The organism is Agathobaculum sp. Marseille-P7918 (assembly GCF_964248325.1).
In the GTDB taxonomy this organism is placed as follows: domain Bacteria; phylum Bacillota; class Clostridia; order Oscillospirales; family Butyricicoccaceae; genus Agathobaculum.
In genome coordinates, this window is record NZ_CAXTXI010000001.1 from 57,672 (window position 1) to 115,342 (window position 57,671).

Here is a 57,671-nt window from a genome sequence, read left to right on the forward strand (position 1 = left end):
GCATCATCAGGATGGACAGCGCCGAAAGCAGCTCTACACAGTAGTCACGGTCAGAAACACCATCGAGTGAGTTATCAGTCAGGCGGGCAAAACCAAGCTGCTGGCGGACGAACTCACGGTCGATCGGATAAGTCGTGGATGCCAGCGCGCCTGAACCAAGCGGCATCTCATCCATGCGTTCAAAACAGTCCTGCAAGCGGCCGATGTCTCGTTTGAGCATGTTGGCATATGCCATCATGTAATGCGCAAATGTGGTCGGCTGCGCGCGCTGCAAATGTGTATAGCCAGGCATAACTGCATCCAGGTTTTCACGGCTTTTTTTGCACAATGCTTTCATGAACGTGCAGATCATGGAAATGATTTCTTGTATCTCGTTTTTGACGTATATGCGCATGTCAAGCGCAACCTGATCGTTTCTCGAACGGCCGGTATGCAACCGCTTACCAGTATCGCCGATGCGTTCGGTCAGGAGCTGCTCGATATTCATATGAATATCCTCATAGTCAAGCGAGAACTCCACCTTACCGTCCTCGATGTCTTTGAGGATACCCTTCAATCCTTCTACGATCTTTTCAGCCTCGTGTTCCTCAATAATGCCCTGCTTGCCCAGCATAGTGGCATGTGCGATCGATCCGGTAATGTCCTCTTTATATAACCGGCAGTCAAACAGGATGGACGAGTTAAAATCGTTTACCACCAGATCGGTTTCCTTCTGAAACCGTCCTGCCCATAATTTTGCCATATTGCGTTACCTCACAAAACACCCGTAGGGCGGCACATTCGGACATGCCGCCCTACATCATTGAATTACTTTTCTACCGACGGGAAGTGCATTCCGGTCTTTTTATACAGGATCTGGTCGTTCAGCGCACGCACCTTGAGCGGCAGGCCAAACAGATTGATGAAGCCGGCAGAATCCGCCTGATCGTAGCAATCGTCCTCGTTAAAGGTCGCCATATCCTCGGAGTACAGGCTGTACGGCGAGGTGACGGATGCCGGAATAATATTCCCCTTATACAGCTTGAGCTTTACATCACCAGTAACAGTCTCCTGCGTAGAATCTACAAATGCGGAGAGTGCCTTACGCAGCGGCGTGTACCACTGGCCATTATAAACCAACTCGCCGAACTTCATTGCAACCTGTGCCTTATAGTGGGCCGTCTCCTTATCAAGCGTAATCTCCTCGAGCTTCTGATGCGCCGCGTACAGCACCGCGCCGCCCGGAGTTTCATACACGCCACGGCTCTTCATGCCAACCAAACGATTCTCAACAATATCCAGAATACCGACACCGTTTTCACCGCCGAGCTTGTTGAGCTTTTCGATGATGGCAACCGAATCCATCTCTTCGCCGTCTACCGCAGTCGGCACGCCTTTTTCAAAGTGGATAGTCACATAAGTCGGCTTGTCGGGTGCCTGCTCAGGCGATACACCCAACTCGAGGAAGCCCGGCCGATTGATCGGCGCCTCGTTGGAAGGCAATTCAAGGTCAAGGCCCTCATGGCTCAGGTGCCACAGGTTCTTATCCTTAGAATAGTTGGTTTCCTTATTGATCTTCAGCGGAATATTATGTGCTTCCGCGTAAGCAATCTCCTTTTCGCGGCTGTTCAGCTCCCAGAAACGCCACGGAGCGATAATATCCATCTGCGGCGCAAACGCATGAATAGCCAGCTCGAAACGAACCTGATCATTGCCCTTACCCGTGCACCCGTGGCAGATGGCATCCGCGCCTTCCTTGAGCGCGATCTCGACAATACGCTTGGCAATAATCGGACGCGCAAACGAAGTGCCAAGCAGGTACTGCTCATAAGTAGCGCCCGCCTTCATGGTCGGAATGATGTAATCATCAACGAATTCCTTGGTCAGGTCTTCAATGTACAGCTTGGACGCGCCTGTCTTGAGCGCTTTCTCTTCCAGACCCTCCAGCTCACCAGCCTGACCGACGTTACCGGACACGGCAATAACCTCGCAGCCATAATGCTCTTTGAGCCACGGAATAAGTACCGAAGTATCCAAACCGCCAGAGTATGCCAGAACAACTTTGTTATATTTCTTTTCCATTTCTCTTGACCTCCATACCTGTCATTTTTTCGACTGTTTCATTATACTCCCTATGCTATCGTTTGGCAAGAATAATTTATAAATATTTTATATTATGTATATTTATTCATTTTGTGTATTTTTTCTAGCAAAGAAATGCTTGCACTTTTAGCTAAATCGTACTATGATATCTATAAATGTACTGTGTCAAGACAGATACATGGAATGAATAAAAGCGTACGGGTTACGTGCGCAAAGGGGCGTTTTCGCAATGACAGACAAGAATCTGACCATGTTGACCGACTTTTATGAATTTACCATGGCACATGGCTACTTTGAAAAAGGAATCGCGGATCGCCGCGCATATTTTGACATGTTTTTCCGTCGTGTGCCAGATGGCGGCGGTTATGCCATCATGGCAGGCGTCGAACAGCTAATCGACTATTTTAAGAATCTGCACTTTACCGAAGAAGATATCAAATACCTGCGCGGCCGCGGCTGCTTTTCCGAAGCATTCCTCCATTATCTCAGACATTTTAAATTCCAGTGCGATGTCTGGGCAGTGCCGGAAGGCACACCTGTTTTTCCGGGCGAGCCACTGGTCACGGTTGCAGGACCAATGATACAAGCACAGTTTGTAGAAACAATGGTGCTGCTTACCATCAATCATCAGACTCTGATTGCCACCAAGGCCAACCGCATTACACGCGCGGCACAGGGCCGTACCGTACTTGAATTTGGCTCTCGTCGCGCGCAAGGTTATGACGGTGCCATCTACGGTGCACGCGCAGCCTATATCGGCGGCTGTCAGGGTACCGCCTGCGTACTGGCTGACCGTGATTTCAAAATTCCCGCCGGCGGCACCATGGCACATTCGTGGGTGCAGATGTTTGACAGCGAATATGAGGCATTTAAAGCCTATGCCGATATCTATCCGGATAACTGTATTTTTCTGGTGGATACTTACAACGTTCTTAAATCCGGTGTACCCAACGCATTGCGTGTTGCGCGTGAAATGGTTGAAGAGAAAGGCATTCGGCCGCGTGGCATCCGTCTAGACTCAGGCGATATTGCTTATCTTTCTATTGAAGCACGTAAAATGCTGGATGAAGCCGGTTTCCCGGATATGCAGATCATGGCATCCAACTCGCTCGACGAATATCTGGTGCGCGATCTGCTGGTACAAGGTGCATGCGTGGATTCTTTCGGCATCGGTGAGCGCCTGATCACCTCAAAATCCGAACCAGTCTTTGGCGGTGTCTATAAACTTGCCGCAGTTGAGAACGCCGAGGGCGAGATCATCCCCAAGATCAAGGTTTCGGAAAATGTAGAGAAAATCACTACGCCGCACTTCAAACAAGTCTATCGCCTGTTTGACAATAAGACCGGCAAGGCGCTTGGCGATGTGCTGACGATTCACGACGAGGTGATTGACAGCGACCAGCCCTATACCCTGTTCCATCCGATCCATACCTGGAAGAAAAGAGTTGTTACCGATTACACCGTGCGTCCACTGCGTGTGCAGCTTTTCAAAGAAGGACGCTGTGTATACACCAACCCGAGTATTAACGATATCCGCGAATATTGCCTATCCGAAGTCGATACACTTTGGGAGCAAATCAAGCGATTTGAAAACCCACAGACCTACTTTGTAGATCTATCTCAAAAACTGTGGGACTGCAAGCATGCATTGCTGGAGGCCTGCCGCATTTAACGCACAGCAAAAACGACCGACAAATCGGCAGAATGATTTGTCGGTCGTTTTTATTTCTATTCCCCCTGATACTGCAAAAGAAAAATGCGTCCGGTCTTCATTCCGGACGCATTTTTTAAAACAAATTCACCACACCTATCACGCTGTGTGATGCAATCAGCATAATGATACCCGCCGTAACGACACCCGCCAAAATGGATAGCAGCGCCTTGGTTTTCGGCATTTTCAGAATAGTAGCAATCAGCGCACCCGACCACGCTCCAGTACCCGGCAACGGGATCGCAACAAACAGAAACAGGCCAATACGCGCGTATTTCGTAACCTGATCGGTTTTGGAAAGCAATTTCTGCTTGTAGGCTGTCGCAAATTTGGTCAACGGCGGCAGTGTGCACACCCAATCCAGGATCTTTTCGCCAAAAAACAGCAAAAAAGGAATAGGAATCATATTTCCCAAAATGGCCAACGGAATCAATGTGGCCTCCGGCATACCCGCCATAACACCCAACGGCACTGCACCACGCAGCTCCACCAACGGCACCATAGAAATAATGACAACTGCAAGCTCACGTCCTGCACCGAGCAGCCAGTTGAACAAATCAGCAAACATCTTTTTTCATCCTCCAAAATGAACAGATACTTGATTATAATACATGAATTTTTCCCATAAAGCAAGGTTTTTTCTCCATAATTTGTTTGACACATTCCTCCCGTCGGGATATACTATGGATACATCGGTAATCGAGGTATTGGAGGTGCTTCTATGTCGTCGCGCAAAAAAAGCAATCCCGCTTTTCCAGGCAGCAATACACTGCTTGTCCTCGCCTTGTTGGAAGATGAGGATAAGTACGGCTACCAAATCATTCGAGAACTGGAATGCCGCTCCGATCAAACCTTTTCTATGAAAGAAGGCACACTCTACCCGATTCTTCACGGATTGGAAGCGCGCGGTGAAGTGCGCTCTTACGAGCGCGCCTCTGATGCGGGACGCTGCCGACGGTATTATCAACTCACCCGTCAAGGTGTCAAAACGCTTGCTCGATGCCGCCGCGAATGGGAATCCTTCTGCAAACAATACGGCAAGGTAGTCGGAGGTGAGGCGTGTGTCCTCGGATGAACGCATTACCCACTATCTCAATCAGGTGTGCCGTCATCTGTTCTGGCCACCCTACCGCGCGCGGGTACGGCGTGAATTAACCGATCACATCCTATCCCGCATAGAATATCTGGAAAATGAACGCGGCGATCCGCACAACGAAGCCGTCACTACCGCACTGCTCAGCCTTGGCGATCCGGATGCTTTGGGAGAAATGCTGCGACGCGCGCGTTTTCCTGTCAGTTATCTGTTTTGTCTTCTGCTGACCTTTCTAATTTGGGCCGCGATTGCCGGCTGTCTGGTTTATCTGCTATTATATTTCTTTTTTTAAAAAAGCGTTCTGCATGCATTCCATTATGCAGAACGCTTTTCATATTCTCTGCTCTCGAAACAGTACCCACAGGCGAAAAGCCGTCTGAACAGCGCACGCTACCAGAATAATGCCAAAAGAAATCGCGCCTGCTTCACGAATAAACATGCCGCCATACTGTGCAAACGCTCCCATATCTCCCTGAACCAATGCAAGTGTAGTATAGTATAGGTCACCGCCCGGAATCAATGGAACCAGCATAGGAACCAGCAGGGTGATAACCGGTGTTTTCATCAAACGAGCCAAAATTTCCGCCAGTACTGCCGTTGCCAATGCGGCTACAAAAAACGCGATCACCCGGTCATGGTAAACCTCCATACCGAGCAGGTAAAAAATCCAATTTGCCGCACCACCCAGCGTAATTGCCAGAAGCCGGCCACCGGACATATGAAATAGCAATCCGAATCCCAATGCACCAACCGTCGCCATCAACACCTGCTGTATCATTTGAGCGTTCATACCGCGCCTCCTAACTGCATCAGTACCAGCGCACAGCCGGCAGCAATGGCAATCGCACGAAGTAGCGCTTCACATGCTCCCAATAGACCGCTGATGGTATCGCCGACAATCATATCACGCAGTGAAGTCACCAATGCAATACCCGGAATCAACAACATAATATTGCCGATGATAATATAATCCAGTCCTTGGCCCAGGCCTACTTTAACTGTAATCAAGGCAGCGAGGCACATGACTGCAGCACTAATTACCGTCAGTACTATTGGCTGAAGGCTGATACGCGCCCCAACACGACCTACTGCATACAACACTATGCTACATAGCATTGCCGCAATGCCATCCCGCCATGATCCACCAAAGAACACCGCAAACGAACCTGCAATGAGCAGATATGCCGCAGGCAGCCTCCATTTTGAACCGTCCGGCATACTGCGAATTGCCTCAATCCGCACATGCAGTTCCTCCGGCGGCAGCGGACTCCGGCAAACCTCACGCGAAAGCGCGTTGACCGCTTCAATTCTCCGCATATCGGTTTCACGCCGCAGAATACGCCGGGTCTGCGTGAACACCTCTCCTTCCGCTGTCTGCGCGGTTACTACCATACTGGCTGTAATCGTCAACACATCAGCTCGGGCGAATCCATATGCATGCGCCATACGGCGAATGGTGTCCTCAACACGGGCGACCTCCGCCCCCGCAGTCAACAGCAGTTCTCCTGCATTCAGTATCGCAAACAAAACCCGCTCCTGCTGCTGCATATCATCCATCCCTCCCGATGTCTTCTCGGGTTGTTACCGCCGTTTTACTTATAGCAAGGGTGCAAACAGACGCAATACGCTCGCCGCTATAGAACGCAGCCAGCGGATCTTGTGCAGCCACTCATCGGTAATCGGGCGACTGACATTAATCGTTTCCAAAATATCCTGCTTCACGGCCCCCACTACAGAACTATTGTAAAAACAAGTGGCACATTCAAAATGCAGAAAAAACGACCGAAAATCCATGTTGATGGTACCGACCACCGCTGTTGCATCATCTGACACAATGCTCTTTGCATGCAGAAATCCGGGGCGGTATTCGTAAATCTTTACCCCGGCGCGATGCAGCTGCTGATAATACGAGCGGGTAATCATATAAACCAGCTTTTTATCCGGAATACCCGGTGTCAGGATACGCACATCCACGCCGGATTGCGCCGCAATGGTCAGTGCTGTGATCATTTCGTTATCCAGTACCAGATAAGGTGTCGTGATATAAACATAGTCACGCGCATTATGGATGATTTGCAGATAAATAGATTCACCAATATTTAAGTCATCCAGCGGAGAATCTGCAAAAGGCTGCACATAGCCATCCGGCGGCAATTTTGCAGTCGGCAGATAAGCGTCCAGCGGCGGCACGGTCTCCCCTGTCACATACTCCCACATTTGCAGGAAGAGCGAGGTCATATTTGCCGTTCCCTCACCACGCAGCATGATGCCGGTATCCTTCCAATGTCCAAACCGCACCTTTTTGTTGATATATTCATCCGCCAGATTGATTCCGCCCATATAGCCGACGTTTCCGTCAATAATCATCATTTTGCGATGATTGCGGTAATTCAAATAGGTGTTAAGCGTTGGGATAAACCGGTTGAATCGAACTGCGCGAATGCCAAGCGAAATCAGATATCTGTCATAATGCTGCGGCAGCGTGGCGATCGAACCTACGTCATCATAGATCACCCGAACATCTACACCCTCGCGCACCTTTTGCTTGAGGATATCGAGAATGGTATTCCACATGACGCCTTCCTCGATGATAAAGTACTCAAAAAAGATAAATTTATGCGCCTGCTTTAGTTCTTCACACATGGAAGCAAACATTTCCTCCCCTAAACGGAAATAATGCGCCTCTGTGTTTGTCCAGGCGGGCATACCGTCCAACGACTCAATATACCGTGCGCGTGATGCATGACGCGGATACCGCTCGGCCAGCTCTTCCGTAGCCGGCGTGCGCATATAATCCTTAAAATCCGGCGGATTCGGCTCATATTTGTGCTGTGTGCGCGCACGATTGAGTGGCGTATTGCCCCAAAGCAGATAGAACAGTCCGCCAAAAAGCGGCAAAAGCAAAATAACAATAATCCATGTAATTTTATAAGTCGGATTATCGTATTTGCGGACCAACCAAATCACGATAATGACGCTGAGCACCGTCAATGCATGCGGCATCCAGCTTGAGGTTTCACTCAGCCATCCCAGTCCATACATCACAATCAGCAGCTGCAATGCCAACAGAAAGCCGCCCACGATCCGGCGGTCGCCCAGCAGGCGACCCACTAGTTTGCGCATAACCCGACTCCTTTCATCAAAAACTTTCACATATATCATGATAGCGCACCAAATTGTAAAAGTCAATCTACATGCATTGCTCTGTGTACAAATCTGTGATAAGATAAAGTATACAAATTTAAAATTCTTTACCGGAGGACGATAGCAATGCCCCATACCCCTGTTCCTGCCGATGAACTGTCGGCCCGTCTTGACCGTTTACGCCATGCTATGGCGCAGCGTGATCCCGCATGGTCCATGATGATTTTGGAGAACAAGATTGATCTTTATTATTTCACCGGCACAATGCAGGAAGGCGCGCTCGTCATCACCCCGGAGAAAGCGACCTTGTTTGTGCGGCGCTCTTACGACTGTGCACAGCAGGAATCTCTCTTCGGTGATATTCGCCCGCTCAGCAGTTTCCGCGGCATTGCAGAAGCCTTTCCCGATATACCGGAAACCGTTTACGTTGCATCGCGTACCATGACGCTGCAAAAGCTGACCATGCTTAACAAATATCTGCCCTTTATCCCCAAACCCGCAGATGATATACTAATCCAGCTGCGTGCAGTGAAAAGCCCCTATGAGCTGGACTGCATGCGTCAGTCCGGTCGCCTGCACCAGCAGGTGATTGAGCAGATTGCGCCTGCTTTGCTTCGCTCCGGCGTCAGTGAGGCGCGCCTTTGCAGCGAAATTTGTACGGCTATGCTGGACCGCGGTGCCATGGGCATTTCCCGCTTCAATCAGCCCGCGGCAGAAGATGTGCTGGGTGTTGCCAGCTTCAGCGAAAACAGTCTGCGTGCAGCAGCTCTCGACAGTCCATCCGGTACGGTTGGCACCTGCATTGCCATGAAGTCCATCGGCTCTTCAGAACGTCGTCTGCATGAAGGTGATGTGGTATTGCTGGACATCCCCTGCGGCATGCACGGCTACCATACCGACAAAAGCATTACTTTCTATTACGGAGAACTGGGCCGCCATCCGCAAGGCAGCCTGATTCGTACCGCACGAGAGCAATGTGTGTTTCTGGAAAATGAAGCTGCAGCCATGATGAAGCCGGGTGCTGTCCCATCGGAAATTTATGAAAAACTGCTTGCTTGTGTCGATCCTTCCTTCCGCAGCGGCTTTATGAATGCCTGCAAATTTTTCGGCCATTCCATTGGATTGACGATGGATGAAACTCCGGTCTTGGCCAAAGGCTTCAACGAACCGCTTACCGCTGGCATGACGCTCGCCGTCGAGCCTAAAATTGCATTGGATGGTATCGGTCTGGTCGGCTGTGAAAACACTTATGAAATTGTGTCTCAAGGCCCCGCACGTTCCCTGACTGGTGCGTGCGATACCACTTTAGAAATCATCGGCTAAATCCATCCCGTCTGAAAGGAGTATGCCCATGTATCCGTTTACGCTTGTCACCGATTCTACCATTGACGAAACTGCATCTTACTTTTCCCAGAATGAAATCAAATGTGTGCCGCTCGCTTTTACCATTGATAATCGCACCATTGAAGAAGACTGCGGTCAAACCGTATCTTTTCATCAGTTTTACGATTTGCTGCGGCAGGGTAAGCAGTCGAGCACCTCACAGGCAAAGCTCGATACTTTCCTAACCATCTTCCGTGAAGCACTGGATGCCGGTCAGGATGTACTGTATATCGGTTTTTCGTCCGGCCTGTCCGGAACATTCCATGCAGGCTGTATGGCACGCGACGAGCTTGCCCCGCTCTATCCAGAGCGAAAAATTTTCTGTGTCGATTCGCTATCCGCTACCGGCGGCGAGTACCTGCTCGTAGACAAAGCACGTGAAATGCGCGACAGTGGCTGCACCGCCGAAATAACGGCTGCCGCCATCGAGCAAATGCGTCTGCATGTCATTCATCTGGTCACTGTAGACGATCTGGGCCATCTGCACCGCGGCGGACGACTCAGCAAAACCTCTGCTGTTGTCGGCAGTCTGCTAGGAATCAAACCGCTCATCTGGGTCGATAACGAAGGGAAGCTCAGCGTATGCGGCAAGGTGCGCGGCCGGCAGAAAGCCATCCAGTATTTGGCTGATCGAACCGTACGCGAAATGTCCGATAAAAAGCAAATCGTCCGTATTTGTCACGGCGACTGCCCGGAAGATGCACAAAAACTGGCAGATCTTCTGAAAAAAAGCGGCGTGCAATCGGATATTCGTTATATCGGTACAGTTATTGGTTCGCATACCGGTCCCGGTGTGCTGACAACCTTTTTCTTTGGCGGTGACCGAAAACCGGAATAAAGGTTTTGTGTCACTCGGCAGATACTTTTACTTTCTTTCGGCCGGCAGCCTTTCGCTGTCGGCCATTTATTGTGCGCTTATTTGTTCAGCACAAAAATACTCCCTCTATGTGAAACAGCAAAGGCCATTTCCATACAGGGAGCATATTCTTAAATTTGTTTGTTTTGTCCTTCTCTCATCCAAATCGGATAAAAAAGCAATTAAAAATCAATGGTTGCCATAACTTCGGAAACATCCGGCTTGGTCGAAATCAATCCCTCGTCATACATCCAGTCAATATTCTCCTGCCAGCAGGTTTCACTTTGACTGAGAAACGGCGCGTCTGCAGTCTCCATCAGCGGCAGAAGCGTCTGGCAGGACTGCTTTTCCACATCCGGGTCAAGCGGGAAGTTAGATTCGTCCTGATTGTCCAGCAACACCTGCAGCACTGTGTCCGTATCATTCTTGAAATCCTCAAAGCCCTTCTGGCAGGCGCGCAGGAAACCTGCAAGCACGTCCGGCTCATTTTCAATCATCTCATCGTTTGCCAGAAAGATACCTTCGTAGTACTGCGGCACACCGTAATCATCCGGGAAGAAATAATTGACTTCGAAGCCTTCCTTCTCCATCTGCGGCACTTCGTGGTTGACTAGACAGCCAATAGTTGCATCGACGTTGCCCGTCACCATCGAGCTCATCAGGTCAAAACCAACATCAACCATCTTCACACTTGACGGGTCTTGTCCGCTTTTCTGCATGATGCTGCGAATAAGCGCCTCGGAAAGCTCAGTACCCGCATAGCCGACCGTCTTGCCCACCAGATCGGCAGGCTCGGTGATGTTCTTTTCTTTGAGCGACAGGACGATGTTAAGCGGCGCCTGCACCACTGCACCGATCGACTTAACCGGCACATTCTGTTCGACACGCGCCTGAATGACATCCTGCTGATAATACAGGCCAATGTCCGCCTTGCCGGCAGCAACCATGCTCATCGCATCATTGACGCCTGCAGGCGGCTGAATGTTAACCGTCAGGCCCTCCTCAGCAAAATAACCGGCCTGCTCCGCCTGATACAAAAACGCATGCAGCGCATTCGGATACCAGTCGAGCACAACGGTCAATTCGCGCAAATCGCCGTTACTATTCTCTGCATTTTCCGTTTTATTTCCGGCCGTCTGACCGCCTGCGCAGCCGCTCAGCAACAGCGCACATGCCGCCAGCGCGGCAAAAAATTTCTTTTTCATCTATGTTCCGTTCCTTTCTGTTGTATCTCTGTTATAAACTTCCGCGCCAAGTGACAACTTTTTTCTCAATCCACGACACAATCGCCACTGCCACCATTGCCACCACGCTGAGCAGCACGATAGGCGCGAACACGCCTGCGCCGTCCAGTTGCGTCATCATGCGACGGCTAAAATAGCCCAATCCTGCCTGTGCGCCCAGCCACTCGCCGATCGCTGCGCCAATGATAGACAGCGGAATCGCCATTTTAATGGCCGAAAAGAAATACGGCAGCGCAGCGGGCAGTTTGAGCTTGAGAAAAATCTCTCGTTTGCCCGCGCCAAAGGTTTTGAGCATGTCGATCATATCCGTGCTGGCCGATCGGAAGCCGTCAAACACCGTAATGGCAATCGGAAAAAATGTAATCAGCACAGTAACCAGCACCTTGCTCCAGATTGTGTAGCCAAACCAAAGGACAAAGAGCGGCGCGAGTGCCGTCGTCGGGATAGTCTGCGAAGCAACAATCAGTGGATAAAGCATTTTCTCTGCGACCGGGCTGGCGTCCATCCATACGGCCAGCAGCAGACCCAACACAATCGAAATTGCAAGACCAATGCCCGTGCAAAGCAAAGTGGCAGGCAGATGAGCGGTCAGCAGCGGACCGCGCAGCTCCCACATGCGCACCAGAATCTGCGTCGGCGATGGCAAAATATAGGCCGCATTCATGCCCATTGCACCCGCTTGCCAAACGACAAGCAACGCAAACAGGAACAGCAGCGCGGGCAGATTGGCATTCTTTTTCATACCGCCACCTCCCGCCGCAGCAGAGCGATCAGCTGCTCGCGCAGCGCAAGCATTTTAGGCTCTGTCAAGCATGCACGGGTGCGCGGATACGGCGCAGGCACATCAAACGACACCAGACGGTGGATTGGTGTTTCCTCTACTACCAGCACGCGGCTGGACAGAAAAATTGCCTCCTCCACGTCATGCGTAATGAACAACACGGTTTTGTGATCGCTCTCCCATTGGTCAAGCAACCACTCCTGCATAGCAATACGTGTCAGGAAATCCAGTGCAGAAAACGGCTCGTCCAGCAGCAAAAGCTCGGAACCAGTCAGCAGAGTACGTGCAAAAGCCGCACGCTGCCGCATACCACCCGATAACTCATCCGGCCGCTTATCGCCCCAGCCGGACAGACCGACATGCGCCAATGTCTCATCTGCACGCTGCACCATTTCTGCGCGGCTGATACCGCCGCGAATCTCCATGGGCAGGCATAGGTTATCGCGTACCGAACGCCATGGGAACAGCAGATCACGCTGCGGCATGTAGCCGCAGTAGCCGCGCCGCCCATCAATCTTCTCCCCGCCTACCAGAATCTCGCCCGATTTTTTGTATAAAAGCTGATTGGTCAGCCGAAAGATTGTGGACTTGCCACAGCCCGACGGGCCGATAACCGACACAAACTCGCCCGGTATAATATGAAACGACAAGCCGTCGATGATGTTGAAATCCTCGCTGTCATATTGGAATACAACGTTTTGAAACTCGAGCATTTACATCGCCTCGTTCCATGCCATATCCCAGAACATTGCCTCATAACGTGAGCAAGCGACAAAAATGTCGGTCAACCGCTGAAGCTGTTCTTCGGTATAATCCCCACTCAGACGCTCCATCAGCGCAATCAGACGGTGATTTTCCGCAGCGTAGCTTTCACTGGCGTAGCCGCGCACCCACTCTCCATAGAAATCATGGTTTTCTGCATCCGGATAATTTTTGACAATCCACTTTGCGATGTACTCATAGCTAATCGCGCATGACAGCACCGCCGCCATAATTTCCGCCGGGCCCTCCTCAGCCGCGACTGCACGCATATAAGCGGTGTAGGACTGGTTGCTCAGCGAGGGCTTAACGGACTCTGCCTGCGCCTCAGTGATGCCCAGCCGCGCCATATAACCGCGATGGATTTCCATTTCGCCGTTTAAAATACTGGCCACATAAGATGCGTAAGTGCGCATAATTTCAGGCTCGCGGGACTTAACCACACCCTGCGCGAATACTTTAGCGTAATCGAACAGATACAGGTAGTCCTGCAACAGATAGAAACGGAATTTGTTTACAGCAAGGCTGCCGTCTGCAATGCCCCGGACAAAGGGATGGTTCAGATAACCCGCCCATATTTCCCGGGACGCGTCAAGCAGTCTCTCGGTTGTTTGGTTTTTTTTCAAGGTGGTACCCCCAATGAATGACTTGGACTGACGGCAGATTGCCGGCAGCGCTTGTTGTTTTTCTTAAATCAGTTGAATTTGATATGCGTTTGCCAAATCATCCGCCGTCAGCAGACTGACTGCGTCGATCAGGCGTGTGCGAAAGGAAGCGGTGCCCTCCATCTCTTTACGCACGCGCATCTGCGCTTGTTCTCCGCAATGATTCATCACCTCCGCCGCCGCAACAGCGGCCTCAAAAGGTATATTTGGATTCGCTCCGCAATACAGTGCGGTCAGCGACGTGAGCATGCAGCCGGCACCGGTAATCCGGCCCATCAGCTCACTGCCGCCCCGCAGCACCGCGGTACGTTGTCCATCGGTTATCAGGTCAATCACGCCGGTCAGCATGACGACTGCGCCGGTCTGCTGGCTGAACTGACGCAGCCATGCAGCAGATTCGGCAAGATTTTGCTCGGTTACGCGGTCGAGTGCATCGACTTCCACGCCTGCGGCGTTCTCCTGTCCCGCTGCAAGCGAGCGAATCTCGGATGCATTGCCGCGAATGACCGACACCAGCCCTTCAGCCAGCAAACGGCCACACATTTCACTGCGCAGACGGCTTGCTCCTGCCGCGACCGGATCCAGCACAACCGGATGTCCCAGCCGTTTGGATGTACGTGCAGCTAGCAGCATGGCTTCCTGCGCGCGCAGCGCGCCCATGTTCAGCACTAGTGCGTCGGCGTGTGCGGTAATTTCCTCAACCTCACGCTCATCCTGCGCCATGATGGCCGTGCCGCCCGCCGCAAGGATGATATTTGCACAATCGTTAATCGTCACATTATTGGTAATCGAATGCACCATCGGACGGAGCGACTGTGTATGCAATACGATCTGTTTCAGGCTTTCCGTCACCGCAGCGCACCCTCCAGTTCGCCAAATACCTGCGTGCGCTTGAGTGCCGCCAAAACCAAAACAGAAATCGCAGCCCCCACTGCGGTCGATACCAGAAAAGACGGTACAAAGGTAAAGAGCGCCGCAGCCTTGTTATTCATCAGCACCGCCGCAATCGGATAAGACGCGATGCCGCCCAGAACACCCGTACCGAACACTTCACCGACATACGCAACTGGCAGCTTGGGCAGTAGTTTATATGCAACGCCGCACAGCAATGCGCCAATCATCGAGCCAGGAAACGCCAGCAGGCTGCCAAGTCCCAGCAGATTGCGGATGAGCGAGGCGGCAAACGCCATGCCAACAGCATACCACGGTCCGAGCAGGACCGCTCCCAGCACATTAACCATGTGCTGTACAGGCGAGCACTTCGCGCCCAGAACAGGAATGGAAAATAGGCTGCCAACTACGACCACCGCCACCAGAAAGCCCGCAATCGTCAGTTTACGAACAGATTTTGTTTGCATAGCAACTCACTCCTCCGAGAAAATGCGGCAAAAATGATTCAGCGGCCCGCAGCCGGTTCCAAAGCCGGGCGCATGGCGAATGGCATCGGTCACGTATGCCTTTGCTCTTTCCACTGCCTCCGGTATGGAATACCCGAGTGCAAGATTGGATGCAATCGCCGAGGACAGTGTGCAGCCCGTGCCGTGCGTGCTGGTGGTATCCAGCTGCACGATTTCATAGCGGTGAAAGTCTGTGCCGTCATACAGCACGTCTACCGCACCCGCCATGTTCTTTCCGCCCTTGACCAGTACGTTGCGGCAGCCCTTCGCATGGATGCGGCGCGCCGCCTCCTCCATATCCGCAGGCGTTGTGATATGCATATCCGCAATATACTGCGCCTCGGGAATATTGGGCGTCAGAATATCTGCAAACGGCAGCACTGTCTCAATCAGTGTGCCGACTGAAGCAGGGTCCATGAGCGCGTCACCGTTTTTGGCAAACATCACCGGGTCAATGACCACATGCTGCGGCTTGTACTGCGCGAGCTTGCCCGCAACCGCTTTCATGCACGCGGGCGAGGACAGCATTCCAATTTTAACTGCGTCCGGCACAATATCTTCAAACACCGCATCAATCTGTTCCTCGATCATCTTAGGGCTGATGTCCTGAATGTCAATCACACGAGCGGTGTTTTCCGCCACAACTGACACAATGACACTCATACCAAATATACCGTGCGCTGCCATCGTTTTTAAATCCGCCTGCACGCCCGCACCGCCCGAGCAGTCCGAGCCTGCAATGGTAAGTACTTTCTTCATTCCCGTTTCCTCCTGTCATTTCTGCATGAAAAAAGGACATCCCGATCAGGATGTCCTTTCGCGTCCGAAAATGCCCGCACCTGCGTGCGGTTCCAGCTTGTACCAGCATCCCTACGTTGGCATTATCCAAATCAGGTAAGGTCGAGGTCAAAACCTCCTCTCAGCCTCCTACGGAAGCTCCCTTGCTTTATATTAAGTTAGCACTTGTTGGAACATTTGTCAAGCGTTCTGTCTGCATGCGGCTGCATATGCCGTGTCATCCACCGCTTCCAGCCATTCGTTACTGCCGTTTTCACCCGGTACCTCCACTGCCAGATGGGAGAACCAGCTATCCGGTGCAGCTCCGTGCCAGTGCTTCACCCCCACCGGAATATTGACCGTATCTCCCGGATGCAGTTCTACTGCAAGCTTGCCCCATTCCTGATAATAGCCCTTACCGGCTACACAAACAAGAATCTGTCCGCCGCCCTTATCCGCGTGATGGATATGCCAGTTATTGCGGCAGCCCGGTTCAAAGGTCACATTGAAGATTCCAACCTGCTCGGTCGATACCGGTGCCAGATAGCTCTGCCCGATAAAATACTGTGCATACGCATCATTCGGCTGACCGATGGGAAACACCATTTCATTCTGATGCGCGGCTTTGCCGTCCGCTGCCTGCTCTTCTTCCATCCAAACCTCTTTTGCCATCCGGAACGCTGCCCACGCCTTAGGCCATCCTGCATAAAACGCTGCGTGCGTCAAAATTTCTGAAATTTCCGCACGGGTGATACCGTTCTGCTTTGCCGTGGTCAAATGATACTGGAACGAAGAATCCACCAATCCCTGTGCCATCAAACACACTACCGTCACCAAAGAGCGGTCGCGCAGCGAGAGCTTATCCTCCCTACTCCACACCTGCCCAAATAACACATCATCATTGAGTTCGGCAAATTTCGGGGCAAATTCACCCAACGAATCCCGTCCCGCCGTCTGCTTGACTGCCATAATAATACGCATCCTTTCCTGTTATACTCTGCTTCCCATCTCAAACGCAGTTTTTAGCGCCGGATGGCCTTCGATTTCCCCTTCGTTCGTTACACCGCCGGCAAACACACTGCCTGCCAGATGTGCTTTTTCAACGCAGCTAATCCAACCCTGTAAGCCATGCACTGCACCTTCCGGCGTTTCCGGATCGTCCTCTGCCGCCGCAGTCAATAAATAAATATCACGGAAGGCATAGTCAGATGGAAACAGCGGATTTGCCCGATCCAACATAGTTTTCATCTGGCCGCTCATGCCGTAGTAATAGATCGGTGTTGCAAACACCAATACGTCCGCTGCCCCCATTTGATGTACGATTGTATCTGCATCATCGCGGATAACACAGCGCATGGTTTTCTGACAAAACAAACATCCCCGGCAGAACCCGATGTTTTTTTCGCATAAATAGACTGTTTCTACCTGATGCCCTGCCTGCGCTGCGCCTTTCGCAAATGCCTCGGCAAGGTGATTGGAATTTCCGTTCCTCCGCGGGCTGGTCGCCACAACCAAAACTTTTTTACCCATTTTTTTGTTCCTCCGTCATGCGCCTATCGTTTATTCTTCCTATTTTCAGGCACACTCTTTCTTTCCGGTCATCATGCATTCCTTTCCCTTTTATTATAAAAAGAAAATCATCCAATAGCAAATACTTATCTTTTTCCCCATTTCATGCTTGACAAGCATGCATATTATCGGTACACTGTTTGCATCCATATCTGTATTTCTTGTCGGAAAGCGAGGCGAAACATGGAACTTCGGGTTTTGGAATATTTTTTAGCTGTCACGCAGGAACAGAGTATTTCGGCGGCCGCTGAATATTTGAATCTGACACAGCCTACCATTTCACGGCAGCTGAAGGATTTGGAGGAAGAGCTTGGCAAGCAGCTTCTGGTGCGCGGCAAGCGGAATCATAAAATCGGACTAACCGAAGAAGGCCGTCTGTTTCGCAAGCGTGCGCAGGAAATTATCGACCTGGTACAGAAAACCGAAAACGAGATTCGGCAGTCCGGTCACGGGATGGCTGGTGATATCTTCATCGGCGCCGGCGAAACAGACTCGCTTCGTGCCATTGCGCGAGTGGCTCATCAAATTCAGCAAAAATACCCGGATGTGCATTTTCATGTTGTCAGCGGCGATGGGCAGGATCTGATTGACCGACTGGACAAAGGGCTTTTCGACTTTGGTTTGCTGCTCGGCACAACTGACTCCTCCAAATATGAACAACTAGCGCTGCCCATGCTGGACCATTGGGGGGTTTTGATGCGCAAAGACGCCCCTCTTGCGCAAAAGGACTGCATCGCGCCGGAGGATCTGTGGGACAAACCGCTGATTTTATCCCGTCAGATGATTCACTTTCCGAATTTCCTGCAATGGATACAAAAACCCTTGTCCGAACTGCAAATCAGCGCAACCTACAATCTGGCGTACAATGCCTCTCTGATGGCCGACGAAAACATGGGCTATGTGTTGACACTGGATAAACTCATCAACACCGGCGGCGACAGCAGTCTCTGCTTTCGTCCCCTCACGCCAGACATCACCTTGGGCATGTCGCTGGTCTGGAAACGCTATGCAGCTCTATCTAAGGCTGCCGAATATTTTTTAGCACAACTTCGGGCTGCTATCTCTTGAATCCGCTTACACCAATACGCAAAAACCGTCTCCCATGGGAGACGGTTTTTCTGCATTCTATTAATCGGTGATAGTAATGCTTTCGATCACCGGCTGATTATCCGGCAGCACTGTACCGTTACCATCTTCCACCGGCGTATTCTCGCAAATCTTGTCGACGATGTCCATGCCGTCGGTCACGTAGCCGAAGCAAGCATACTGTCCATCCAGATAGGTGCTGTCTTGATGGACAATAAAAAACTGTGAAGAAGCACTGTCCATATCCTGCGCGCGCGCCATCGAGATTGCGCCACGCGTATGCGACAAATCATTTTTTACGCCGTTTTCAGCAAACTCCCCCTTGATGGTCTGATCAGATCCACCCGTTCCGTCTCCGTTCGGATCCCCGCCCTGCATCATAAAGCCGTTAATGATCCGATGAAAGGTCAGGCCGTTATAAAAACCGCTTTCCGCTAAATCCATAAAATTCTGCACCGTGATCGGCGCGGCGTCACCGTCCAACTCGACTGTGATCGTGCCCATGTCTTGAATCTTAATTTCCGCATGATGCGTACCGATGCTCTCAACCTCGGTTTGAATTTCACTCTGCGCCGTATCCGATTGGGCATTTTGCGTATCGGCCGCATTGCTCTGCTCTCCTGCGCCACTGCATCCGCTCAAAACCAGTGCTGCTAAGATACCGCAAATGCCCCAAAAACGTTTCCTGTTGCTCATTGTGTTACTCCTTTTTCTGTGTTTTCGGTTTTCCATTATTTTTCTTCCAGCTTACCCTGTGCGGACGAACGCCGCACTGCATTGTCCTGGAATCGGAAAAAGTTTGGATGGTGGCGCGACTGCGTATACTCGAACATCACGCCGTCGCTATTATAGGTCTGGCTGCTGACGACGGCAAGGCAATTGCAGTCTCCCAAATCCAAATACTGGAGGTCAAGCGATGTTGCCCTTTCCACTGTCACCACGCGCTTACTATTGATGATAGATATATGCAGTTCGGTTTCCAGATAACGATAAATCGATTGTTCTGCGATCTCCCGTGTCAGGCCCTTCGCCACATTCTGCCGGAAATAACTGTGATTGAAAATCAGCGGTTTTCCGTTCAGATAATGCAAACGCTGGATGTAAAACAGCGGCGTCCCCTCCGCAAAGCCAGTCTTATCAGCAAGCTGCCGATCCGCTGTCACCGGCAAAAACAGCAGAACTCTGCTTGTTCCGCGCTTCTGGTTGCGTGCCGCAGACTCGCCGAATGTCTCAATCGTACCCAATGTAAATGTTGTTTGCTGGGATGGCTCAAAGATATTGCGCATCCCCTTGCCTTGCATGGTCTGCACATAGCCTTCCCGCACCAGTTCGCTCACGGCGCGGCGCAGCGTGTTGCGCGAGCACCCCAGCTCAGCGATTAACGTATGTTCGCTCGGCAGCATTTCCTGCGGCGGATATGTACCGGATTCGATTTTTTCTTTCAGAATCTGATACAGTTGTTCATATTTTGCCTTCGGCATGACGCACCTCTCTGCAGAATAAACTGATTTATTTATTATAACACACACCCCGTATTAATAAAACCTTCCGACATAAAAATTAAAATACCGCATCATCATATATTCACATCAGCTTTTTGCACGAATTTAATGATTCTTTACCGTCATTTTATCCATTTTACTTGACAGAACACCTAAAAAAGTTTTAGTTTTTTTGTTAAAGAATCCACTTGTTTTCCGTTTCATAAAGCGGTATTCTATCCTCAAGAGATAACTTGTTTAAACAAGTTGCGGAAAGAAAATCAATAGGAGGAAGATTCATGGGAAAGTACCAGCAGGACGTCCAGACGCTGCTCGAAAAGATCGGCGGAAAGACAAATATTCAAGCAGTTTCACATTGCATGACGCGCATGCGCTTTGTACTTGTCGATCCCCAAAAAGCCGATGAAAAGGAAATCGAAAAAATCCCCAGCGTCAAAGGTACATTCACACAGGCTGGACAGTATCAGGTTATCATCGGCAATGACGTAGCAAACTTTTATCAGGAATTTACTAAGTATGCCGGTATCGAGGGCGTAAGCAAAGATGCCGTCAAGAGCGCAGCAAAAACCAATCAGAATCCCCTCCAGCGCATCATGGGCGCGCTGGGTGAAATCTTCGCTCCCATCATTCCAGCACTCATCTGCGGTGGTCTTGTGCTGGGCTTTCGCAACATCATCGGTGAGGTAGACTTGCTCAACGGCCGCACTCAGTCGCTGGCTGACGTGTCGCAGTTCTGGGCGGGTATGTACAGCTTTCTGTGGCTGATTGGTGAGGCAATCTTTCACTTTCTTCCGGTTGGCATCACCTGGTCGATCACAAAGAAGATGGGCACTACCCAAATTCTTGGTATTGTGCTCGGCCTGACGCTGATTTCTCCACAACTCTTGAACGGTTTCTCAGTAGCGACTACTCCGGTAAACGAAATCCCGGTTTGGGATTTTGGCTTCGCGCAGGTTCAAATGATTGGCTATCAGGGACAAGTTGTTGCCGCAATCATGGCAGGTTTTGTGCTGGTCTACTTAGAGAAGTTCTTTAAAAAGATCTGTCCTGAAGTCGTCAGTATGGTCGTTGTACCATTCTGTGCACTGGTGCCTGCTGTGCTGATCGCACACACGGTCGTCGGCCCAATCGGCTGGAAGATCGGCGATTTTATTGCAAACATCGTCAACATGGGTCTGGCTTCTAACTTCAAACTGGTCTTTGCCGCACTCTTCGGCCTGTTCTATGCACCAATCGTCATGACCGGCCTGCACCACATGACCAATGCAATCGACTCTCAACTGGTCAACACCTACGGCGGCACCAATCTTTGGCCAATGATTGCGCTGTCTAATATTGCACAAGGCTCAGCAGTGCTTGCTATGTCCTTCCTTCAAAAGCGCAATGAGCGCGCACAACAGGTGAATATCCCGGCATGTATCTCCTGCTATCTTGGCGTTACCGAGCCGGCGCTGTTCGGCGTCAACCTAAAATATGGTTTCCCGCTCGTATGCGGCATGATCGGTTCAGCCTGCGGCGCAGTCATTTCAATCGGCACAGGCGTCACTGCCATCAGCATCGGCGTCGGCGGTCTGCCGGGCATCCTCTCCATCTTCCCCGAATACTGGCTTAACTTCCTGCTGGCGATGGCCGCTGCAATCATCGTGCCGTTTGTGCTGACCTATATCGTGGGCAGCCGCAAGCTGTCGCGCGAGGATCGCGTGATGGAATCCGCTCCGACTGTGGCTTCCACAGCGGAAACCGCCGCTGCACCGGCAGCAGTAAAAACACCGGACTCTCGTGCCTGTATTACACTTAAGGCAATCTGTGACGGTCACGCCCTGCCGCTGTCCGAAGTGTCGGATGACGTGTTCTCCCAAGGCATCATGGGTGAAGGCATGGCCTTTGAACCGACGAGCGATACCATCTATGCTCCGGCTGATGCTACTGTTTCGGCTGTCATGGAGGACAGCCGTCATGCCTGCGGTCTTACGCTGGCAGACGGCACTCAACTGCTCATCCATATCGGCGTGGATACGGTGGATATGAAAGGCGACGGTTTCACCCTGTTCGTTCACGAAGGCGACACGGTCAAGGCAGGAGACAAGCTCATTACATTCTCCCCGAACAAAATCGCAGCCGCCGGTCATCCCAAGACCACAGTATTCATCGTCACGGAACCGGCGGGCCACACCAATATGACATTCCACACAGGCATTGATGCCAAACATGGCGAGACGGTTGCAGCCGAACTTGCCTGAAACAGGAGGAAAACTGAAATGTTTGATTTTCGCAAAAGTGTCGTTTATCAGTGCTACTTTAAATCTTTTTTTGACTCGGACGGCGACGGCGTAGGCGATTTAGGCGGCGTGACTGCCAAACTTGACTATCTCAAGGCGCTGGGTGTGGATTACATCTGGCTCAACCCTTTCTTCCCCTCCCCGCAGCGCGACAACGGTTATGATGTTGCCGACTACTGTGCCGTCGACCCGCGCTTCGGCACAATGACAGACTTTGAAACGCTGTCTAGGGAAGCCGCCAAGCGCGGTATCCGCCTGATGCTCGATATGGTATTTAACCACACCTCGACCGAGCACGAATGGTTCCAAAAAGCCATGGCGGGCGATAAAGATTACGAAGATTTCTATATCTGGCGCGAAGGCGGATCGGACGGCACGCCTCCCAACAACTGGGAGAGCAAGTTCGGCGGCAGCGCATGGCAGTATGTACCCGAAAAAGGCAAATGGTATCTGCATCTGTTCGACCCGACGCAAGCTGACCTCAACTGGGAAAATCGGCGCGTGCGCAAAGAACTGCAAAACGTCATCCGCTTCTGGATGGACAAGGGTGTGAAGGGTTTTCGCTTTGATGTGGTCAACCTCATCAGCAAGGGCTCCTATGAATCCGACAACGAAGGTGACGGCCGCCGCTTCTATACGGACGGTCCGCGCGTACACGAGTTTCTGCACGAACTGAGCGCCGCAACTTTCGGCACAGATGCCGAGATTATTACGGTCGGCGAGATGTCCAGCACCAGCATGGAAAACTGCTTCCGTTATGCCGGGGCAGATACGGGCGAACTCAGTATGGTATTCTCATTTCACCATCTCAAGGTGGACTTTGTCGGCAATGAAAAATGGGTGCTGGTACCGTTCGATTTCGGCAAGCTCAAGAACATCCTATTCTCGTGGCAAACTGGTATGAGCGAACACAACGCCTGGAACGCAGTATTCTGGTGCAACCATGACCAGCCGCGCGTCGTCTCCCGCTTTGGAGACGAAAACGAATACTGGGCACAATCGGCCAAGATGCTGGGTACAGTCATCCATTGCCTGCGCGGTACACCGTACGTTTATCAGGGCGAAGAGATTGGCATGACCAATGCGGGCTTTACCTCGCTCGACCAGTACCGTGATGTGGAAAGCATCAACCATTATCACATTCTGCGCGCACGCGGTCTGCATGAAGACAGCGTTTATGACATTCTGCGCGTCCATTCACGCGACAATGCGCGCACGCCCATGCAGTGGGATACCAGCGCGCACGGCGGTTTTACTACAGCCGAACCGTGGCTGAGCGTTAACCCCAATCATACACGCATCAACGCTGCGGCACAGGTAGACGACCCGGAGTCGGTGTTCTCCTACTACCGCAAGCTGATTGCACTGCGTAAACAGTATGATGTGATCGCCTATGGTGACTTCGCGCCACTGAGCGAAGACCATCCGTCCGTGCTAGCCTATACCCGCCGTTTCCACGGCGAACAGCTCGTCGTTGTCAACAACTTTTACCGCACGGAAGTGGATTGGAATTGCCCGATCGCTCTTAACGGTTTCACCTGCCTGCTCTCCAACTATGCCAATTCCTCTGTACAGACCAAACTTCATTTGCGTCCTTATGAATCTCTAATTCTGTATCGTGCAGCAAAATAATCATTTCTATGCAAATCCAAAAGCAGCAGTGTCTCGCAGCCTGCTGCTTTTGCTTTTAAACCTCCGCCCCTTTCTAGCGTGCAGGAGCAGCAAGAATCTATAATAGCTTAAGTTTAATAATTACAAACGTATTTTTCCATTATTCAAAAAAATGCTTGTTTTTTTCATTCTCGCATGATATAATAACAAAGCACTGTGCAGAGCAGGTATTTGATATGCAGCGGTATCGAAGTGGTCATAACGGGGCTGACTCGAAATCAGTTTGCCGGCAACGGCACGTGGGTTCGAATCCCACCCGCTGCGCCAACGAAACACCTCTACTTGAACCAAACAAATGGCTGACATTTGCTTGATTTCAAGTAGAGGTTTTTTTGCTGAAACTCTTCTCCTGTCAGTGGTTTTAGACTTTTTCCATATCTCAGACCATAGAAGCAAATCCCGATTGGTAGCCAGGTCAGACATTTGACTCCAGCATTCTCAATGGCATCACGAGAAAATCAGTGGAACATTGGATTATCCAAACGGGTGTTGGAACATTAACACTCACAAGCGGGAACGAGATTAACGTAAGCGTATAAGAAGGATAAGCTGTGTTCTCTTTCGATACCTGTTTTATACCCAGTATATTTTTATCAATGAAAGCTAAAAAAACAGCAGCCATATTGGTTGCTGTTTTTTTATTCATTTTCAAGTTTAAAAATCTTCTCCACTGACTTATTCGGCAGTAGATTCTTCGCGTAACCGCGCTTTCAGTGCACTGTATCTGCGTCCTTTCTGATTATTTCCGACCATATATGCCACCACGTCCTGACTGCCGACGATCACCAGCAGTTGCTTTGCTCGTGTAATTGCCGTATATAGGATATTGCGCGTCAACAATCGACGCGGCAAAGAATCAGACAACGCCAATACCACCGCATCAAATTCGCTGCCCTGTGACTTGTGAACCGTTACCGCATAGGCCAGTTCCAACTCGCCTAACATATCATAGGTATAGGTGGCAATGCGATCATCAAAACGAATCACCATGCATTCCTGTCGCGGAAAAATCTGCAATATCTCCCCTACATCGCCATTAAAAATACCCGTACCCTGCTCGTCATTCTCTCGTTTTTCCCAAATAATATCATAATTGTTGCGCACCTGCATCACCCGGTCACCCTCGCGGAAGATCCAGTCCCCAAAGCGCTTTTCCAGCTTGTCCTCTGCCGGGGGATTCAGCGCTTCTTGAAGTCGCCGGTTGAGCGCAATAGTGCCGCTCCCCTGCCGTCTGGCTGGGGAAAGCACCTGAATCTGCGACGGCAACAGCCCATAGTGATTTGGCAGCCGTGCCGCACAAAGCTGCGCCACCGTTTCAATCACCGCAGCCGGATCGGAACGCTTTAAAAAGAAAAAGTCACCATCTGCGCCGGACGGCACCGGCATGTGTCCCTCGTTGACCGCATGGGCATTCATAACAATATCAGACTGCTGTGCCTGCCGGAAAATATCTGTCAGCTGAATGGTGGGCACACGGTGAGAACCGATGATATCTCGCAGAAAATTTCCCGGTCCAACAGGAGGCAGCTGGTCGGCGTCTCCTACCAAAACCAAGCGCGCACCGTGCGGGAGCGCCTCAATAAGCGCCTGCATCAGCGTGATATCCACCATGGATACCTCGTCCAGAATGACTGCATCACACTCCAAGGGATTAGTCAAATTCCGTGCAAATGCAGTGCGACCTCCCATACCAAATCCCGCTTCCAGCAGACGGTGAATGGTCTTAGCCTCCATCCCGGTTAAGTCCGATAACCGTTTTGCCGCACGTCCCGTTGGCGCCGCCAGCAACGTATTCAATCCCAACGCCTCGAACACCTGCAAAATGCCGCGCACGGTTGTTGTTTTACCGGTTCCGGGACCACCTGTCAGAATGACCAATCCGTTGCGCGCCGCCATCGTTATCGCCTGTTTCTGCTTTTCCGAATATGGCACCTCGCTGTCCAGCACCAACGCTTTGAGCAGCTCATCTACATCGAAATCGTACTGATAATTACGCTCCGCCATGCTGCCCAGCATTTCTGCCAGATACGCCTCCGCATCATGCAAATCGCGCAGATATACTGCGTCCCTCCCGGCAATATGCTCACAAACCAACCGTCCGCGCTCTCTTAACCGTTCAATCGCTGCTAGGGCACGATCCTCATCAAACTGCACATCCTCATCGGAGAGCAGCGAGCAGACTGCCGCCGTAAGCTTTTCCACGGGAATAAACGTATGTCCGTTGTCGAGATTAAATACCAGCGTGTATAAAACGCCCGCATCTGCGCGCTCATCCGACAGCAGCGAAAGTCCTAACTCCATCGCAAGCCCATCCGCCAACTTGAAATCCACATCATAATAGGGATCGCAAAGCAGATACGGATTTTCACACAGCGCATCAATTGCACTATCCCGCAAGCGCTTATACAAAAGCGGCGTCAGGGAAACCGGCAGGCGATGCTCCGCTAAAAAATCCATCAGCAGACGCATCTCATTCTGTTCAGTGAACTGCCGGCCAATCTCCCTCGCCTTTTTCTCTGTAATTCCGCGAATAGCGGTCAATCGTTCCGGCTCATAGGCCAGCACATCAAAGGTATCCTCCCCGAACTTTTCCGCAATACGAGAAGACAACCGCGGACCAATACCGCGAATCAGGCCGGAACTTAAGTACTCCGCAATCCCCCGCACTGAGGATGGCAAACGACGCTCAAACGCTTCAGTTGCAAACTGCTCACCGTACGAAGGATGTGTCACCCATGTTCCGGTCAGAATGACTTCTTCTCCCAAGCCAATATTCGGGAAGGTACCGGTTGCCGTAACCTCCGCACCGTCATCCGAGCTTAAACGCAAAACTGCATATCCATTTTCCTGATTATAAAAAACAATTTGCTCCACTGTGCCTCGTATCAGCACATATTCTCTCTCATCCAAGCTAAACCGTTCCTCTTTCTCTCATTCCAAATACATGATATCCTGTCGTGAGGCCAAATGCTTTGCGATATTATCCTCTCCGCCGCAGCCGATCTCGACAAATGTGATAGACAACCCGGGTAAATATTGCTTACGCACGCGCAGTGCAATCCGAATCATCTGCTCACTGGATGCATCATTGCCATCGCCGTACAACGTCAGCTCTGCCGAACCATGCATACGCAGCAATCGTGCAAAACATAACTCATAAACCACATGTAAAAACGTATACAATCCTATGGCAGCGAAAATTGCAAGTACCGCTTCCCAAAAAACAGACATGAGTCTCCCCTCCTGTTTTCATGCTATGCGGCAAGCAAACTGCTGGTTCCATTACTCGATTTATTGTAACACAAGACGAAATAAATGTAAAATCCCAACCCATAGCAAAGCTGCCGGAATCCTTCCGGCAGCTTTGCATCATGTTTCGTGCTTCATGCACCATTCCGTCAAATCTTGGCTGTTTGTCCCGCGCATGGGATGTGCAGAACCGCACCCTCGTTCATGTGGCGGTAAAGCAATTCCCTCAGGAGCACCGTCCGACGCTTGCCTCCCACCATCTTGTGGTAAAGCAGTAGGTTTACTGCAAGAGAACCACTCAAATTGCTTCTGCGCCGCCTCCATCTGATATTGCTTCATTTTATCCTGTTCCATAGCGCATCCCTCCTTATGGATATTTTGCCGCAAGGAATGTGCAATTAAACAAGAAAAAGCTCCCATGCAAGCATGGGAGCTTTTAAAATTATCAACAATTAGTCAGCGTTGATCTTGGTAACAACGCCGGAACCTACGGTGCGGCCACCCTCACGGATAGCGAAACGCAGGCCTTCCTCGATAGCGATCGGGGTGATCAGCTCAACGTCCATCTCAACGTTATCGCCCGGCATGCACATCTCAGTGCCTTCCGGCAGAGTGATAACGCCAGTAACGTCGGTGGTACGGAAGTAGAACTGGGGACGGTAGTTGTTGAAGAACGGAGTATGACGGCCGCCCTCTTCCTTCTTCAGAACGTAAACCTGACCGTGGAACTTGGTGTGCGGGTGAATGGAGCCGGGCTTAGCCAGAACCTGACCACGCTCGATCTCGTTCTTCTGGATACCACGGAGCAGAGCACCGATGTTGTCGCCAGCCTCAGCATAGTCCAGCAGCTTGCGGAACATTTCGATACCAGTAACAACAGTCTTGCGCGGAGCGTCCATCAGACCAACGATCTCAACTTCCTCGCCCATCTTCAGCTGGCCACGCTCAACACGGCCGGTAGCAACGGTACCACGACCGGTGATAGAGAATACGTCCTCAACCGGCATGATGAACGGCTTGTCAGCAGCACGGTCCGGAGTCGGGATATAGGTGTCAACAGCGTCCATCAGCTCGTGGATGCACTTGTACTCCGGAGCATTCGGATCGGTAGAATCGCAGGTCAGAACCTGAAGCGCAGAACCACGGATTACCGGGATGTCATCGCCCGGGAACTCGTAGGAGGACAGCAGGTCACGGATTTCCATCTCAACCAGATCGAGGAGCTCCTCGTCGTCTACCTGGTCAACCTTGTTCATGAATACAACGATATACGGAACGCCTACCTGACGAGCGAGCAGGATGTGCTCACGGGTCTGGGGCATCGGGCCGTCAGCGGAAGAAACAACCAGGATAGCGCCGTCCATCTGAGCAGCACCGGTGATCATGTTCTTAACGTAGTCAGCGTGGCCCGGGCAGTCAACGTGCGCATAGTGACGGTTCTTGGTGTGATACTCAACGTGCGCAGTGTTGATGGTAATGCCGCGCTCCTTCTCTTCCGGAGCCTTATCGATCGAGTCGTAAGCCTGATATTCAGCCTCGCCCTCGAGAGCCAGAACCTTGGTGATCGCCGCGGTCAGCGTGGTCTTACCATGGTCAACGTGGCCGATAGTACCGATGTTAACGTGCGGCAGGGAGCGGTCAAATTTTTCCTTTGCCATTGTGGATATCCTCCTCGTAAATTAAATTCAAAGTCATGGTGAATTTATTCTACTGCAATTCACAGAAAAATGCAATAGTTTTAGTCGTTTTTATTGCGGGCGTCGATGATCTTCTCCTGAATACTCTTCGGCACCTCAGTGTAGTGGCTGGGCTGCATGGTATACTGGCCACGGCCCTGCGTGCGAGAACGCAGCGCAGTCGCATAACCAAACATTTCGCTCAGCGGAACGGCAGCCGAAATCGCCTGCACGCCGCCGCGCGGCTCCATACCCTGAATCTGGCCACGGCGGGAGTTAAGGTCGCCGATAACGTCACCCATATAATCCTCCGGAACCAGAACGTCGACCTGCATGATCGGCTCCATCAGAACCGGATCAGCCTTCTTCATAGCTTCCTTGAACGCCATAGAACCGGCGATCTTAAATGCCATTTCAGAGGAGTCGACTTCGTGATAAGAACCGTCGTACAACGTAACCTTTACGTCAACAACCGGGTAACCTGCCAGAATACCAGCCTGCATTGCACCCTGAATACCCTGATTAACAGGCTCAATATATTCCTTCGGAATCGCACCGCCAACGATCTTGTTGATGAACTCATAGCCCTTACCGGACTCGTTCGGCTCAACAATAATCTTAACATGGCCGTACTGGCCCTTACCGCCGGACTGACGTGCATACTTCTGATCCACATCAGCAGAACGACGGATGGTTTCCTTGTAAGCAACCTGAGGCGAACCTACGTTGGCTTCTACCTTGAATTCACGCAGCAGACGGTCAACGATGATTTCCAGATGCAGCTCACCCATACCAGCGATAATAGTCTGGCCGGTTTCCTCATCGGTGTAGGTCTTGAAGGTCGGGTCTTCTTCCGCCAGCTTTGCCAGCGCAATGCCCATCTTCTCCTGACCAGCCTTAGTCTTGGGCTCGATCGCAACGCGGATAACCGGATCCGGGAACTCCATGGACTCGAGGATAATCGGATGCTTTTCATCACAGAGCGTATCGCCCGTGGTCGTGTTCTTGAAGCCGATGCCTGCAGCGATATCACCCGAATATACGCAATCAATATCCTGACGGTGGTTTGCATGCATCTGCAAGATACGACCCAGACGCTCGCGCTGATCCTTGGTCGCATTAAGAACCGAAGAACCGGCGGTAATCGTACCGGAGTAAACGCGGAAGAAGGTCAAGCGACCAACAAACGGGTCGGTTGCAATCTTAAACGCGAGAGCGGAGAACGGCGCGTCGTCAGAAGACGGACGGGAATCCTCCTCTTCGGTCTTCGGGTTGATGCCCTTAATGTCCGGAATATCGGTCGGAGCAGGCATATACTCAATAACTGCATCAAGCAGGGGCTGAACGCCCTTGTTGCGGTAAGCAGTACCACAGAGTACCGGAACGATCTCATTGGAAATCGTACCCTTACGAATCGCAGCCTTCACTTCCGGAATGGTCAGTTCTTCGCCTTCGAGGTACTTCATCATGAGGTCCTCGTCCAGTTCAGCAACTGCTTCCCACAGCGCGTCGTGATACTCCTTCGCCTGATCCATCATATCAGCCGGGATATCCTCATCACGGACATCCTTGCCGAGGTCGTCATAATAAACCTCTGCACGCATGGTGATCAGGTCGATGATGCCCTTAAAGCTATCCTCAACACCGATCGGCAGCTGAATCGGAACCGCATTACACTTGAGGCGGTCCTTCATCATGCCGACAACGTTAAAGAAGTCTGCGCCCATGATGTCCATCTTGTTGACAAACGCCATGCGCGGAACCTTGTACTTGTCCGCCTGATGCCATACGGTTTCGGACTGGGGCTCAACGCCACCCTTGGCACAAAATACGGTAACAGAACCGTCGAGAACGCGCAGAGAGCGCTCTACTTCTACGGTAAAGTCAACGTGGCCCGGGGTGTCGATGATGTTGATGCGGTGCTCCGGGAACTGATGCTGGGAGCCCGACCAGTGGCAGGTGGTAGCAGCGGAGGTGATGGTGATACCGCGCTCCTGCTCCTGCTCCATCCAGTCCATGGTAGCGGTACCGTCGTGGGTATCGCCGATTTTGTGATTTACACCGGTGTAATACAGAATACGCTCGGTGGTAGTAGTCTTACCGGCGTCGATGTGCGCCATGATGCCGATATTTCTGGTTCTTTCCAGGGAATATTCTCTAGGCATATTGCTCTCCTTTCAAACGCTCAGCGGATCGCAGATTAATAACGGTAGTGTGCAAACGCCTTGTTTGCTTCCGCCATCTTGTGCGTATCCTCGCGCTTCTTGACAGCACCGCCCAGATTGTTGCAGGCATCCATGATCTCGCCAGCCAGACGCTCACGCATGGTCTTTTCAGAACGGGCACGGGCATACTTGGTGATCCAGCGCAGGCCCAGGGTCTGACGACGCTCCGGACGCACTTCCATCGGCACCTGATAGGTAGCGCCGCCTACACGGCGCGCCTTAACTTCCAGCGACGGCATGATGTTCTCCATCGCTTCGGTGAAAACCTCCAGCGGTTCACGTCCGGTTTTTTCACGGACGATATCGAAAGCACCATAAACAACCTTCTGCGATACGCCCTTCTTGCCGTCGAGCATGATAGAGTTTACCAGCTTGGTGACGAGCTTGGAATTATAAAGCGGATCAGGCAGAACGTCTCTCTTGGGGACATTACCTCTTCTTGGCACTTTACTTCCCTCCTTCAAAATAATTTGATTTCATAGGTACTCCGGCGTGCCTTCATGACAGCCGTTGTAATGCCTGTCCGAGGTAAATACCCGTTTTATCAGATAAATCGGATATAAAACGCCTCAGACAAAGCATGAGTGCTTTGCTGAAAACTTTTAATTCTCGCAAAACCTTGTGGGTGGCAAAATTACTTGCCGGCCTTCGGGCGCTTCGCGCCGTACTTGGAACGAGCCTGACGGCGGTTCGCTACACCCTGGGTATCCAGCGTGCCGCGGATGATGTGGTAACGGACACCAGGAAGGTCCTTAACACGGCCACCGCGAACCATAACAACAGAGTGCTCCTGCAGGTTGTGACCTTCGCCCGGGATGTAAGCGGAAACTTCCATCTGGTTGGTCAGCTTTACACGAGCAACCTTACGAAGCGCAGAGTTCGGCTTCTTCGGCGTCATGGTTTTAACCGTCGTGCAGACGCCGCGCTTCTGCGGAGCGGACTGATCGGTGGCCTTCTTCTTCTGAGAATTGTAGCCTACCTGCAGAGCCGGTGCCGTAGATTTGTAAACGACTGCCTCGCGACCCTTACGGACGAGTTGGTTAAAAGTTGGCATTTTATTTCCTCCTTCTTTCAAAGATATTTATGAAAAGCGCTTTGTGCGCGATTCAACAAAACAGCTTAGCGCAAAACCGTCACGACTGCCGCACCGACATCGATACCGGCTGCATCGCCGAGCTCGGTCATGGTGGTGATTTCCGTGAGTTTGGTATCCGTTTCGCTGCAAAGCTCGTAAACCGGACCAACCACACGTTTTTCAGCATCGAGCGCCACAAATACCTCTTGAGCCTTGCCGTCTCGAATGGCTTTTTTCGATTGTTTCACGCCAATAACCTTGTGCGCCGTGCGAAGTTCTGAAAGCATACTAACCCTCCTATACGGCATACTTCATTAGTATAAGTCTTTTCCATCTGGAAGTCAAGCATTTTTACGGAGTTTTTCTTCATTTTAGTGTGAATTTTACCATTGTTAATCGAATACATGACTTCTCTGTGCACTTATCAATTTATGAAGCTGCCAAAACAGGGGAACGCCTTACAGCATTCCCCTGTCTCCTGCTTTTTATACCATTATTTTAGTGAGACGATTATCAATCCAGATCAACCGTCTGCTCGTAATGGCCGTCACAGTATTCGGTCACACCGGAACCCGCCGGAATCAGCTTACCGATGATGACGTTTTCCTTCAGACCCATCAGCGGATCAACCTTGCCCTTGATTGCGGCATCGGTCAGCACGCGAGTGGTCTCCTGGAAGGAAGCGGCCGACATCCACGAATCGGTTGCCAGAGACGCCTTGGTAATACCCATGAGCGTCGGTTCCGCAACTGCCAGACGCAGACCTTCTTCGCCCGCATCAATGCGATCCTGTACCTTCTGGTTATAGTCCTCAAACTCGAGCAGATCCATTACAGAACCCGGCAGCACTTCTGCGTCGCCAGCGTCCTCAACGCGCACCTTGCGCATCATCTGACGCACGATAACCTCAATGTGCTTATCGTTGATATCAACGCCCTGCTGACGGTAAACCTTCTGTACTTCCTTGATCTCGTAGTCATGCACTGCACGCGGATCAAGCACGCGCAGAATGTCATGCGGATTGAGCGAGCCTTCGTTGAGCTGGAAGCCCTGCGGCACTTCCTGACCGTCCGTTACGCGGATACCAGACGAGGATGCCAGCTGATAGGAGCGCATATCGCCAGTCTGCGGATTGACCACATTGACTGTCTTGACCGTTGTGCGCTTGGATTCCTCGATGTTGACAACACCGCTGATTTCCGCCAGCGTCGCCGCCTTCTTCGGCTTACGTGCCTCGAACAACTCTTCAACTCGCGGAAGACCCTGCGTAATATCCGAACCGGCAACGCCGCCGGTGTGGAACGTACGCATGGTCAGCTGCGTACCCGGCTCACCGATGGACTGCGCAGCAATGATACCAACTGCTTCGCCCTTGCCGACCGGAGTACCCATTGCCAGGTTGATACCATAGCAGTGGCTGCAGACGCCCTTGCGTGCGCGGCATTCCAGAACCGAACGAATCTGAACACGGGTGATACCTGCTGCGAGAACCGCATCCGCATCCGCCTCGTTCATCATGCGGGACTTGGGTACGATCACTTCGCCGGTCTCCGGATGGCAGATATCGTCCACCGGATAACGACCGAGCAGACGCTCGCGCAGCGGCTCGATGATCTGGTTGCCTTCCTTAATATCCTCAACCCAGATGCCCTTGGTTGCGCCGCAGTCCTCCTCGCGGATGATAACATCCTGCGAAACGTCAACCAGACGGCGGGTCAGGTAACCGGAGTCCGCGGTACGAAGCGCGGTATCGGCCAGACCCTTACGCGCACCACGCGCGGAAATAAAGTATTCCAAAACCGACAGGCCCTCACGGAAGTTGGACTTGATCGGGATTTCGATGGTTTTACCGGAGGTGGATGCCATCAGACCGCGCATACCGGCCAGCTGACGAATCTGGTTGATAGAACCACGCGCACCGGAATCCGCCATCATGTGAATCGGGTTAAACCGCTGCTCGCGCATGTTCTCCTGCAGCTTCGCAGTAACCTTTTTGGTAGTGGATTCCCACTCGGCAACCGTCAGGCGGTAACGTTCGTCGTCGGTAATAAAGCCGCGCTTATACTTCTTGTCAATCTTCGCAACCTGCTGCTCAGACTCATGAATCAAGGTGGCCTTATCCTCCGGCACCAGCATATCGGCAACCGCAACCGTCAACGCGCCCTTAGTCGAGTACTTGTAGCCCATCGCCTTGATTGCGTCAAGCACCTCTGCGGTCTTATTGAAGCCATGCACGTGAATGCACTTGTCGATAATCTTTCCAAGCTCTTTCTTACCGCAGGTCATCATAATCTCCAGATCCAGTATCTTTTCCGGATCGGAACGGTCTACAAAACCAAGATCCTGCGGAATGCGCTCGTTGAAGATCAAACGGCCCGGCGTTGCATCGACAATTTTGGAAACCTGCTTGCCGCCGATTTCACGCGTCATGCGCACCTTGATCGGCGCGTGAATTCCAACGATGCCTTCCGTATATGCCATCAATGCTTCGTCCGGATCGCGGAACACCTTGCCCGCGCCCGGCTCGGTCTCACGATCAATCGTCAAATAGTAGGAACCAAGCACCATATCCTGTGACGGAATGGTAACCGGCTTACCGTCCTGCGGTTTGAGCAGGTTGTTTGCCGACAGCATCAGCAGACGCGCCTCAGCCTGCGCCTCAGCGGACAGCGGCACGTGTACCGCCATCTGGTCACCGTCGAAGTCGGCGTTGAACGCCGTACATACGAGCGGATGCAGACGGATGGCACGGCCCTCAACGAGTACCGGCTCAAACGCCTGAATACCCAGGCGGTGCAGTGTCGGCGCACGGTTCAGCATAACCGGATGGCCCTTGATGATGCCCTCGAGCACATCCCAAACCTCAGGCTTGGCGCGCTCTACCATCTTCTTTGCAGATTTAATATTGGATGCCGCGCCGTCCTCAACCAACTTTTTCATGACGAACGGCTTGAACAGCTCGAGCGCCATTTCCTTCGGCAGACCGCACTGATAAATCTTGAGATCCGGACCGACGACGATAACCGAACGTCCGGAATAGTCAACACGTTTGCCGAGCAGGTTCTGACGGAAACGGCCCTGTTTGCCCTTAAGCATGTCGGACAGCGACTTCAGCGCACGGTTGTTCGGACCGGTGACCGGACGGCCGCGACGGCCGTTATCGATCAGGGCGTCAACCGCTTCCTGCAGCATACGCTTCTCGTTGCGCACGATGATATCCGGCGCACCCAACTCCAGAAGACGCTTCAGACGGTTATTGCGGTTAATGACACGGCGATACAGGTCGTTTAAGTCGCTCGTTGCAAAACGACCGCCGTCCAGCTGTACCATCGGACGAATTTCCGGCGGAATAACCGGAACCACGTCCATAATCATCCACTCGGGACGATTATGCGACAACCGGAACGACTCGACAACCTCCAAGCGCTTGATGATGCGCAGACGCTTCTGACCGGAGGACTCGCGCAGCTCAGCGGTCAGTTCCTTGGAGAGCTGCTCCAGATCCAGCTCTGCCAGCAGCTCCTTAATAGCCTCCGCACCCATACCGGCGCGGAAGTCATCCTCGTACTTTTCGCGCATATCGCGGTACTCCGCCTCAGTCAGAATCTGCTTCTTCATCAGCGGCGTATCGCCCGGATCAATCACAATATAGTTTGCAAAATACAGAACTTTTTCCAGCACGCGCGGGCTGATGTCCAGAATCAGGCCCATGCGCGACGGAATACCCTTGAAGTACCAGATGTGCGATACAGGCGCGGCCAGCTCGATGTGGCCCATGCGCTCGCGGCGCACCTTGGCACGGGTTACTTCTACACCGCACTTATCGCAGATCTTGCCCTTGAAACGGACCTTCTTATACTTGCCGCAGTGGCATTCCCAGTCCTTGGTTGGGCCAAAGATGCGTTCGCAGAACAGGCCGTCTTTTTCCGGCTTGAGCGTGCGGTAGTTGATGGTTTCGGGCTTTTTTACTTCACCGTACGACCACTGACGGATCAGGTCAGGAGAGGCCAGACCGATCTTAATGGCGTTAAACGTATGATATCCCATATATTTTAAGATGCTCCTTCCCTATTCACAGATGATTTTGTCGTCCTTGCTTCTTACTCACTCAGGCCATCATCAAAATCATCCACGGCATCATCGCCATCCTCGACGGCGCTATCCAGTGCAAAGAGATCGGTATCGCCTTCCTCAGCATCGTTGATACCAAAGCCGGCAGCAGTAAATTCTTCATCCGCGCCCGAAACAGCCTGCTCCATCGGACGGATGAAATCCGCCTCATCCTCATCATCCTCGGCCAGCTCGATAACTTCCATATTTTCATCGAGCACCTGAATATCCAGGCACAGCGACTGAAGCTCCTTAACCAGAACCTTGAACGACTCCGGCACACCCGGCTGCGGCACGTTGTGACCCTTAACAATTGCCTCGTAGGTCTTGACACGACCGGTAATATCGTCCGACTTAACCGTCAGGATTTCCTGCAAGGTATAAGCCGCGCCATACGCCTCGAGGGCCCAAACTTCCATCTCACCGAAGCGCTGGCCGCCGAACTGCGCTTTACCGCCGAGCGGCTGCTGGGTAACCAGCGAGTACGGGCCGGTGGAACGAGCATGAATCTTATCGTCAACCAGATGGTGCAACTTGAGGTAGTACATATAACCGACGGTTACGCGGTTGTCAAACCTCTCACCGGTACGGCCATCGTAAACAACACTCTTACCGTCTTCATCCACACCGGCAGCCACCAGCGTTTCCTTAATGTCATCCAGCGTTGCGCCATCGAATACCGGCGTCTCGACCTTCCAGCCGAGCTTCTTTGCTGCAAAGCCCAGATGCACTTCGAGCACCTGACCGATATTCATACGGGACGGAACGCCCAAGGGGTTCAGAACGATATCAAGCGGACGGCCATCCTCCAGGAACGGCATATCCTCCTGCGGCAGAATACGGGAAACGACACCCTTGTTACCGTGACGGCCCGCCATCTTATCGCCGACCGAAATCTTGCGCTTCTGCGCAATATACACACGGACTACCATGTTGACGCCCGGGCTCAGCTCGTCGCCGTTTTCACGGGTGAACACCTTCACGTCAACTACGATACCGCTCTCGCCGTGTGGCGCACGCAGAGAGGTATCACGCACCTCGCGCGCCTTCTCGCCGAAGATCGCACGCAGCAGGCGCTCTTCCGCAGTCAGCTCGGTTTCGCCCTTGGGCGTGACCTTACCAACCAGAATGTCGCCCGCCTGCACCTCAGCGCCTACGCGGATAATGCCGCGCTCGTCAAGGTTGCGCAGCGCATCCTCACCGACATTCGGGATGTCGCGGGTAATCTCTTCCGGCCCGAGCTTGGTGTCACGGGATTCGGATTCGTATTCCTCAATGTGAATCGAGGTATAAACGTCATCACGTACCAGACGCTCGTTGAGCAGAACGGCGTCCTCGTAGTTGTAGCCTTCCCAGGTCATAAAGCCGATCAGCGCGTTCTTGCCAAGCGCAATCTCACCCTTATCGGTCGAAGGACCATCCGCCAGCACATCACCCTTCTTAACGCGCTCGCCCAAATCAACAATCGGGCGCATGTTAATACAGGTGGACTGGTTGGAGCGCAGGAACTTGGTCAGATGATAGGTCTTTTCTTCACCGTTATCATACTGAACAATCACTTCGCGTGCGGTTACGCGGGTAACCACACCGTCGCCCTCTGCCAGCGGAATCGTGCCGGAGTCAACCGCAGCCTTATACTCCATACCGGTTGCAACAACCGGCGCCTCGGTCTTGAGCAGCGGAACCGCCTGACGCTGCATGTTCGCGCCCATCAGTGCGCGGTTTGCGTCATCGTGATCGAGGAACGGAATGAACGCCGTCGCAACCGAAACCATCATGCGGGGCGAAACATCCATCAGGTCAACGTCCTTGCGGTCGACCTCAACGAATTCGTCACGCATACGGCAGGTAACACGCTCATTGAGCAGATAGCCTTCTTCATCAATCGGCTCGGTCGCCTGACAGACGATATATTCGTCCTCGACATCCGCCGTCATATACTGTACCTGATCGGTTACACGGCCGTGCTCCTTATCAATGATGCGGTACGGCGCTTCAATGAATCCGAAATCATTGATGCGCGCATAGGTTGCCAGATAAGAAATCAGACCGATATTCGGACCTTCAGGCGTCTCAATCGGACACAGACGGCCATAGTGCGAATAGTGTACGTCACGCACTTCGAAGGATGCGCGGTCACGCGACAGACCGCCGGGACCCAGCGCAGACATACGGCGCTTGTGCGTCAACTCTGCCAGCGGGTTGTTCTGGTCCATAAACTGCGACAGCGGAGAGGAACCAAAGAATTCCTTGATCGCTGCAGTCACAGGGCGAATGTTGATCAAGCTCTGCGGCGTAACAATATCCAGATCCTGAATGGTCATACGCTCACGGATCACACGCTCCATACGGCTGAAGCCGATGCGGAACTGGTTCTGGAGCAGCTCACCTACGCAGCGCAGACGACGGTTGCCCAGATGGTCAATATCGTCGGTTGTGCCGATACCATGGCCAAGTCCCAGCAGATAGCAAATGGATGCCAGCATGTCGTCAACGATGATGGTCTTCGGGATGAGGTCGTGCATGCGGGTGGTGATGGTCTTTTTCATCTCTTCACCCGAAACACCCGAATCAATGATCTCCTTGAGAACGGAGAAGCGAACCTTTTCCTTCACGCCAAGTTCTTCAGCAGAAAAACCGGTATAGTCGCTGAAATCGTCGATATCGACCATGCCGTTACCGAACACCTTGACCGCTGTGCCCTCACCAGACTCAATCGTCACATGGTTGACACCACGACGCGACAGCAAGCGCGCCTTATCACGGCCGAGCACCTCATTTTCTTCCGCCAGAACTTCGCCGGTCATCGGGTCAACCGCAGTGCTGAGCAGCTTATGGCCGGTGATGCGGCGGGCAATATCCAGCTTCTTGTTGTACTTGTAACGGCCAACCGCAGAAATGTCATAGCGGCGCATATCGAAGAACATCGCGTCCATCAGGCTGGTTGCCGACTCAACAGAAGGCGGCTCACCCGGACGCATCTTCTTGTAAATCTCGATGAGTGCCTCATCCGAGGTATGCGCCGGATCCTTATCCAGCGTCGCAAGAATCAGCGGGTCCTCACCGAACAGTTCCTTGATTTCCGCATCGGTCTTGACACCGATAGCACGGATAAAGCTCGTAATCGGAATCTTACGGTTTTTATCAATACGGACATAGAACACGTCGTTTGCATCAGTCTCATACTCCAGCCATGCGCCGCGGTACGGGATTACCGTTGCAGACAGAATCATCTTGTCAGTCTTGTCGTACTCTTTGCCGTAGTACACACCGGGCGAACGGACCAACTGCGACACGATGGCGCGCTCTGCACCGTTGATGATGAAGGTCGCGGAATCGGTCATCTTCGGGAAATCACCCATAAAGATTTCCTGTTCCTTGATTTCGCCGGTTTCCTTGTTGCGCAGGCGCATACGCACCTTTAAGGGCGAAGCATATGTGGCGTCTCGCGCCTTGCACTCTTCGACGCTGTACTTCGGCTCCTCATCCATCGAATAGTCGAGGAAAGAAAGCTCCAGATTGCCAGTGTAGTCCGTGATGGACGCGGTGTCGGCGAAAACCTCACGCAGCCCCTCATCGAGGAACCACTGATACGACTTTTTCTGCACCTCAATCAGATTCGGCATCTCCAGAATCTCATTGATGCGCGCAAAGCTCTTTCGTGTGGTTTTGCCGTGCTGTACGTCTTTCACCTTCATGTGCTTTGATCACTCCGTTTCTTTCGGCTGTGTTGGTGTTGATACGCCCGGCGGCGTTGCGAAAATATTGTTTTTGGTCTTGCATTCTCTTGCAGACCGTGCTAACATGTAGTTAGGAATCGGGAATTCTTCCACGATTTTGTAAGCGTTTTATTATACCATGTTTTTCTACAATACGTCAAGGTTGTTTTTGTATAAAAAGCGGACGGTTTTCACCGTCCGCTTTTTTGATTTTTACAACACTTTGGACAAAAAGTCCTTTAATCTCGGATTTTGCGGATGCTCAAAGAAGGCTTTCGGCTCATTCTGCTCGACAATATTGCCGCCGTCCATAAACAGCACACGGGTACCCACTTCACGAGCAAAACCCATTTCGTGCGTCACCACGACCATCGTCATGCCGTCATCCGCCAATTCCTTCATAATCTCCAGCACTTCACCGACCATCTCCGGATCAAGCGCCGAAGTCGGCTCGTCAAAGAGCATCACATCCGGGTTCATCGCCAGCGCACGCGCAATTGCAATACGCTGTTGCTGACCGCCGGAAAGCTGAATTGGATAACTGTTCGCCTTGTCCGGCAAACCGACACGCGCAAGCAATTCCATGGCGCGCTTGTCTGCTTCCGCATCCGTCATCACCTTGAGTTTGACAGGAGCGAGCTTGATGTTTTCCTTCACAGTCAGGTGCGGAAACAGATTGAACTGCTGGAACACCATGCCCATTTTGCGGCGCACCAAGTTGATATCTGTCTGCTTCGAGGTGATATTCTGTCCCTCAAAAATAATCTCACCGCTTGTCGGCTCTTCCAACAGATTCAGGCAACGCAGAAAAGTGGATTTACCCGAGCCGGATGGCCCAATGATAACGACCTTTTCACCCTTCTCGATATGCTCATTCACATCGATCAGTACTTTGTGATCGCCAAAGGATTTGTGTAAGTTTTTAACGCTGATCACTTGCGCGCAGCCTCCTTTCCAGAATACCGAGCAGCTTGGTCAAAACCAATACCATGACCAGATAGATGACTGCAATCGACAGATACGGCATCCACGGCGCATAGGTACGGCTCTGCACAATCATTGCGCCCTTGGTCAAATCCATCAAACCGATAACCGTACAAATTGAAGTCTCCTTGAGCAGCGTAATGAGTTCGTTGCCCAACGCCGGCAGAATGTTCTTAATCGCCTGCGGGATGATAATATAGCGCATGGTAGCCGCATAATTCAGTCCCAGCGACCGACCCGCCTCCATCTGTCCCTTATTGATCGACATGATGCCGGAACGAACAATTTCCGCCACATAAGCGCCGGAATTGACACCAAAGGAGATAATCGCTGCCGCAATCATGTTCTGCGAGGAACCGAAAATGATAAAATACATGATCAGGAGCTGCACCGTGCTGGGCGTACCACGAATAACCGTCAGATACACCTTACAGACAAGATTCCCCAGTCCGAGCAGTATACCACCCAGACCACGCCAGTGTACACGCTGCGAATCATAGGCCGAGCGAATAATTGCAATACACACACCGATTACAACACCGAGAATCAGCGCCCCGACCGTAACCTCCAGCGTCGTGCCAAGACCCTTGGCAAAATAGATGTACCACCGGTCGCCCTCAATAAAGGTCTGGTAAAATTGTTGCTGAAACCATTGGATAAAATCTGACACCGGCACAATCCCCCTTTTTATTTATCAAAATGCGCAGAGGGGGCGGCCATTACAGGCCGTCCCCACAGCTTGTTTGCTCACTTAGTCCGCCGTGATATATTTATCAATGATCGACTGAACAGTACCGTCTGCAATCAGCTCGCCCAGTGCAGCGTCAACCGCATCCTTGAGCGCGGTGTTGTCCTTTGCAAACGCAATCGCGTAATCTTCCTCCGCATAAGCGGTATCCAGAATCTTCAGACCTTCGTTTGCTTCCACATACTTCTGTGCCGGAGCGTTATCGATAACAACGCAGTCAATCTTGCCCTGCGTCAGCGCCATGATTGCGTCCGTGCCCTTGCTGTAGCGGCTCATCGCCTCTTCGCCGAAGTCATCCGTGCAGTACAGATCGCCCGTGGTGCCCTGCTGTACGCCAATCTTCTTGCCAGCCAAGTCATCCGGAGAAGCAATATCCGAACCCTCGGGAACAATGATGGACTGTACGCCCGTTGCGTAGGTCTGCGAGAAGTTTACATTCTGCTCACGCTCAGGCGTAACGGTCATGCCGGCCATACCCATATCCGCCTTGCCGGACGAAACCGCAGTGATGATCGAATCAAACTCCATATCGGAAATGGCGAAGTCCAAGCCGAGCTTATCGGCAATTGCCTTGCCAACCTCAGCGTCGATGCCGACAATCTCTTCGCCCTCATAGTACTCGTACGGCTCAAAGAATGCATTGGTTGCCATGGTCAGCGTGCCATCCACAGCCAGCTTGTAATCCGTGCTGGTTTCCGCAGCATTGCTCTCGTCCTGACCATTATCCGAAGTCTGTGCATTGTTGCCGCCGCAGCCAGTCAGCAGCATCGAGCCTGCCAGCAGCATGCTCAGCATCGCAATAGAAAGCTTTTTCATTGTTTTCTCTCCTCCTAATTGCCGGTCTTGCGGACCGGACATTTCAAACAAGATTTATTATACATGGGCCTGTTTAAAAATTCAACCTCTAAATCAGCAAAAACACAACAAAAATCACACTGCTTTTCGTCATATCCACAACAAATTTGCGCTGTGACCTTTTTCAGCCTGCCTGCATAGCTTGACAGTACCTTATTTTATAGGAGGTCATCCCCATGCGTTACCATACATACCCTCTCCCATCTCCGCAGCTTACAGGCAGACATCCGCACGGCACGACCGCGACCGCGGAATCCCATTCCGGCGTTGTCTCCATCTACGCCAAGCCATCCTCCCATGCAGCAATCGTCGGCAATGTGCCATGCGGCGCGCAACTTGTGGTGCTCGGCCGTCAGGCTGACTGGCATGCTGTACGCTACGGTCCGTGTCAGGGCTTTGTTTCCGGCGATACTATTGTGCTGAATTACTAATTTGTGCTGTCTTTCGGGCGAAAACATCTGTCTTTCCGTCCGGATTTCTCCTTGCGTTCAGCCTGCATAAACAGTATAATAGATGTGTTCGATGCGATAAACGCAAGGAGGTACGAAATTTAGTGTATCAGATTTTGAAAAAGCAGACGCTGAACGCGAATACCAAGCTGATGGTGATTGACGCGCCGCACGTGGCGCGCAAGGCCGAGCCCGGCCAGTTCATCATCCTGCGCGTCAGCGAGGACGGCGAGCGCATTCCGCTCACCATTGCGGACTATAACCGTGAGACGGGTGCGGTCACGATCATTTTCCAGGAGGTCGGCGCAACCACAATGGCGCTCGGCGCGCTGAACGAGGGCGACTGCCTGCATGACTTTGTCGGCCCGCTGGGCAAGGCAAGTGAGCTGGAAGGCCTTAAGAAGGTTGCGGTAGTCGGCGGCGGTCTCGGCTGCGCGATTGCCTACCCGCAGGCAAAGAAACTGCACGAGATGGGCTGCGAGGTCGATTTGATTGCAGGTTTCCGGAATAAGGACATTGTTATCCTTGAGGACGAAATGAAGGCCGCTTCTACCAACCTTTATATTATGACCGATGACGGTTCGAACGGCCACAAGGGTTTTGTTACCGATAAGCTCAAGGAGCTGATTGACGCAGGCAACCAGTACGACGCAGTCATTGCCATCGGCCCGATGATCATGATGAAGTTTGTTTCCGAGGTTACCCGCCCCTACGGCATCAAGACCATTGTCTCCATGAACACCATCATGGTTGACGGCACCGGCATGTGCGGCGGCTGCCGCCTGACGGTCGGCGGTGAAACCAAGTTCGCCTGCGTTGACGGCCCGGACTTTGACGGCCATCTTGTTGATTTTGACAGTGCAATGCGCCGCGGCGCGATGTACAAGGCACAGGAAAAGCAGGCAGTGGAACGCCGCGAGGAGCACTGCAACCTGTACAAGATGGAGGTCAAGTAACAATGCCGAATATGAATCCGAACAAAATGCCCATGCCCGAGCAGGCGCCGGACGTGCGCAATAAGAATTTTGATGAAGTAACGCTCGGCTACACGCCGGAAATGGCAATCGAGGAAGCACAGCGCTGCCTCAACTGCAAGCATAAGCCCTGCATCACCGGCTGCCCGGTACAGGTAAAAATCCCTGAGTTCATCGCACTGGTTGCCGAGGGCAAGTTCCTCGAAGCTGCCGCCAAGATCAAGGAGACCTCTGCCCTGCCCGCTGTCTGCGGTCGTGTATGTCCGCAGGAAACCCAGTGCGAGCAGAAGTGCGTGCGCGGCATCAAGGGTGAGCCGGTTGCCATCGGCCGTCTGGAGCGCTTTGTCGCTGACTATGCGCGTGAGCACGGCGAAGAGAAGCCGGTAAAGCCCGCTCCCAACGGTCACAAGTGCGCAATTGTCGGCGCCGGCCCTGCAGGCCTGACCTGCGCAGGTGATCTGGCGCGTATGGGTTACGAAGTGACTGTATTCGAAGCGCTTCACACTGCGGGCGGCGTGCTGATGTACGGCATTCCGGAATTCCGTCTGCCCAAAGAAATCGTGCAGAAGGAAATTGACACGCTCAAAGACCTTGGCGTTGAATTTGTGCTCAACTTTGTTGTTGGCCGCTCGGAAACCATTGACGAACTGTTTGCCGACGGCTATGAAGCGATCTTTGTCGGTTCGGGTGCTGGTCTGCCGTCCTTCCTGGGCGTGCCGGGCGAAAATGCCAACGGCGTTTACTCGGCCAATGAATATCTGACCCGCATCAACCTGATGAAAGCATATCAGGAAGGCTCAGACACACCGATTTTCCACGCACACAAGGTTGCGGTCGTTGGCGGCGGCAACGTTGCCATGGACGCGGCGCGTTGCGCCAAGCGTATGGGTGCAGAAGATGTTTACATCGTTTACCGTCGTTCCGAGAAGGAATTGCCCGCCCGTCTGGAGGAAATTCATCACGCCAAGGAAGAGGGCATCATCTTCAAGTTCCTGACCGCTCCGCTGGAAGTTATGTCGGACGAAAACTACAACGTGACCGGCATGAAGTGCCAGCAGATGGAACTGGGTGAGCCGGATGAGTCCGGCCGCCGCCGTCCGGTGCCGGTCGAAGGCTCGGAGTTCACGCTCGATTTGGACTGTGTCATCGCAGCGATTGGCACCAGCCCCAACCCGCTGATCCGTCACACCACGCCGGGTCTGGACACCAACCGCAAGGGCTGCATCATTGCAGACGACGAGCACGGCATCACATCCAAGGACGGCGTGTTCGCCGGCGGCGACGCCGTTACCGGCGCAGCTACCGTTATCCTCGCCATGGGCGCGGGCAAGCGTGCAGCAGCGGCGATGGATGAGTACATCAAGAATAAACAGTAATCCGCAATGGAGAAACACCCTGCCGACCGGCAGGGTGTTTTTGTATACAAACAGAAAGCCGTCGGGCAGAAAGGTGTATCCCCTACTGCCCGACGGCTGCCCCGTCTGAAAATAGTCTCAGCCGACTTCATCCAATTCTGCAGTCAGCACTGCCTGAAGTTCCGCTTCGTCTTTCGCCTGCTTGACGCGCAATGTCTGCGATGCAATCCGTCCGTTCTGCACGGTCTGCACCAGTACCGCATCTCCCACTTGATCTAACGCCGCGCCGGCATGTGACAGCGCCCAGAAATACCCCTCATACTGCGCAGGCAGAACGGTAAACGAGAAGGTCCAATCACTGCCCGATCGCTTCAATGTATCTACACAAGCCAACGGAACTGGAGCATATCCATATAGCAGCGCGGCGCGCACATGACCAGCCTGTTCCGCTGCATTCATAGAATAGGTCTGCGAATACGCATCCACGTTTGGCGATCCCAAAGTAATGTTTCCCTCAGCAATCGCCGTGCCGTCCACACGGTTCACTGTAGTGTAGTCCTCTGTTCGCACGGTCAGGCTGTTGGCCCCGTTCTCCGACAGTCCCGCCTCTAATCCGCCGCGCACAGAAAATTGCTCCAACGTTGCCATATCTGCCGTTGCCGTGCGATACTGCGCATAAGTGCTGAACAATGTCTGATATGACTTTGCCATCTGTGCATCCACTGCACCATTCTCAACCAGCTGTTCCAGCAGCGTTTGCTCACTGCCCTTTGGAATCAATGAAAGCGCGGTATAGCTTGCAGCCGCCACATCGTCACGCAGAAAATCTTCTGTATCAATAACAGCCGCTTCATATAATCCGATTTGCTGCGCAAAATCATCCACATCGGCATAGGCAAAATCCCCGTCCGCCTCGGTATAGCCGAGCGCACGCAAGACAAATGCGGCATACATCTGTGCAGTGCAAGGCGCTTCTGGCACAAATGCCGCTGCCGATACGCCCGTGGTTGCACCAATGTCATATAAGTACTGCACATAGGGCTTTTCCCAGTTCTGCAAATCGGTAAACGGCGCAGAATATTCGAGTGTCAATGCATTCTGCTCCGCTCCCAGCAAACGCACCAGCATGGCCGCCGCCTCACCGCGCGTCGGCGCACGATCCAGTTCATACCCCTGCGCTGTTCCCTCAAATAAACCAAGGTCTTTCAAATGATCGGCACACGCTGTATAATCCGCGGCGACAGCCGAAACCGTCAGCGAACCGGCCAGTAACGCTCCGGCCAATATAGTACGAAACCACTGTTTCATTATCATACGCTCCTTAAATCAGTTCGATATGATATATCTTATCATACATTCGTGTTTTTTCCAACAGGAAACGGACATACTACCCAAAAAGAAAGGGTGTGTCCGTATTGATCAATATGCAAAAATGCGGCGTAATCGGTGTCGGCTTTGTCGGCGCCACCTGCGCCTATACTCTGGCGGTTTCCGGGTTATTCTCAGAAGTCGTTCTGGTAGACATGAATCAAAAAAAAGCAGAAGGTGAAGCCGCAGACATTAACCACGGCGTTTCCTTCGCTAAACCGTGTTTTGTGCGTGCCGGGAAATATGCCGACCTTGCGGAATGCGGTTTAATCATTATCGCGGCCGGCGCCAACCAAAAGCCCGGCGAAACGCGGATAGAACTGCTCAACCGCAACCGCGTGATTTTATCTTCCATCATGGAGCAGTTGACCGCCGTCAATAAAAACGCGGTTTTGCTCATCGTTTCCAACCCCGTTGATGTGCTCACCTGCATGGCGCAGCAGCTTTCCGGCCTCCCAGCTGGACATGTCATCGGCTCCGGCACTGTACTGGATACCGCGCGCCTCAAATACCTTGTCGGCCAGAAACTCGGCGTAGACAGCCGCAACGTGCATGCCTTTATCATCGGTGAGCATGGCGACAGCGAGCTTGCCGTCTGGTCCAGCGCAAATATTTCCGGCGTTGATTTGGATGACTACTGTCGCATCACCGGCGTCACGGATCCCACCGCGATGCTGCATCAGATTTATGAAAATGTGCGTGACGCTGCTTACTCCATTATCGAAAGCAAAGGTGCAACTTACTACGGTATTGGCATGGCAGTGCGCCGTATTGCAGAAGCCATCGTTCGCGATGAGCATTCCGTCCTTCCTGTCTCCTCTATGATTCAAGGCCACTACGGCGTTGACGGCATCTGTCTTGGTCTGCCCTCCATCGTAGGCAAAAACGGCGTGGAAGCAGTGCTGGATATCCCGTTGTCCGCCGACGAACTCGGCAGATTGCAAAGCTCCGCGCAAAAAATGAAAGCACTGATAAAGCAGCTGCACTAAAAAAAACCGGAACGGATTTCCGTTCCGGTTTTTCTTTCAAAGTGCCTACAACTTAGGCTGCAAATCCATCCACGCCGCCAATCAGTGCAGTCGTGCCACCGATCATATCGACGTAAGTATCCAGATCGCTCGGCAGGGTAATTTTAACACTGTCCCCCAATCCGTTCACTGCACAGTCCATCGTCATGTTCAGAGTCATAGTCTGGCCTTCCGCAGTCATTGACATCTTCATAGCCAAGTTCATATTCTTCATATCGCCATTAGAAATGGTAACCTTGGAGGACACATTTTCAAACTTAATCTGCACATCCAAGCTGCTCATATCCATGCCCATGTTTGCCAGAACAGAATTGACCAGCGCGTTCATTCCGGAAGAAGAGTAGGTAACCGTCATGTCGCTGCCGGATTGGTCAATCGCCTCGATGAGGCAAAGCGGCTCGGAAGATTGCATGCCGGTCAAATCACCCATTTGCGACATCACATCTTCTACCGACATATCCATTTTGAACTTCTGGTCGCCCATGTTCACGTAGTACACGCCATCTGTGTAATAATACGCGATATCCTGAGTGATGGTAGTCGGCGCGCCTTGCTCGACCATCGATTCATCCACATTGATCTTTACCGTGCCGGTCATCGCAATCTTGGACTGGTCCATATTTTCCTGATTAGCATCCACCTTCATGTTAAGCGGCATTGTCAAATCCATGATCTTGGTATCGCCCATCGTCACATCCGCCGCGATGTTTGCGGTCATATCCATTTTCGTTGCATCATTCATCTTGGAGGATGCATCCGTATAGGAAGCATAGCGGTCAAAGAACGTCAGCAGGCCGCTTGCTTTATTCGCGTCAACCGCTCCGTCATCCACCAGCTTCTTCAGCAGTACGGAGTTCTCATCGCCCTTCACCGGTGTATCCAGTGCTGTCAGGCTCATGGCCGCAACGTGATCGCGCAGGAAATTATCCTGATCGCAGTTTGCGTAATCTACCAGACCGAGCGATTCGCCAAACGATACTGCCTGCGCATAAGTAAAGTCACCGCCCGCCGTATCGCTGTACCCCAAAGCACGCAGCAAGAATGTCGTATACATCTGCGCAGAGCATCCCTCTTCCGGCTCAAACGTGGTCGCTGTCGCGCCCGTCGTCAGACCGTTATCATACAGATACTGTACATACGGCTTTTCCCAACCGGCCAGATCGGTAAACGGCGCAGTATAATCCAGTTTTTTCGCTTCCTCTTCCTTGCCCAGCAGTCGAACCAGCATGGTTGCCGCTTCCGCACGAGTCGGCGCGCGATCCAACTCATAGCCCTGTGCCGTTCCCTGGAACAGGCCCAGATCCTTAAGCTGATCCGCGCAGTGGTCATAATTAGCCGCACCTGCGGTTGCCATCAGGCTGGCAGCCGCAACAGCCGCAACCAAAGCAATCCTGAACTTACTTTTCATAGAGTTACCTCCTTTTATTGACAGTGGCGTACACTGTGGTTTGTTTTATTCTACCATTTTAAGTTGACAAAGTAAATAGGATTTCGGAAGAATACGATGCACAATACTGCAATATTACCCCAAAAGAAGAGAGGTGCTTCATTCCAGCACCTCTCTTCATCCAGTACGCATTTTATTCGTTCCGCCGTGATTACTCCACGCGGAGCTTTTCGACCAGTGCCTCATCCGGCGTTACATAAGCAGTCTGGTACACATGATAAATTACCATACCCGGTTTTGCACCTGCCGGCTTCTTCACCTGCCGCACCGGTGTGTAATCCACCGGCACCCGCGATGACTGCCGCGCCTTGGAGTGATATGCGGCAATCATTGCAGCCTCTGTCATCGCCTGATCGGTGGGTTCCCGCCCATCCGTAACCAGAATCACATGTGAGCCGTGAATTTTTTGCGTATGGAACCAAATATCACTCTTAAACGCGGTTTTAAGCGTGAGCAAATCGTTTTGCAGGTTGTTCTTTCCGGCAAACACTTCAAAACCGTCGCTCGTACGATAGTGGAAAGGCTTAGCCTGAACAGGTTTTGCGCGCAGCTTCTTGTTACGCGTCTGCTTATTGGAGAGAATGCCTGTCTGTGTCAGTTCCTCACGCAGCTGAGACAGGTCACGCTCACTTTCCGCCTCTCCCAACGCAACCAAAACACTTTCCAGGTAGTCCAAATCGGCCTTGCCCTGCTCAATCTGCTGTGTCAGCACGGTCTCCGCTGTTTTCGCCTTATTATATAGTTTGAAATACCGCTGCGCATTTTGCTGCGGCGTCAGACGCACATCTAGCGTGATTTGAACTTCCGGGCAGTCTTCAGCGTAGTAATCCACCACAGTCGCCTTGTTCATGCCTTTTTCCAGTTGGTACAGGTTTGCGGTAATCAGATCGCCCACGCGCTTATACTGCTCGCGGTTCTGCGTCGCATCCAGTTCCTTCTGCTGCGCTGCTAGTTTACGCGCCAGACGGTCGCGCGCATTGGTAACCGTCTTATGCAAGTCGGCTGATCGACGCGACATACGCTCTATTTTTCCCTTTTTCTCATAGAACGCCGCAAGCAGTGCAGAAAAACTGTCCATCTGCGAAACAGTCATCAACCCTTCATACTGCGTCACCGGCAGAAAAGTAAAATCAAATACCGCACCATTTTCCGCTTTGGTGAGCAAAAACGGTTTCCAGCGTTTTTCCTGCACATAGGTGATAAAATCATCATACACCTGCCCTAGGCGTTCCTTCTGCGCATCCGACGTTGTACCGATCCGTACCGCGGCATCTCCGGTCGCACGATAACTTAGTTCTCGGCACAGCAGCGGTGAAAAGCCCAAAAGCTGACCGAGCAGGAAGCGGTCAAGTGTCTGTTCCCCATCCGCCTGCGCGACCGCAGCAGCCAGCCCCGCACCGGACAGAGTGAACGGATCATGCTTATCCTGCGCGGGCGGCATACGATAAAATAAGCCGGGCAGCACCTGTCGTTTGCCAGACAAATCGCCGTCGATACGGCGCATGGCATCAATAATGCGATTGTCCTCACCGCACAAAATAACATTCGAGTGTTTGCCCATCAGCTCGCAGATCAGATGCTTTTTGCAGGGTACACCCATTTCATCGGTTGTGTCCAGCTCAATTGTCAGCATGCGCTCGACCGACGGCTGCACAATCGCCGCAATCTTTGCACCCTGAACATGCTTGCGCAGCAACATACAGAACATCGGCGGCGCCGCCGGATTCTCACGCGCCGCGTCTATGAAATGCACGCGCGCCGCACCCGCCGCAATCGAAACCAACAGGCGTTTTGCGCCTCCCTGCCCTCTCGTTTGCAGCACAACCTCATCACGGTCAGGCTGATAGACTTTTTCCACGCGACAGCCCGCCAGCGTCTCATTTAATTCATGCGTCACTGCCCCAAGGCAAATGGCATCTAATGGCATATTGAACCTTCCTTAAACAAATTGGATACAGTCGGCATGTCGTTCGGAAACCATGGTCCGCACCTGTGGGAACGCGCCGACAATCTGCTCCGCAAATACTGCGGCAATCGGGTTTTCTGTCGGGAAATGCCCCGCGTCAACCAGTGTCAACCCCAAAGACTGCGCACGCTGCATCAAATCATAGCTGCAATCTCCGATAACAAACGCATCCGCACCCTTTGCCAGCGCATCATCCATCATCTTACCGCAAGCACCGCCGCCAACTGCGACGCGGTGAATGGTATGACCGCCGTCACAAAAGCGAACACCACCCGCACGCAGGCATTCCTTTACATATACGGCAAACTCCTGCGGCTGCATCTCACGCGGCAAGTCCCCCACGCGACCAAGCATCCGGTTGTCCCCCGCTTCCATGTTGACCACATTCGTCAGAAACAATGCAGCGGCCAGTGCATCATTTACGCCGCCCCACGCACTGTCCGCATTGGTATGCATACAAATGAGCGCAATATCATGCTTGATTGCCGCACGCAGCACACGCCCGGTCGCATCGTCCGTCGTCACGCGGCTGACCGAGGTGAAAATCGCCGGATGATGCGCGACAATCAGCTGTGCACCACGCGCCACCGCTTCCTCCACCACCTGTTCGGTGATATCCAACGCACACAGCGCGGCCGTCACCGTCTGATTGCGGTCGCCGCACAGCAGCCCTACATTATCCCAATGCTCTGCCAGCTCCGGCGGCGCGAACCCTTCCAGAAACGTTAAAATATCCTGTACCGTACTCATTGCAATCCCTCCAATGCTCGTTTAATTTCTAAAACCAACCGACGCTGCATATCCAGACGAGCTGTATCCAATGTGCTTGCTTGTTCCATGCCTTCTAACGCCCGTTTTTCGCGCGTCAGCAATGCCTGCAAATACGTCTTCGCTCCATCCGCTTGCAGCAAGGCGGGAGAAAATGCGCACCGCCAAAGCGGAAACTCCTTTTTCTCTGCGCCACCACGTACAGACAGCACCACATACTGTCGCCGATCCTCCCGGCACAGTGTTTCGCGCTCAATGGCATAGCCATGCGCCCATAGCCATTGGCGCAGCTCGTAGACCATGGTCATCGGCTGCAACAGCAGCAAATGATGACCCTGCGCGCACCAAGGCGCAGCCGCCAATATTTCCGCGATAGTCTGTCCACCCATGCCGGCGATGCTGACCGTATCACACTCCTCCGGCTGCACAGCATCCAAACCTGAGGCCAACCGCAGGGAAAGAGAAACGCCATGATCCGCCGCATTACGCGCCGCATGTGCCAGCGGGCCTTCTCCGATATCCGATCCAATTGCGGCCGCAATTCTTCCTTCCAGCAGCAAGGACACCGGCAGTTTGCCGTGGTCAGTGCCGATATCCGCCAGTCTTGCACCCTGCGGGACAAGCGATGTCAGACAGGCAAGCCGCGGCGTTAAAACCATACTTTCCATATTTCACCCAAAAAAACAGAGCCGGCGTTTGCCGGCCCCGGTTTTGCTCTTATTCGCCCAGAAAAGCGTTCAGCTTTGCAACCAGCTCGTCTGCATTGGTGCCGTGTACCATGCAAGCCTCCTCAATGCTTTCGCCCTGCGATGCCGGGCAGCCGAGGCAATGCATGCCAATTTCCATGAAAAACTTTGCCGTATCCAGATTGCGGTTGAGCACCTCACCAATCGTGGTCTTTTTCGTAATCGCAGCCATAATAGACCTCCATATATCTTTGTTTGTTACCAGTATACCGCAAAGATGCACATATTTCAATCACAAATACAAAAAATTCACCGTTTCCTGCGGTTTTCAGCAGATGCAAAAAGGGTGTCCGGCAACAACCGGACACCCTTCTGTTAACTATTCTCAGCCCTGCTCGCGCATCTTCGCGAAGCACTCGCTGCAATATACCGGACGGTCAGACTTGGGTTCAAACGGAACACGAGCCTCGCCGCCGCAAGCAGCACAGGTAGCGGTGAAATACTCACGCGGGCCGCGGGCCGCGTTCTTGCGTGCATCGCGGCAAGCCTTGCAGCGCTGCGGCTCATTCTGGAAACCGCGCTCTGCGTAGAACTCCTGCTCGCCTGCGGTGAACACAAATTCCTTACCGCATTCCTTGCATACTAAAGTCTTGTCTTCGTACATGGTTTTTACCTCTCTTTGATACCGTTCCCTCGGGAAACTGAAATTATATGCGCACAGGCTTTCCCGCCTGCAAACGCCTATTGGGGTTTGATAGCTGCCGATTTTCGCTTAATGCGCTGGATGGCATTATCCACAGACTTGATCGGTTTTTGCAGCGCTTCCGACATCTCCTCATAGGATAAGCCGTCCAGAAACAATGTCAAAACCCTCGCCTCGAATTCAGACAACAGCGAGTAAAGCTGACGAATCAACTCTTCTCTCTCCTCGTTGCCGATCACCAGCGATTCTGGATCACCAATCGGTGCCGTAACCCGGGTGTGCGATTCCGCAAGGTCCTCAAACAGAGGTCGATCGATTGACACGGAACGATTCAGCGGATCATGCTTGAGTGAAGAAGCGGCGCGCACAGCGGAAAAAATCTTCCGCATCACACACAGCTTTGCAAAGGCGCCAAAAGGTGCCCCCTTTGACTCGTCATACTCACGCATTGCCTTCATCAGTCCAAGCATACCCTCCTGTATCAAATCCTCTGCATCCGCCCCCACCAGAAAATAAGGGCGCGCACAGGTTTTCACCAAGCGGGTATATCGTTTGACCAAATTCTCCGCCGCCGAACCGTCTCCCTGCTGTGCCATACGACATAGCACTTCGTCGGACAACGGCGTGGATGAAAGCATTTTATAACCATTTCTCATGTCAAGACTCATTATATGCGATACTTCTGGAAATGTCAAGAAAATTTTGTGAATTCTACTGTTTTGCCTTAAAATAACCTATTCATTTTTGTGATGATTGCCTAATACCCCTGTATTTATTCAACTGTGACCGATTTTGCCAGATTTCGCGGCTTATCGACATCGCAATTTCGCTCCACCGCTACATAGTATGCCAAAAGCTGCATCGGAATAATCGAAAGCGAGGCAGAAAATTCATACAAGCACTTCGGCAGGCGAATAATATGCTGGCAAACCGATTCATCCCCGGTAAAGTCATCGGTTGTCACAAGCACCACCACGGCACCGCGGGACACAACCTCACGAATATTAGAAACGGTTTTTTCAAACAGGGCGGGCTGCGTCGCCAACGCGACAACCAGTGTCCCCTCTTCAATCAACGATATCGTGCCGTGCTTCAACTCGCCCGCCGCATACGCTTCCGAGTGAATATACGAAATCTCCTTGAGCTTAAGCGATGCTTCAAGCGCTGCCGCATAGTCCAATCCACGTCCCAAGAAGAATACGCTCGGACGGTTGGCGTACAGCGTAGCGATGCGCTGCATATCCTCCTGACACTCAAGCGCCTTCTCGATGCAGGCAGGCAGACGCTGCAATTCCGCACACAACGCACGCTCATCGCCAATGGAAATCAGGCCGCGCGTACGGGCAATCTTTACGGAAATGAGATACAGTGCAGACAACTGTGCGGAATACGCCTTGGTCGTTGCCACCGAAATTTCCGGTCCTGCCCATGTGTACAGCACGCCATCCGCTTCACGCGCAATGGTAGAGGATACGACATTGACAATTGCAATGGTAAACGCCCCCGCCTGCTTGGCCATACGCATGGCAGCAAGCGTATCCGCAGTCTCACCCGACTGGCTGATGACAATGCACAAATCCTTTTTTCCGATAATTGGATTCTCATAACGGAACTCGGAAGCGACCTCTGCAGTGCAGCGGATGCGGCACATCGCCTCAATCACGCGCTTACCTACCATGCCTGCGTGCAGCGCCGAACCACAGCCAACGATATGAATATTTTCAATATCCCGCAGACGCTCATCAGTCAAGCCGTTATCCTCAAACACAACTGCATTGTTCTGAATGCGCGGATTTACCGTATCCGCTACCGCCTTCGGCTGCTCCATAATCTCCTTGAGCATGAAATGCTGATAGCCGCCTTTTTCCGCAGCGGACATATCCCAGCTCACGGTCTGCACGGTTTTTTCCACCACGTCACCAAACTCATTCATCACAACAACGCTGTCCGGCCGAACAATGGCAACCTCGTTATCATCCAGAATAATATAATTTTTGGTGCGTCCGATAATTGCAGTAATATCGGATGCAATCATATTCTCGCCTTCACCTACGCCGATAATGAGCGGATTGTCGCGCCGTGCAGCAACGATTTCCTCCGGGTTATCCATCGACACCACACCCAAAGCATACGAGCCACGGATGCGCTGCACCGCATTGAGCACGGTTTTCGCAAGGTCTTCCTGCTTGCCCGTATGCAGATAGTCTACCAGATGCGCGACCGTCTCTGTATCGGTCTCCGACTGGAAGGTATAGCCGTGCGCTTCCAACCGCTCACGCAGTTCCTTATAATTTTCAATAATACCGTTATGGACAACCGCCACCTTGCCCCTGCCGTCTCGTCCGCCCAAATGCGGATGCGAGTTACGGTCGGACGGCTCGCCGTGCGTTGCCCAACGGGTATGTCCAATGCCGCAAGTGCAGTACAGGTCACCCTCTTCGCGGATTTTTTCCTCCAGATTTGCAATACGTCCGCGTGTTTTAACCACGCGCAGACCATCCTTTGTAAACGCTGCGATACCCGCAGAATCATATCCGCGGTATTCCAAACTGTAAAGTCCTTTAATCAAAATCGGCAGCGCATTTTCACGTCCCGTAAAACCGACAATTCCACACATAAAAGTAAATCCTCCAAAAAAGAAGCTGAATTTTTAAAAAAAGGTATAAAAATAGTGCGTTATGCATAACCGCTCTGTCCGCACAGTCGCCCGCGCGTTTTAACAGTCTGCTTACGACCAACCCACTCATGGCCGAAGGGCACCCGCCGAAACCTTCGATGAACCCTTTCCTCGTCAACTGCGATACCGGCTGCACCGCAGTTCTGGCGCTTTGTCTGCTATTCACTTGTCAGCATACGCTCTCACCTTCCTTCAACAAACAAGGTGGATGTGAAAACCACATCCACCCCTGTTGGCTCTTTCTTATTATACGACAGACTCGATGACTTTAGCAACCCTTTTTGCCAAAGTATCCACCTGCTCGCTGTTTTTACCTTCCACCATCACACGGACCAGCGCCTCCGTACCGGACGGACGCACAAGAATACGACCGTTTTCAGCCAGTTCCGCCGACGCTTCGTCAATCGCTGCCTTGACCTCCGGCATCTCCTGTAACGTTGCTTTCTTATCGTTGGGCACCTTGACATTGATCATCAGCTGCGGCCACGGCACGACTTCCGCCGCGATTTCCGAGCACTTCTTGCCGCTCGCCTTAAGAATCGACATAAACTGCAGCGCAGTCAGTTCGCCGTCACCCGTCGAAGCATACTCCAGGAAAATTACATGGCCAGACTGCTCGCCCCCCAGAATATACCCCTTCTGCAGCATCATTTCCAGCACGTATCGATCGCCTACATTGGAGCACTCGATACGCATGCCATTCTTTTCCGCATAGGCATGCAGGCCCATGTTGGACAGCACTGTCGCTACGAACGCGCCGCCGCGCAGCTTGCCCTCTTTCTTCATGTGCGCCGCGCATACCGCCATAATACGGTCGCCATCCAGTTCTTCGCCGGTCTCGTCGACAATCAGGCAGCGATCAGCATCGCCATCAAAGGCAACACCCAAGTCAAAATCACCGTTACGCACACGCTTTTTCAACTGTTCCAAATGCGTCGAACCGCAGTTATCGTTGATGTTGATACCGTCCGGCTCATAGAAGCGGATTTCCGCCTTGCACTCAACCAGACGCATCAGGCGCTCAACCGTGGTAGAAGATGCACCGTTTGCACAGTCCACCGCCACACGCAATCCAGACAGATCGCCCTTGATGGTTTCCGCCAGATGGTCGGTGTATTCCACCACCGGATCAATCTTGCTTTTAATCACGCGGCCCAGCTTTTCATGGGTCATCTTCGGAATAGACTCAAAATCGTCTATAAGATCTTCGATCTTCGCCTCGGTTGCATCCGGCAGCTTATAGCCGTTGCCCGCAAAAATCTTGATACCGTTATACTCGAAAGAGTTGTGGCTTGCCGAAATGACAATACCGGCATCCGCTTTATGCTTGATGGTCAGAAATGCCACCGCCGGCGTTGGAATGACGCCAAGCAGCTCCACATCCGCACCGACCGAACAAATACCGGCCACCAGCGCATTCTCCAGCATATCCGAAGAAATACGAGTATCCTTACCGATCAGCAGCTTAGCCTTACCAGTGTGCGTTGCCTCCTGCGTCAGCGCATAGGCAGCCGCAGCGCCGATCTTAAAGGCCAGCAATGCATCCAATTCCAGATTTGCCACGCCACGAACGCCGTCTGTTCCGAAATATCTACCCAATACAAAACACC

General features: G+C 52.3%; 52 protein-coding genes, 1 tRNA gene and 1 riboswitch (1 of these 54 only partly in view). Of the genes, 13 read left to right on the plus strand and 40 right to left on the minus strand.

All coding sequences use genetic code 11. The annotated features are described in order from the left end of the window. Together argH and ACESSO_RS00290 are read right to left on the minus strand one after the other, a co-directional pair. Window positions 1–742, minus strand: the 5' portion of a protein-coding gene (gene argH, locus ACESSO_RS00285) for an argininosuccinate lyase (protein ID WP_373162971.1). The gene continues 653 nt to the left of window position 1, outside the view; only the first 742 of its 1,395 coding nucleotides appear in the window; its start codon is at window positions 740–742; its stop codon lies off the left edge, out of view. A gap of 65 nt (window positions 743–807) precedes the next feature. Then, window positions 808–2,061 (minus strand): argininosuccinate synthase, encoded by a 1,254-nt coding sequence (locus ACESSO_RS00290; RefSeq protein WP_373162972.1) that lies wholly within the window; start codon window positions 2,059–2,061, stop codon window positions 808–810. A 250-nt stretch (window positions 2,062–2,311) separates the two neighbouring features. Between ACESSO_RS00290 and ACESSO_RS00295 the strand changes: the two genes are divergently transcribed. Further along, window positions 2,312–3,754: a nicotinate phosphoribosyltransferase gene (locus ACESSO_RS00295; RefSeq protein WP_373162973.1), complete on the plus strand. Its 1,443-nt coding sequence runs from the start codon at window positions 2,312–2,314 to the stop codon at window positions 3,752–3,754. Window positions 3,755–3,869: 115 nt separating this feature from the next. On the opposite strand, the gene ACESSO_RS00300 is transcribed toward ACESSO_RS00295, so the two are convergent. After that, window positions 3,870–4,361 carry a COG2426 family protein gene (locus ACESSO_RS00300; protein WP_373162974.1) on the minus strand — a complete coding sequence of 164 codons (492 nt, stop codon included), beginning with the start codon at window positions 4,359–4,361 and terminating at the stop codon, window positions 3,870–3,872. 153 nt (window positions 4,362–4,514) lie between these two features. Between ACESSO_RS00300 and ACESSO_RS00305 the strand changes: the two genes are divergently transcribed. Together ACESSO_RS00305 and ACESSO_RS00310 are read left to right on the plus strand one after the other, a co-directional pair. After that, window positions 4,515–4,868 carry a PadR family transcriptional regulator gene (locus ACESSO_RS00305; RefSeq protein WP_373162976.1) on the plus strand — a complete coding sequence of 118 codons (354 nt, stop codon included), beginning with the start codon at window positions 4,515–4,517 and terminating at the stop codon, window positions 4,866–4,868. Continuing rightward, window positions 4,855–5,178, plus strand: coding sequence for a permease prefix domain 1-containing protein (locus ACESSO_RS00310; RefSeq protein WP_373162978.1), 324 nt, complete (start codon window positions 4,855–4,857; stop codon window positions 5,176–5,178). Before ACESSO_RS00305 ends, ACESSO_RS00310 begins: the two co-directional genes overlap by 14 nt. A gap of 39 nt (window positions 5,179–5,217) precedes the next feature. Here the strand turns inward: ACESSO_RS00310 and ACESSO_RS00315 are convergent, their stop codons facing one another. The 3 genes from ACESSO_RS00315 to cls are packed head-to-tail and all read right to left on the minus strand — an operon-like array spanning window position 5,218 to window position 8,009. After that, a complete protein-coding gene (locus ACESSO_RS00315) occupies window positions 5,218–5,676 on the minus strand; it encodes a threonine/serine exporter family protein (protein WP_373162979.1) in 459 nt (152 codons plus the stop codon). Next, window positions 5,673–6,434 (minus strand): threonine/serine exporter family protein, encoded by a 762-nt coding sequence (locus ACESSO_RS00320; protein WP_373162980.1) that lies wholly within the window; start codon window positions 6,432–6,434, stop codon window positions 5,673–5,675. Before ACESSO_RS00320 ends, ACESSO_RS00315 begins: the two co-directional genes overlap by 4 nt. Window positions 6,435–6,482: 48 nt before the next feature. After that, a complete protein-coding gene (cls, locus tag ACESSO_RS00325; protein WP_373162982.1) occupies window positions 6,483–8,009 on the minus strand; it encodes a cardiolipin synthase in 1,527 nt (508 codons plus the stop codon). Between the two features lie 147 nt (window positions 8,010–8,156). On the opposite strand from cls, the gene ACESSO_RS00330 reads away from it, so the two are divergent. Both ACESSO_RS00330 and ACESSO_RS00335 read left to right on the plus strand, forming a co-directional pair. Further along, window positions 8,157–9,353 carry a M24 family metallopeptidase gene (locus ACESSO_RS00330; RefSeq protein WP_373162983.1) on the plus strand — a complete coding sequence of 399 codons (1,197 nt, stop codon included), beginning with the start codon at window positions 8,157–8,159 and terminating at the stop codon, window positions 9,351–9,353. A gap of 28 nt (window positions 9,354–9,381) precedes the next feature. Next, window positions 9,382–10,251: a DegV family protein gene (locus ACESSO_RS00335; protein WP_373162984.1), complete on the plus strand. Its 870-nt coding sequence runs from the start codon at window positions 9,382–9,384 to the stop codon at window positions 10,249–10,251. Window positions 10,252–10,451: 200 nt separating this feature from the next. On the opposite strand, the gene ACESSO_RS00340 is transcribed toward ACESSO_RS00335, so the two are convergent. From ACESSO_RS00340 to ACESSO_RS00380, 9 genes are all read right to left on the minus strand, one after another. Then, the gene (locus ACESSO_RS00340; protein WP_373162986.1) at window positions 10,452–11,474 is read right to left on the minus strand and encodes an ABC transporter substrate-binding protein; all 1,023 of its coding nucleotides are present in this window, start codon (window positions 11,472–11,474) and stop codon (window positions 10,452–10,454) included. 31 nt (window positions 11,475–11,505) lie between these two features. Continuing rightward, window positions 11,506–12,255 (minus strand): ABC transporter permease, encoded by a 750-nt coding sequence (locus ACESSO_RS00345; protein WP_373162988.1) that lies wholly within the window; start codon window positions 12,253–12,255, stop codon window positions 11,506–11,508. Continuing rightward, window positions 12,252–13,007, minus strand: a complete 756-nt coding sequence (locus tag ACESSO_RS00350) for an ABC transporter ATP-binding protein (RefSeq protein ID WP_373162990.1) — start codon at window positions 13,005–13,007, stop codon at window positions 12,252–12,254. Before ACESSO_RS00350 ends, ACESSO_RS00345 begins: the two co-directional genes overlap by 4 nt. Further along, the gene (gene tenA, locus ACESSO_RS00355; RefSeq protein WP_373162992.1) at window positions 13,008–13,679 is read right to left on the minus strand and encodes a thiaminase II; all 672 of its coding nucleotides are present in this window, start codon (window positions 13,677–13,679) and stop codon (window positions 13,008–13,010) included. It lies immediately after the preceding gene. 63 nt (window positions 13,680–13,742) lie between these two features. Beyond that, a complete protein-coding gene (thiM, locus tag ACESSO_RS00360; RefSeq protein WP_373162994.1) occupies window positions 13,743–14,570 on the minus strand; it encodes a hydroxyethylthiazole kinase in 828 nt (275 codons plus the stop codon). Beyond that, window positions 14,567–15,076, minus strand: a complete 510-nt coding sequence (gene thiW / locus ACESSO_RS00365) for an energy coupling factor transporter S component ThiW (protein ID WP_373162996.1) — start codon at window positions 15,074–15,076, stop codon at window positions 14,567–14,569. The genes thiM and thiW overlap by 4 nt, the downstream gene beginning before the upstream one ends. A 6-nt stretch (window positions 15,077–15,082) precedes the next feature. After that, window positions 15,083–15,874: a bifunctional hydroxymethylpyrimidine kinase/phosphomethylpyrimidine kinase gene (gene thiD / locus ACESSO_RS00370; RefSeq protein WP_373162998.1), complete on the minus strand. Its 792-nt coding sequence runs from the start codon at window positions 15,872–15,874 to the stop codon at window positions 15,083–15,085. A 90-nt stretch (window positions 15,875–15,964) separates the two neighbouring features. Continuing rightward, window positions 15,965–16,068, minus strand: a riboswitch (TPP riboswitch). A gap of 25 nt (window positions 16,069–16,093) precedes the next feature. Further along, on the minus strand, window positions 16,094–16,861 hold the full coding sequence (locus ACESSO_RS00375) for a carboxymuconolactone decarboxylase family protein (RefSeq protein WP_373163000.1): 768 nt from the start codon (window positions 16,859–16,861) through the stop codon (window positions 16,094–16,096). 21 nt (window positions 16,862–16,882) lie between these two features. Beyond that, window positions 16,883–17,422 (minus strand): flavodoxin family protein, encoded by a 540-nt coding sequence (locus ACESSO_RS00380; RefSeq protein ID WP_373163002.1) that lies wholly within the window; start codon window positions 17,420–17,422, stop codon window positions 16,883–16,885. Between the two features lie 222 nt (window positions 17,423–17,644). On the opposite strand from ACESSO_RS00380, the gene ACESSO_RS00385 reads away from it, so the two are divergent. Then, window positions 17,645–18,529 (plus strand): LysR family transcriptional regulator, encoded by an 885-nt coding sequence (locus tag ACESSO_RS00385; protein ID WP_373163005.1) that lies wholly within the window; start codon window positions 17,645–17,647, stop codon window positions 18,527–18,529. A gap of 60 nt (window positions 18,530–18,589) precedes the next feature. On the opposite strand, the gene ACESSO_RS00390 is transcribed toward ACESSO_RS00385, so the two are convergent. Together ACESSO_RS00390 and ACESSO_RS00395 are read right to left on the minus strand one after the other, a co-directional pair. Next, window positions 18,590–19,243, minus strand: coding sequence for a peptidylprolyl isomerase (locus ACESSO_RS00390; RefSeq protein WP_373163007.1), 654 nt, complete (start codon window positions 19,241–19,243; stop codon window positions 18,590–18,592). 35 nt (window positions 19,244–19,278) lie between these two features. After that, window positions 19,279–20,028, minus strand: a complete 750-nt coding sequence (locus ACESSO_RS00395) for a GntR family transcriptional regulator (protein WP_373163009.1) — start codon at window positions 20,026–20,028, stop codon at window positions 19,279–19,281. Window positions 20,029–20,327: 299 nt separating this feature from the next. On the opposite strand from ACESSO_RS00395, the gene treP reads away from it, so the two are divergent. From treP to ACESSO_RS00410, 3 genes are all read left to right on the plus strand, one after another. After that, on the plus strand, window positions 20,328–22,289 hold the full coding sequence (treP, locus tag ACESSO_RS00400) for a PTS system trehalose-specific EIIBC component (RefSeq protein ID WP_373163011.1): 1,962 nt from the start codon (window positions 20,328–20,330) through the stop codon (window positions 22,287–22,289). 18 nt (window positions 22,290–22,307) lie between these two features. Continuing rightward, window positions 22,308–23,960, plus strand: a complete 1,653-nt coding sequence (gene treC / locus ACESSO_RS00405) for an alpha,alpha-phosphotrehalase (protein WP_373163013.1) — start codon at window positions 22,308–22,310, stop codon at window positions 23,958–23,960. A 217-nt stretch (window positions 23,961–24,177) separates the two neighbouring features. Beyond that, window positions 24,178–24,266: transfer RNA gene (locus ACESSO_RS00410), tRNA-Ser, on the plus strand. A gap of 408 nt (window positions 24,267–24,674) precedes the next feature. On the opposite strand, the gene ACESSO_RS00415 is transcribed toward ACESSO_RS00410, so the two are convergent. The 13 genes from ACESSO_RS00415 to ACESSO_RS00475 form a co-directional block, all read right to left on the minus strand. Next, complete coding sequence (locus ACESSO_RS00415; RefSeq protein ID WP_373163015.1) at window positions 24,675–26,909, minus strand: ATP-dependent RecD-like DNA helicase; 2,235 nt, start codon at window positions 26,907–26,909, stop codon at window positions 24,675–24,677. A gap of 21 nt (window positions 26,910–26,930) precedes the next feature. Then, complete coding sequence (locus ACESSO_RS00420; protein WP_373163017.1) at window positions 26,931–27,230, minus strand: hypothetical protein; 300 nt, start codon at window positions 27,228–27,230, stop codon at window positions 26,931–26,933. Window positions 27,231–27,368: 138 nt separating this feature from the next. After that, a complete protein-coding gene (locus ACESSO_RS00425; protein WP_373163019.1) occupies window positions 27,369–27,602 on the minus strand; it encodes a hypothetical protein in 234 nt (77 codons plus the stop codon). 98 nt (window positions 27,603–27,700) lie between these two features. Continuing rightward, window positions 27,701–28,906: an elongation factor Tu gene (gene tuf / locus ACESSO_RS00430; protein ID WP_373163021.1), complete on the minus strand. Its 1,206-nt coding sequence runs from the start codon at window positions 28,904–28,906 to the stop codon at window positions 27,701–27,703. An 80-nt stretch (window positions 28,907–28,986) separates the two neighbouring features. After that, window positions 28,987–31,089 (minus strand): elongation factor G, encoded by a 2,103-nt coding sequence (fusA, locus tag ACESSO_RS00435; protein ID WP_373163023.1) that lies wholly within the window; start codon window positions 31,087–31,089, stop codon window positions 28,987–28,989. Window positions 31,090–31,124: 35 nt separating this feature from the next. Continuing rightward, entirely contained in the window at window positions 31,125–31,595 is a 471-nt protein-coding gene (gene rpsG / locus ACESSO_RS00440; protein WP_054327683.1) for a 30S ribosomal protein S7, read from the minus strand. Window positions 31,596–31,783: 188 nt separating this feature from the next. Further along, the gene (gene rpsL / locus ACESSO_RS00445) at window positions 31,784–32,203 is read right to left on the minus strand and encodes a 30S ribosomal protein S12 (RefSeq protein WP_054327684.1); all 420 of its coding nucleotides are present in this window, start codon (window positions 32,201–32,203) and stop codon (window positions 31,784–31,786) included. A 65-nt stretch (window positions 32,204–32,268) separates the two neighbouring features. After that, a complete protein-coding gene (locus ACESSO_RS00450) occupies window positions 32,269–32,511 on the minus strand; it encodes a ribosomal L7Ae/L30e/S12e/Gadd45 family protein (protein WP_373163026.1) in 243 nt (80 codons plus the stop codon). Between the two features lie 226 nt (window positions 32,512–32,737). Then, the gene (rpoC, locus tag ACESSO_RS00455) at window positions 32,738–36,271 is read right to left on the minus strand and encodes a DNA-directed RNA polymerase subunit beta' (protein WP_373163028.1); all 3,534 of its coding nucleotides are present in this window, start codon (window positions 36,269–36,271) and stop codon (window positions 32,738–32,740) included. Between the two features lie 53 nt (window positions 36,272–36,324). Then, window positions 36,325–40,032, minus strand: a complete 3,708-nt coding sequence (gene rpoB, locus ACESSO_RS00460; RefSeq protein ID WP_373163030.1) for a DNA-directed RNA polymerase subunit beta — start codon at window positions 40,030–40,032, stop codon at window positions 36,325–36,327. A 234-nt stretch (window positions 40,033–40,266) separates the two neighbouring features. Further along, window positions 40,267–40,989 (minus strand): amino acid ABC transporter ATP-binding protein, encoded by a 723-nt coding sequence (locus tag ACESSO_RS00465; protein WP_373163032.1) that lies wholly within the window; start codon window positions 40,987–40,989, stop codon window positions 40,267–40,269. Continuing rightward, a complete protein-coding gene (locus tag ACESSO_RS00470) occupies window positions 40,976–41,707 on the minus strand; it encodes an amino acid ABC transporter permease (protein WP_373163034.1) in 732 nt (243 codons plus the stop codon). The genes ACESSO_RS00465 and ACESSO_RS00470 overlap by 14 nt, the downstream gene beginning before the upstream one ends. A gap of 81 nt (window positions 41,708–41,788) precedes the next feature. Further along, complete coding sequence (locus ACESSO_RS00475) at window positions 41,789–42,601, minus strand: ABC transporter substrate-binding protein (RefSeq protein ID WP_373163036.1); 813 nt, start codon at window positions 42,599–42,601, stop codon at window positions 41,789–41,791. 215 nt (window positions 42,602–42,816) lie between these two features. Here ACESSO_RS00475 and ACESSO_RS00480 point away from each other — a divergent pair, with 215 nt between their 5' ends. From ACESSO_RS00480 to gltA, 3 genes are all read left to right on the plus strand, one after another. Then, window positions 42,817–43,071, plus strand: a complete 255-nt coding sequence (locus tag ACESSO_RS00480; RefSeq protein ID WP_373163038.1) for an SH3 domain-containing protein — start codon at window positions 42,817–42,819, stop codon at window positions 43,069–43,071. Window positions 43,072–43,193: 122 nt separating this feature from the next. After that, a complete protein-coding gene (locus tag ACESSO_RS00485; protein ID WP_373163040.1) occupies window positions 43,194–44,045 on the plus strand; it encodes a sulfide/dihydroorotate dehydrogenase-like FAD/NAD-binding protein in 852 nt (283 codons plus the stop codon). A 2-nt stretch (window positions 44,046–44,047) separates the two neighbouring features. Further along, a complete protein-coding gene (gltA, locus tag ACESSO_RS00490; protein WP_373163042.1) occupies window positions 44,048–45,439 on the plus strand; it encodes an NADPH-dependent glutamate synthase in 1,392 nt (463 codons plus the stop codon). Window positions 45,440–45,556: 117 nt separating this feature from the next. On the opposite strand, the gene ACESSO_RS00495 is transcribed toward gltA, so the two are convergent. Next, window positions 45,557–46,726 carry a hypothetical protein gene (locus ACESSO_RS00495; protein WP_373163043.1) on the minus strand — a complete coding sequence of 390 codons (1,170 nt, stop codon included), beginning with the start codon at window positions 46,724–46,726 and terminating at the stop codon, window positions 45,557–45,559. Between the two features lie 116 nt (window positions 46,727–46,842). Between ACESSO_RS00495 and ACESSO_RS00500 the strand changes: the two genes are divergently transcribed. Next, on the plus strand, window positions 46,843–47,775 hold the full coding sequence (locus tag ACESSO_RS00500) for an L-lactate dehydrogenase (RefSeq protein WP_373163045.1): 933 nt from the start codon (window positions 46,843–46,845) through the stop codon (window positions 47,773–47,775). 52 nt (window positions 47,776–47,827) lie between these two features. Here the strand turns inward: ACESSO_RS00500 and ACESSO_RS00505 are convergent, their stop codons facing one another. The 9 genes from ACESSO_RS00505 to glmM form a co-directional block, all read right to left on the minus strand. Further along, window positions 47,828–49,222 carry an S-layer homology domain-containing protein gene (locus ACESSO_RS00505; protein WP_373163047.1) on the minus strand — a complete coding sequence of 465 codons (1,395 nt, stop codon included), beginning with the start codon at window positions 49,220–49,222 and terminating at the stop codon, window positions 47,828–47,830. A 190-nt stretch (window positions 49,223–49,412) separates the two neighbouring features. Further along, on the minus strand, window positions 49,413–51,188 hold the full coding sequence (locus ACESSO_RS00510; protein ID WP_373163050.1) for an NFACT family protein: 1,776 nt from the start codon (window positions 51,186–51,188) through the stop codon (window positions 49,413–49,415). A 12-nt stretch (window positions 51,189–51,200) separates the two neighbouring features. After that, a complete protein-coding gene (locus ACESSO_RS00515; protein ID WP_373163051.1) occupies window positions 51,201–51,977 on the minus strand; it encodes a Nif3-like dinuclear metal center hexameric protein in 777 nt (258 codons plus the stop codon). After that, window positions 51,974–52,663 carry a tRNA (adenine(22)-N(1))-methyltransferase TrmK gene (locus ACESSO_RS00520; RefSeq protein ID WP_373163053.1) on the minus strand — a complete coding sequence of 230 codons (690 nt, stop codon included), beginning with the start codon at window positions 52,661–52,663 and terminating at the stop codon, window positions 51,974–51,976. The genes ACESSO_RS00515 and ACESSO_RS00520 overlap by 4 nt, the downstream gene beginning before the upstream one ends. Window positions 52,664–52,712: 49 nt before the next feature. Further along, entirely contained in the window at window positions 52,713–52,913 is a 201-nt protein-coding gene (locus tag ACESSO_RS00525; protein WP_125114563.1) for a DUF1858 domain-containing protein, read from the minus strand. 153 nt (window positions 52,914–53,066) lie between these two features. Beyond that, a complete protein-coding gene (locus tag ACESSO_RS00530; RefSeq protein ID WP_125114564.1) occupies window positions 53,067–53,345 on the minus strand; it encodes a zinc-ribbon domain containing protein in 279 nt (92 codons plus the stop codon). 77 nt (window positions 53,346–53,422) lie between these two features. After that, window positions 53,423–54,040: a sigma-70 family RNA polymerase sigma factor gene (locus tag ACESSO_RS00535; RefSeq protein WP_373163056.1), complete on the minus strand. Its 618-nt coding sequence runs from the start codon at window positions 54,038–54,040 to the stop codon at window positions 53,423–53,425. 116 nt (window positions 54,041–54,156) lie between these two features. Then, window positions 54,157–56,001 carry a glutamine--fructose-6-phosphate transaminase (isomerizing) gene (gene glmS, locus ACESSO_RS00540; RefSeq protein ID WP_373163058.1) on the minus strand — a complete coding sequence of 615 codons (1,845 nt, stop codon included), beginning with the start codon at window positions 55,999–56,001 and terminating at the stop codon, window positions 54,157–54,159. Window positions 56,002–56,307: 306 nt separating this feature from the next. Next, entirely contained in the window at window positions 56,308–57,660 is a 1,353-nt protein-coding gene (glmM, locus tag ACESSO_RS00545) for a phosphoglucosamine mutase (protein WP_373163060.1), read from the minus strand. Between the last annotated feature and the right edge of the window lie 11 nt (window positions 57,661–57,671).

What these genes read in the sequence shown, in the direction of transcription:
- ACESSO_RS00290 (WP_373162972.1), bottom strand. Translation starts at nt 2,061, where the DNA reads ATGGAAAAGAAATATAACAAAGTTGTTCTGGCATACTCTGGCGGTTTG.
- ACESSO_RS00295 (WP_373162973.1), top strand. Translation starts at nt 2,312, where the DNA reads ATGACAGACAAGAATCTGACCATGTTGACCGACTTTTATGAATTTACC.
- ACESSO_RS00300 (WP_373162974.1), bottom strand. Translation starts at nt 4,361, where the DNA reads ATGTTTGCTGATTTGTTCAACTGGCTGCTCGGTGCAGGACGTGAGCTT.
- ACESSO_RS00305 (WP_373162976.1), top strand. Translation starts at nt 4,515, where the DNA reads ATGTCGTCGCGCAAAAAAAGCAATCCCGCTTTTCCAGGCAGCAATACA.
- ACESSO_RS00315 (WP_373162979.1), bottom strand. Translation starts at nt 5,676, where the DNA reads ATGAACGCTCAAATGATACAGCAGGTGTTGATGGCGACGGTTGGTGCA.
- ACESSO_RS00320 (WP_373162980.1), bottom strand. Translation starts at nt 6,434, where the DNA reads ATGCAGCAGCAGGAGCGGGTTTTGTTTGCGATACTGAATGCAGGAGAA.
- cls (WP_373162982.1), bottom strand. Translation starts at nt 8,009, where the DNA reads ATGCGCAAACTAGTGGGTCGCCTGCTGGGCGACCGCCGGATCGTGGGC.
- ACESSO_RS00330 (WP_373162983.1), top strand. Translation starts at nt 8,157, where the DNA reads ATGCCCCATACCCCTGTTCCTGCCGATGAACTGTCGGCCCGTCTTGAC.
- ACESSO_RS00335 (WP_373162984.1), top strand. Translation starts at nt 9,382, where the DNA reads ATGTATCCGTTTACGCTTGTCACCGATTCTACCATTGACGAAACTGCA.
- ACESSO_RS00340 (WP_373162986.1), bottom strand. Translation starts at nt 11,474, where the DNA reads ATGAAAAAGAAATTTTTTGCCGCGCTGGCGGCATGTGCGCTGTTGCTG.
- ACESSO_RS00345 (WP_373162988.1), bottom strand. Translation starts at nt 12,255, where the DNA reads ATGAAAAAGAATGCCAATCTGCCCGCGCTGCTGTTCCTGTTTGCGTTG.
- ACESSO_RS00350 (WP_373162990.1), bottom strand. Translation starts at nt 13,007, where the DNA reads ATGCTCGAGTTTCAAAACGTTGTATTCCAATATGACAGCGAGGATTTC.
- thiW (WP_373162996.1), bottom strand. Translation starts at nt 15,076, where the DNA reads ATGCAAACAAAATCTGTTCGTAAACTGACGATTGCGGGCTTTCTGGTG.
- thiD (WP_373162998.1), bottom strand. Translation starts at nt 15,874, where the DNA reads ATGAAGAAAGTACTTACCATTGCAGGCTCGGACTGCTCGGGCGGTGCG.
- ACESSO_RS00375 (WP_373163000.1), bottom strand. Translation starts at nt 16,861, where the DNA reads ATGGCAGTCAAGCAGACGGCGGGACGGGATTCGTTGGGTGAATTTGCC.
- ACESSO_RS00380 (WP_373163002.1), bottom strand. Translation starts at nt 17,422, where the DNA reads ATGGGTAAAAAAGTTTTGGTTGTGGCGACCAGCCCGCGGAGGAACGGA.
- ACESSO_RS00385 (WP_373163005.1), top strand. Translation starts at nt 17,645, where the DNA reads ATGGAACTTCGGGTTTTGGAATATTTTTTAGCTGTCACGCAGGAACAG.
- ACESSO_RS00390 (WP_373163007.1), bottom strand. Translation starts at nt 19,243, where the DNA reads ATGAGCAACAGGAAACGTTTTTGGGGCATTTGCGGTATCTTAGCAGCA.
- ACESSO_RS00395 (WP_373163009.1), bottom strand. Translation starts at nt 20,028, where the DNA reads ATGCCGAAGGCAAAATATGAACAACTGTATCAGATTCTGAAAGAAAAA.
- treP (WP_373163011.1), top strand. Translation starts at nt 20,328, where the DNA reads ATGGGAAAGTACCAGCAGGACGTCCAGACGCTGCTCGAAAAGATCGGC.
- treC (WP_373163013.1), top strand. Translation starts at nt 22,308, where the DNA reads ATGTTTGATTTTCGCAAAAGTGTCGTTTATCAGTGCTACTTTAAATCT.
- ACESSO_RS00420 (WP_373163017.1), bottom strand. Translation starts at nt 27,230, where the DNA reads ATGTCTGTTTTTTGGGAAGCGGTACTTGCAATTTTCGCTGCCATAGGA.
- ACESSO_RS00425 (WP_373163019.1), bottom strand. Translation starts at nt 27,602, where the DNA reads ATGGAACAGGATAAAATGAAGCAATATCAGATGGAGGCGGCGCAGAAG.
- tuf (WP_373163021.1), bottom strand. Translation starts at nt 28,906, where the DNA reads ATGGCAAAGGAAAAATTTGACCGCTCCCTGCCGCACGTTAACATCGGT.
- fusA (WP_373163023.1), bottom strand. Translation starts at nt 31,089, where the DNA reads ATGCCTAGAGAATATTCCCTGGAAAGAACCAGAAATATCGGCATCATG.
- rpsL (WP_054327684.1), bottom strand. Translation starts at nt 32,203, where the DNA reads ATGCCAACTTTTAACCAACTCGTCCGTAAGGGTCGCGAGGCAGTCGTT.
- ACESSO_RS00450 (WP_373163026.1), bottom strand. Translation starts at nt 32,511, where the DNA reads ATGCTTTCAGAACTTCGCACGGCGCACAAGGTTATTGGCGTGAAACAA.
- rpoC (WP_373163028.1), bottom strand. Translation starts at nt 36,271, where the DNA reads ATGGGATATCATACGTTTAACGCCATTAAGATCGGTCTGGCCTCTCCT.
- rpoB (WP_373163030.1), bottom strand. Translation starts at nt 40,032, where the DNA reads ATGAAGGTGAAAGACGTACAGCACGGCAAAACCACACGAAAGAGCTTT.
- ACESSO_RS00475 (WP_373163036.1), bottom strand. Translation starts at nt 42,601, where the DNA reads ATGAAAAAGCTTTCTATTGCGATGCTGAGCATGCTGCTGGCAGGCTCG.
- ACESSO_RS00480 (WP_373163038.1), top strand. Translation starts at nt 42,817, where the DNA reads ATGCGTTACCATACATACCCTCTCCCATCTCCGCAGCTTACAGGCAGA.
- gltA (WP_373163042.1), top strand. Translation starts at nt 44,048, where the DNA reads ATGCCGAATATGAATCCGAACAAAATGCCCATGCCCGAGCAGGCGCCG.
- ACESSO_RS00495 (WP_373163043.1), bottom strand. Translation starts at nt 46,726, where the DNA reads ATGAAACAGTGGTTTCGTACTATATTGGCCGGAGCGTTACTGGCCGGT.
- ACESSO_RS00500 (WP_373163045.1), top strand. Translation starts at nt 46,843, where the DNA reads ATGCAAAAATGCGGCGTAATCGGTGTCGGCTTTGTCGGCGCCACCTGC.
- ACESSO_RS00505 (WP_373163047.1), bottom strand. Translation starts at nt 49,222, where the DNA reads ATGAAAAGTAAGTTCAGGATTGCTTTGGTTGCGGCTGTTGCGGCTGCC.
- ACESSO_RS00510 (WP_373163050.1), bottom strand. Translation starts at nt 51,188, where the DNA reads ATGCCATTAGATGCCATTTGCCTTGGGGCAGTGACGCATGAATTAAAT.
- ACESSO_RS00515 (WP_373163051.1), bottom strand. Translation starts at nt 51,977, where the DNA reads ATGAGTACGGTACAGGATATTTTAACGTTTCTGGAAGGGTTCGCGCCG.
- ACESSO_RS00520 (WP_373163053.1), bottom strand. Translation starts at nt 52,663, where the DNA reads ATGGAAAGTATGGTTTTAACGCCGCGGCTTGCCTGTCTGACATCGCTT.
- ACESSO_RS00525 (WP_125114563.1), bottom strand. Translation starts at nt 52,913, where the DNA reads ATGGCTGCGATTACGAAAAAGACCACGATTGGTGAGGTGCTCAACCGC.
- ACESSO_RS00530 (WP_125114564.1), bottom strand. Translation starts at nt 53,345, where the DNA reads ATGTACGAAGACAAGACTTTAGTATGCAAGGAATGCGGTAAGGAATTT.
- ACESSO_RS00535 (WP_373163056.1), bottom strand. Translation starts at nt 54,040, where the DNA reads ATGAGAAATGGTTATAAAATGCTTTCATCCACGCCGTTGTCCGACGAA.
- glmS (WP_373163058.1), bottom strand. Translation starts at nt 56,001, where the DNA reads ATGTGTGGAATTGTCGGTTTTACGGGACGTGAAAATGCGCTGCCGATT.